The organism is Pseudomonas sp. S2_A10 (assembly GCF_054668465.1).
On the sequence record NZ_CP162773.1, the window covers coordinates 5701432 to 5759102 of the forward strand.

Below are 57671 nucleotides of genomic sequence, written 5' to 3' on the forward strand. Positions count from 1 at the left end.
CAGCCTTGGCAACCCGCCGCCGGAATACCCGTCGCTGGCGCTGCGCCGCAATTGGGAAGGCAGCGTGGTGCTGCGCATTCAGGTGCTGGCCAACGGCCGTGCCGGTGCGGTGACGGTGACCAAGTCCAGCGGCAAGGCGCAACTGGATGAGGCGGCCGTCGCGGCGGTGAAGAACTGGAAGTTCATTCCGGCCAAGCGCGGTGACACGCCGATCGACGGCTTCGCCACCCAGACCATCGATTTCAAATTGCCGCAATGACGGCGCAACCGACTCATTACTGATTAACGCAAGCGAGGTGTAGCCATGAACGATTCACTGTCTTCGATGATTGTCCCCGGTGTGCTCTGGGGTCTGGTGCTGTTTTCCGTGGTCAGTTGGGCGATCCTGCTGGTCAAGTCGGCCCAGTACCTGCGCCAGAAAGCGCAGAACAAACAGTTCGCCAAAGCCTTCTGGAGCGCGCCGGACCTGCTCACCGCCGCCGAACACGCCAGCCAGTATCCGGGCTCGCTGGCGCGCATCGCCAGCAGCGGTTTTGAAGCCCTGCTGGTGGAAGATTCGCCGCGTACCACGCAGCAACTGGCGCACACCATCAACCGTTCCGATCGCCTGGAACGCAACCTGCGCCAGCAGATCCAGAAGGAACGTCGCTCGCTGGAAAACGGCCAGGCGATCCTCGCCAGTATCGGCAGCACCGCGCCGTTCATTGGTTTGTTCGGCACCGTGTGGGGAATCATGGAAGCCCTGCAAAGCATCGGCGAAACCGGCTCGGCCAGCCTTGAGGCGGTCGCCGGGCCTATCGGCCACGCGCTGATCGCCACTGGCGTGGGCATCGCCGTCGCGGTGCCGGCGGTGCTGATCTACAACTTCTTCCTGCGTCGGCTGAAACTGGCCTCAGCGGACATGGACGACTTCGCCCACGACTTCGACGCCCTCGCCTCGCGCAGTGCCTTTTCCATCAGCCGCCAGGCCATTGCCAGCAAAAGCACCACCGCCGTGCGGGAGGCCAGCTGATGTCGTTTTCCACTCAAGACAGCGATGAAGTGCTCAGCGAAATGAACGTCACGCCGCTGGTCGACGTGATGCTCGTGCTGCTGGTGGTGTTCATTGTCACCGCGCCGCTGATGACCAACGCGATCAAGGTCAACCTGCCGAAAACCGACGCCGTCGCCCCTGCCGAAAAGAAAGACCCGGTGGTGGTCAGCGTCGATCAGGATGGCAAGTTCTATCTGGCCAAGACCGAACTGGCCCCGGAATCCCTTGAGGCCAGCCTCAGGGAGGTCAAGGCCAAAGACGCCGACGTGCGCGTGCAGTTGCAGGCCGACGCCGCCGTCAATTACGGCCAGGTGGCCAAGGCCATGGCATCGATCGAACGCTCCGGCATCAGCAAGATTTCGGTGATGACCACCCACTGAGTGCGGTGCCGGATGGGTGTTGAAAAACCCGCCCGGCGCCGCTGAAAAAAGAAATCCCGTCGCACCCGGCCGACCGAAAAAACGCCCCGCGTCTTCGGAGGGGATCGGCTTGCTTGAAGAAAGTGGTTTTCCGCGCGCGGTATCACCGGAAGCGGAGCAATGAGCGGCTCACAAGGCCAATTCGATAACGTCTGAAAATCGGAAACAACCATGCTGATGAACACTCCACGCTTCACGCTCAAACCTTTGGTGGCAACGATGTCTCGCCACCGTTTTGTTCCGCTGTATCTGGTGGCCATGGGGATGGGCGCCGGGACCGTGCAAGCGGCCGAGGACGACAACAGTGCCACGCCGGCAGCCGCTGTCGTGGCGGCGCCGACCACGCAACTGCAACGGGTCGAAGTGACCGGTTCGGCGATTCGCCGGGTCGATGCGGAAACGGCGGTGCCGATCACCATCCTCAAGGCTGACGAGCTGCGCAAACAGGGCGTGACCACCACCGCCGAACTGGTGCAGCGCATCACCGGCAGTCAGTCGATCAACAACAGCGCCGGCTCCGTCGGCGCGGCAACGGGCGGTGCGTCGTTTGCCGACATGCGCGGCATCGGCGCGAACAAAACGCTGGTGCTGCTCAACGGTCGACGCCTGGCCAATAACGCCCTGTCGGGGACCAACTCGGCCGGCGGCGCGGTGGATCTGAACATGATCCCGTTTGCCGCCATCGAACGCGTGGAAGTGCTGCGCGACGGCGCCTCGGCCCTGTACGGCACCGACGCCATCGGCGGTGTGATCAACTTCATCACCAAAAAATCTCTCACCGATGGCGCCCTGACCCTGGGCGGCGAAACGCCGACCCACAGCGGTGGCGGCGCGACCAAGGACATGAGCGCCAGTTGGGGCTACGGCGATCTCGAAGAAGACCGCTTCAACGTCCTCGGCGTGTTCAACTACAACAAGCAGCAGAACCTCGACGCCAACGACCGCTCCTTCGCCACCGACTATGCGCCCGGTCGCGGTCTCGATCAGACTTCCGGCACCGCGTTCCCCGGCAACTACAGCCAGAACGGCAACGCCACCAACCCGTTGGCCAACAGCAATTGCAACGGCCCCAACCTGATCGCCCGCGACGGCTTGTGCCGCTTCAGCACCCGTGAATACATCGATCTGGTGCCACAGACCGAGAAGACCTCGTTCTTCGGCAAGACCACTGCCAAGCTCGGTGATGATCACAACGCCAACCTTGAATATTTCTGGTCGCGCAACAACAACGCCGTCGCCGTCGGCCCGGCGCCACTGACTGGTCTGAGCCTGGATTCCTCGTCGCCGTACTACCCCGGCAACGGCATCACCCCGGCGCCGACCGATTTCGCCCTCGACCCGACGCAGCCGGTGGACGTCAACTGGCGCGAGACTGCCGCCGGCCCGCGTGAATCGAAAGACCAGAACACCAGCCAGCGCTTTCTGCTGAGCTTCGATGGTCTGGTTGGCGGCTGGGATTACAACGTCGGCGCCTCGTACAACCAGAACAAAATCGTCTCCAGCGTCACCAGTGGCTATGTCAGCGATCAGGCGATGATTGACGGCCTGGCCAGCGGTTTGCTCAACCCGTTCGGCCCGCAGACCGCTGCCGGCCAGCAGTACATCGATGCCGCCGCCTACCACGGCGCCTACTCCACAGCCGTGGGTCGCGTCGCCGGGTTCGATGGTCGCGTCAGCCGTGAAATCGGTGACTGGTTCGGCGCAGGTCCGTCCGGCCTGGCTCTGGGCGGCGAGTACCGCAAGGAGAAATTCCATCAGGATTTCGAGTCGTTCGCCGGCGACATCCAGAGCCTCGGCATCGACCCGGCCGGCAGCGTCGAGGGCGACCGCAGCGTCAAGGCCGCCTATGCCGAACTCAACGTGCCGGTGCTCGACAGCCTCGAACTGTCCGCCGCTGTGCGCCACGACAAATACAGCGACTTCGGCAGCACCACCAACCCGAAATATTCGTTCCGTTATCAGCCGATCAAAGAGCTGGTGGTGCGTGGTGCCTACAGCGAAGGTTTCCGCGCGCCATCGCTGTACGAGCTGTATTCGCCGCGCAGCATCACGTTCACTCAGGGTTACTACAACGATCCGGTGCTGTGTACCGGCGGCGTGGTGCAACCGGGCGGCAACGGCGGCCGCGATTGCGGTCAGCAGTTCCTCAACCAGATCGGTGGCAACGAAGATCTGGCCCCGGAGAAGGCGCGCAACGTGACGTTGGGCTTCGTCTACCAGCCGATCAGCAATCTGTCGGTGGGTCTGGATTTCTGGTGGATTCACATCTCCAACCAGATCCAGCCGTTCCCGGAATCCACCGTGTTCGATCAGGCTGGCTCCTACCCGGACCGCTTCGTGCGCAACGCCGACGGCACGCTCAACTACATCGTCACCGGCAACGCCAACCTCGGCATCGTCGAAACCAATGGTGTCGATGTGTCGCTCGACTATCGCTTCCCGAACACGCCGTACGGTCAGTTCGGCCTCGGCCTGCAAGGCACCTATGTCGACGAGTACGACTTCCAGAGCACCATCAAAGGCCCGTTCACCGACAAGGTCGGCGACTTTCAGGGTGACGGCGTGATCGCGCGCTGGAAGCACAACCTCACCGGCAGCTGGAGCCTCGGTGCGGCGCGGGCAGCGCTGACCAACCGCTTCACCACCGGTTACAACGATTACGACCGCGAGACGCACGCGCGGGTGGCGTCGTATTCGGTGTGGGATCTGTCGGCCGGTTACACCTTCAACAAAGTGCTCGACGTTGATGCCGGAATGAAGAACGTTTTCGACCGCAACCCGCCGTTCTCCAACCAGGCCTACAACTTCCAGAGCGGCTATGACCCGCGCTACACCGACCCGCTGGGCCGGACATTGTTTGCGCGCATGACTTACCACTTCTAACCGGAAACAGAACACATCTCCCCCTGTGGGAGCGAGCCTTTGTGATGAGGGGATTTATCCCCGATGGGGTGCGAAGCGCCCCCAAGACCTGCCGACGCGGAGCATCAGAAGTACCGCATGCATTGATCTTGCGACTGCTGCGCAGCCGATCGGGGATAAATCCCCTCGCCACAAGGGCTCGCTCCCACATTGGGTCCGTGGACTTTCAGGGATTTTCAGGAGTGACTTCATGAGTTTCTTGCGCAACATGGCTGGCCTGCTGCTCGGCAGTGCGCTGCTGTGCTTCGGCACTTCGGCGCTGGCCGGCGGCAGTTATGCGCTGACGGTGTACGGCGAAGCGCCGAAGTATCCGGCCGGCTTCAAGCATTTCGATTTTGTTAACCCTGACGCGCCCAAGGGCGGTTCGCTCAGCCGTGCGTCGATGGAGATCGGTCAGTACAACTACATCACGCCGTATGCCGATCAGGGCATTTCGGTGGTGCAGGTCAATGATTGGGTCTACGCGCCGCTGGCGTTCCGATCGCTGGACGAGCCCTACACGGTTTACGCCTTCGTCGCGCAGCAGATCGAGCGCGACCCCGAAGGTTTGTGGGTGCGCTTCACCCTCAACCCCAAGGCACGCTTTGCCGACGGCACGCCGATCACCGCCGAAGACGTGCGCTACACCTTCAACCTGCTGATGACCAAGGGCAGCCTGAGTTACCGCCAGCAATACGCCGACGTGCAGGACGTGCTGGTCGAAAGTTCACGGCAGGTCCGTTTCACCTTCAAGAACAACCTCAATCGCACCCTCGCGCTGGATCTGGCGACGCTGCGCGTGCTGCCCGAGCACTGGTGGAAAACCCGCGACTTCGCCAACGGCGGCGGCTTCGAGCCACCGCTGGGCAGCGGCCCGTACCGGGTGAGCAAGGTCGACGCCGGACGCAGCATCAGTTTCCAGCGTGACCCGGACTGGTGGGGCAAGGACCTGCCGGTCAGTCGCGGCATGTACAACTTCGACAGCCTGACGGTGAATTTCTACGGCGACACCGACGTCGCCCGCCAGCTGTTGCAGGCCGGCGCGTTCGACTACAACCGCGAGTTCTCCTCCTCTGGTTACGTGGTCGGTTATGACAGCCCGGCACTGCGTGACGGCCGCTTGCAGCAGTCGATCCTCGCCCCGGACAAACCCACCGCCGCTCAGGGCTTCGTGTTCAACCTGCAGAACTCGTTCTTCAAGGATCGCCGCGTGCGTCAGGCGATCAGCCTGCTCTGGGATTTCGAGTGGACCAACAAACAGATGATGCGCGGCTTCTACGTGCGTCAGAACAGCTTCTGGCCCAAGAGTGAAATGGCCGCCAGCGCCCTGCCCGATGCCGAGGAATTGAAGATCCTCGAACCGTTGCGCGGCAAGGTCCCTGACGAGGTGTTCACCACGGTCTATGAGGCGCCGAAAACCGATGGCAGCGGCTACATCCGCGACAAACAACTGCAAGCGCTGAAGCTGCTCGCCGAAGCCGGTTGGACGGCGAAAAACAATCGTCTGGTCAACGCCGCCGGCGAGCCGCTGGAATTCACCTTTCTCGATGGCCAGGGCGGCTTCGATCGCATGCTGCTGCCGTTCAAACGCACCCTCGCGCAGATCGGCATCACGCTCAATCTGCGCCGCATCGATTCAGCGCAATACATCAACCGCCTCAACGCCCGCGACTACGACATGATCGTCTGCGCTTTCCCGCGCAGTGGCGATCCGATCGTCTCCCCGGGCCGCGAGCTGTACAGCCTGTATGGCTCGCAAAGTGCCACGCAAGTCGGCAGCTCGAACGCGATGGTGCTGGCCGATCCGGCAATCGATCAACTGATTGACGGGCTGGTCCAGGCCAACAGCCGCGAAGCCATGGTGCATTACGCCCGCGCCCTCGACCGGGTGCTGCAATGGGGTTACTACATGATTCCCAACTACTACTCCAAAGGCACGCCGACGGTGTATCAGAACCGCTTCGGCATGCCCGCCGTGCAACCTTCGTATGACGAAGGTCTCAACACCTGGTGGGAAGTCTCGGCCAGGCCGCTGACGACTCAGCAGATGAGCGCTCAGCTTGCGGGAGGCCAGTGACATGCTGCGTTATCTGAGTCGCCGTTTGCTGCTGATCATCCCCACGCTGTTGTGCATTCTGGTGGTGAATTTTCTTATCGTGCAGGCCGCACCCGGTGGCCCGGTGGAACAAGCCATCGCCCGCCTGCAAGGCTTTGGCGGGCACAGCATGGGCGGCGGTGGCGAAGTCGCGGCGGTCGGCGGTGCCGGGCGCAGCAGCCGTGGGCTGGACCCGGCGCTGATCGAGGAAATCAAACACCATTACGGCTTCGACAAACCGCTGCACGAACGCCTGTGGCTGCTGCTGAAAAACTACGCACAACTGGATCTGGGCAACAGCTTCTTTCGCGGCGCCAAGGTCACCGACCTGATCGTGCAGAAGCTGCCGGTGTCGTTGTCGCTGGGCTTGTGGGCGACGCTGATCACCTACCTGATTTCGATTCCGCTGGGCATTCGCAAGGCGATCAGGAACGGCAGCGCCTTCGATGTCTGGAGCAGCACCGCGATCATCGTTGGCTATGCCATGCCAGCGTTTCTCTTCGCCATTCTGTTGATCGTGGTGTTCGCCGGGGGCAGCTACGTCAACTGGTTTCCGGTGCAGGGATTGGTGTCGGACAACTTCGACAGCCTCAGCACATTGGGCAAGGTCGGCGACTACCTCTGGCACCTCGTACTGCCGGTCACGGCGCTGGTGATCGGCGGCTTCGCCACGCTGACGATCCTGACCAAGAACAGCTTTCTCAACGAGATCAGCCGGCAGTACGTGATCACCGCACGAGCCAAGGGCCTGACCGAGCGGCGCGTGCTGTACGGCCACGTGTTTCGCAACGCCATGCTGCTGGTGGTGGCCGGCGTGCCGTCGGCACTGATCGAAGTGTTTTTCGCCGGTTCCCTGCTGATCGAAACCATCTTCAACCTCGACGGCCTCGGGCGCATGAGCTACGAAGCGGCGGTGTCGCGTGACTATCCGGTGGTGTTCGGCGCGCTGTTTCTGTTCACCCTGTTCGGCCTGCTGATCAAGCTGATCGGCGACCTCTGCTACACCCTGCTCGACCCGCGCATCGATTTTTCGGCGAGGACTGCCTGATGTTCACACTGTCGCCTCTGGGCCAGCGCCGCGTCGCGCAATTCAATGCCAACCGCCGTGGGCGCTGGTCACTGCGGCTGTTTATCGGCCTGTGCCTGATCTGCCTCGGTGGCGAGCTGATCGCCAATGACAAGCCGCTGGTGATCCGCTACCACGACGCCTTCTACTTTCCGATCCTCAGCGATTATCTGGAAACCGATTTCGGCGGCGAGTTGCCGTTCCAGCCGGATTACGCCAGCAACTACGTACACAAGCTGATCGAGGATCAGGGCGGCTGGATGCTGTTTCCGCCGATCCCGTTCAGTTACGACACGGTCAACTACGACCTCACCGAACCGGCGCCCAGCCCGCCGTCATCGAGCAATTGGCTGGGCACCGATGATCAGGCTCGCGATGTTCTGGCGCGGGTGATTTTCGGCACGCGGATCTCGATTCTGTTCGCGCTGATCCTCACCGCCATCAGCGCGTTGATCGGCATTCTCGCCGGGGCTTTACAGGGTTATTACGGCGGCTGGGTCGACTTGCTCGGGCAGCGCGTACTGGAAATCTGGTCGGGGTTGCCGGTGCTGTACCTGCTGATCATTCTGTCCGGCTTCGTCTCGCCGAGTTTCTGGTGGCTGCTGGGGATCATGGCGCTGTTTTCCTGGCTGGCGCTGGTCGACGTGGTGCGCGCCGAGTTCCTGCGGGGGCGCAATCTCGAATACGTGAAAGCCGCGCGCGCGCTGGGCCTGACCGACAGCGAACTGATGCGCCGGCACATTCTGCCCAACGCCATGACTTCCACCCTCACCTACCTGCCGTTCATTCTCACCGGCGCCATCGCCACCCTGACCGCGCTGGATTTCCTCGGCTTCGGCATGCCCGCCGGCACCGCATCGCTGGGTGAACTGATCGGCCAGGCCAAACGCAATCTGCAGGCACCGTGGCTGGGGCTGACGGCGTTTTTTGCCCTGGCGTTGATCTTGTCTTTGTTGGTTTTCATCGGTGAAGCGTGCCGAGATGCCTTTGATCCGAGGAGCTGACATGCAAGACAACCTGATTGAAATTCGCGACCTGCGGGTGGCCTTCGCCGGGCAAGAAGTGGTGCACGGTGTGAGCCTCGATATTCGCCGTGGCGAGTGTCTGGCGCTGGTCGGCGAGTCCGGCTCGGGCAAGTCGGTGACGGCGCATTCGATTCTGCGTTTGTTGCCGGGCAAGAACGTCAGCAGCAGCGGCGCGATTCGCTACAACGGCGTGGATTTGCTGCACGCCAGCGAACAGCAGATGCGTGGTTTGCGCGGCAATCGCATTGCGATGATTTTCCAGGAGCCGATGACCTCGCTGAACCCGTTGCACACGGTGGAAAAACAGATCAGCGAAGTGTTGGAAATCCACAAGGGCCTCAAAGGCCGCGCCGCCCGCGCGCGGACGCTGGAGCTGCTCGAGCTGGTGGGTATTCGCCAGCCGTTGCAGCGACTCAAAGCCTATCCGCATCAGCTTTCCGGTGGTCAGCGGCAACGGGTAATGATCGCCATGGCGCTGGCCAACGAGCCGGAACTGTTGATTGCCGATGAACCGACCACGGCGCTGGACGTGACCGTACAGAAGAAGATTCTTGAGCTGCTGATCGAGTTGCAGCAGCGCCTGGGCATGTCGCTGTTGCTGATCAGCCACGACCTCAATCTGGTACGCCGGATCGCTCAGCGCGTGTGCGTAATGCGTCAGGGCGAGATCGTTGAACAGGCCGATTGCGAGACGCTATTCCAAGCGCCGCAACACCCCTATAGCCGGTTGTTGATCGAAGCGGAACCGAGCGGCGCGCCAGTGCCAAGTAAGTACGAGCACAACCTGCTGGAAGTCGATGATTTGAAGGTGTGGTTTGCCCTGCCGAAAAAACTCTTCAGCCGCCAGCAGGATTACATCAAAGCGGTGGACGGCGTCAGTTTCACCCTGCAACGCGGCAAGACTCTGGGGATTGTCGGCGAGTCGGGGTCGGGCAAGTCGACGCTGGGCCAGGCGATCCTGCGACTGGTCGAATCAGAGGGCAATATCCGTTTCGGCAACAAGCAGTTGAGCCTGCTCAATCAGCGTCTGATGCGGCCGTTGCGCCGGCAGATTCAGGTGGTGTTTCAGGACCCGTTCGGCAGCCTCAGCCCGCGCATGTCGGTGCAGCAGATCATCGCCGAAGGCTTGCTGACCCATGGCATCGGCAGCGAGGCCGAGCGCGAGGCAGCGGTGATTCGCGTGCTCGAGGAAGTCGGCCTCGATCCGCAAAGCCGCCATCGTTACCCCCACGAGTTTTCCGGCGGCCAGCGCCAGCGCATCTCCATCGCCCGCGCACTGGTGCTGGAACCGGCGCTGATCCTGCTCGACGAACCGACGTCGGCGCTGGATCGCACGGTGCAGAAGCAAGTGGTGGAATTGTTGCGCCAGTTGCAGATCAGGCATGGGCTGACCTATCTGTTCATCAGCCATGATCTGGCGGTGGTACATGCGCTGGCGCATGACTTGATGGTGATCAAGGATGGCAAGGTGGTTGAACAAGGGTCGTCGCGGGAGATTTTCGCTGCGCCGCAACATCCGTATACCCAGGAACTCCTGAAAGCCTCCGGCCTGAAGCCTGATGAAGAACCTTGTGGGAGCGAGCCTGCTCGCGAATGCGGTGCATCAGTCACATAAGTGCTGGCTGGCCCGACGCTTTCGCGAGCAGGCTCGCTCCCACAGGTTTGATAGGTGGTGTTTGAAATTTATTTTTCCGGCACTGCATCCAATCGCCTCCGCCACGGGTAGTCCCTGTAACAGCCCACTCTGGTGCTGTCAGCGCCCTACCCTTTTCGGAGAATCATCGGATGAACATCACCCAGCTGATTGGCTTCACCGGTTTGCTCGCTTTCACCGCGACCACCTTCGCCCAGAGCAGTTATCCCGACGCGATCAAGGTGCCGGACGGGCACAAGATTGCCCTGGAAACCACCGGGGTTGGCGAGATCACCTACGAATGCCGCGACAAACCCAATATGGCCGGGCAGACCGAATGGACCTTTGTCGGCCCGAAAGCGGTGCTCAATGATCGCAGCGGCAAACAGGTCGGCACCTATTTCGGCCCGCCAGCGACCTGGCAAGCCAAGGACGGTTCGAAAGTCACCGGCACGCAATTGGCCGTGGCACCGTCGAGCCCGGGCAACCTGCCCTATCAACTGGTCAAGGCCAATCCGGCCGAGGGCAAAGGCGCGATGACCGGGGTCAGCTACATCCAGCGTGTCGCGCTCAAGGGCGGCGTCGCGCCGGGCAGTGAGTGCACCATGGCGAACAAGGGCAAGCAGGAAGTGGTGAAGTACCAAGCGGATTATATTTTCTGGGCGGCTAACTGATATCCGGAAGCAGTGCACAATCCTGTGGGAGCGAGCTTGCTCGCGAAGAAGGAGTGTCAGTCGCCTTATTACTTTCTGACCCACCGCATTCGCGAGCAAGCTCGCTCCCACAGGGAACCATGCCTCTGGATGTTTGGGAAATGTGAGCTAGATTGCACCCCATGCCTTTACCCGAATCCGTTTTCGATTACGAAGCCCGCCTCGCCGCCTGTGCCCGAGGCGAGCGCGCGGCTTTGCGCGATTTGTATGTGCAGGAAGGCCCGCGCCTGCTCGGTGTGGCCAAGCGGCTGGTGCGCGATACGGCGCTGGCGGAGGACATTGTGCATGAGGCATTCATCAAGATCTGGCACGGCGCGGCCGGGTTCGACCCGGCGCGCGGCTCGGCGCGGGGCTGGATGTTCAGCGTGACCCGGCACCTGGCCTTGAATCAGTTGCGCAAGCAAAGTCGGGAAACGCCGTTCAGCGAAGAACATGAGACAGCGGCGTCTGATGAGGCGGTCGATGTTCACTCGGCGCGCATTCATCGCTGCCTCGAACAACTGGAACCGCAGCGGCGCAGCTGCATCCTCCATGCCTACGTCGACGGTTATAGCCACGCGCAGATTTCCGCGCGCCTCGACACGCCGCTGGGCACGGTCAAAGCGTGGATCAAGCGCAGCCTCAATGCTTTGCGGGAGTGCATGGGATGACCGGCGAATCAGCGCAGGAACGGGATGAACTGGCCGGCGAATACGTGCTCGGCACCTTGTCGTTCGAACAGCGCATCGAGGTGCAACGGCGCCTGCCGAACGATCCTGAGTTGCGCGCGGCAGTCGACGCATGGGAGCGACGTCTGCTGGAGCTGACCGATCTGGCCGAACCTCAGCAACCCTCGGCGCAGTTATGGCCACGTATCGAGCGCAGTCTCGAGCGGCTGACGGTGAGAAAACCTCTCGCTTCCTGGTGGAACCTGCTGCCGCTGTGGCGCGGTTTGAGTGCGGCGGGCCTGGCTGCGACGCTGATTCTGGGCGCGATGCTACTGACCCAGACTGCGCCGAAACCGAGTTATCTGGTCGTGCTGGTGGCGCCGCAGGACAAGGCGCCGGGTTGGGTGATTCAGGCGAGCAATGCGCGGGAGATCCAGTTGATTCCGCTGGGGGTGGTCGAGGTGCCGGCGGACAAGGCGCTGGAGTTCTGGACCAAGGCTGACGGCTGGTCGGGACCGGTGTCATTGGGACTGGTCAAACCGGGACAAGCGTTGTCGGTGCCGCTGGACAAGTTGCCGCCGCTGCAACCCAACCAGCTGTTTGAGCTGACCCTGGAAGGCGCCAATGGCTCACCGATCGGCAAACCGACCGGGCCGATTCAGGCGATCGGGCGTGCGGTGAAGGTGCTCTGAGGCTCTGCTACGCGGTTGTCCGCAACCATCATCGACGTCGATGTTCACCATCACGGCAATGAAGTTCTCATAAAAAATTCCGGGCGTAACATCAGCTCCATACCAACCAACAACACCCCGGAGCACACCATCATGAAACGCCAGACTCTTCTCAGCATCGCTTTCTCGGTTTTCGCAGTTAACGCTTTCGCTGCCACCCCGGCGCACACCATGATCGCCGAAGGCGGCTCGGACAAACTGATCGAAAGCCGTCTGGCTGAAGGCGGTTCGGATCGTCTGATCGAACGCCGCGTTGCCGAAGGTGGTTCCGATCGTCTGATCGAACGCCGCGTTGCCGAAGGTGGCTCTGATCGTCTGATCGAGCGCCGCGTTGCCGAAGGTGGTTCGGATCGTCTGATCGAACGCCGCGTTGCCGAAGGTGGTTCGGATCGTCTGATCGAACGCCGCGTTGCCGAAGGTGGCTCTGATCGTCTGATCGAGCGCCGCGTTGCCGAAGGTGGTTCGGATCGTCTGATCGAACGCCGCGTTGCTGAAGGTGGCTCGGATCGTCTGATCGAACGCCGTGTTGCCTGATGCATCACTGCAAGCGCAACACCGCAGAGAAACCCGGCTCCCGCAGCCGGGTTTTTTATGTCTGCGTGTTTTATCCGGCCTTCGCCATGCAGCGCTTGTAACGCTCGTCCACGCGCTTGGCGAACCAGGCAGTGGTGAGTTTGCGGGTGATCTTCGGACTCTGCAGCACAATCCCCGGCAATACCGCGCGCGGTAACGCCTTGCCTTCGGCCCGCTCCGCCAGTTCGAACACGCGTTGATAGAGTCTGGTCTCTTCGAATTCCAGGGTTTTGCCCTTCTCCAGTTGATCGCGAATCGTCGGGTTGCGCATGCCCAGCGACTTGCCGAGGGTGCGCACCGCCAGTTCGGTACTGCCGGGCATGATCGAGTCGTAGCGAATCAGGTCGCCGTCCAGAGTCAGGGGGATGCCGGACGCGCGGCTGACCGCATTCTGAAACGCGGCATTGCGACTGGCGTACCAGCCGGCGTTGAAATCGGCGAAACGATACAACGGCTCGCGGTAATTCACCGGGTAACCGAGCAAATGGGCGATGCCGAAATACATGCCGCCGCGCCGGCTGAACACTTCACGACGGATCGTGCCGTCCACCGTGTACGGATAATCCTTGGCGTGCTCCTCGGCGAATTCGATGCTGACCTGCATCGGCCCGCCGGTGTGCACCGGGTTGAAGCCGCCGAACAGCGTGCGGCCCATCGGCACCATGCCGATGAAGTCGTCGAAAATCGCGCTCAGTTCCTTTTCACTGCGCGCCGCATTCAGACGCTCGCTGTAGGTCTTGCCGTTGGGCGAGCGCACTTGTAAAGCGCCGCTGACCAGCAGGCTGGGGATGTGCACCTTGGCGGCGCGGCGATCGATTTCGTCGCGGGCGATCTTGCCCAGCCCGGGCACCGTCGGGTCGGCCTGGAAAGTCGATTCCTGCTCGGCCACGGCCAGTACCGAACACAGATTCTGCGTGGTGGTGTTGATGCCTTGCGCGGCGAACGCGGCGTAGATGTCCGTGGCCCAACCCTGACGGTCGGCAGTTTTCGCCGGCAACAGCCGAACGATTTCAGCCTTCACTTCGGCCGGCGGACGCGGCGCCGGTTCGTTGCTGCGCTGGCTGGCGCAACCGGCGAGCAGTAGCACGGCGCCGAGAGTAATGAGTAATCGCATGTTGCTCCATCCAATCAAATTAGCCACAACACCATACACAACCCCCGTAGGAGCTGCCGCAGGCTGCGATCTTTTGATCTTGCTTTTTGCAGATCAGATCAAGATCAAAATAAAAAGATCGCAGCCTTCGGCAGCTCCTACACGCTGATGACAAACTGATTGCAAAACGTTACTGCGAAACCCTATCATTCGCGCCTGGAGTCGCATTAGCGCAAGGAGTTCCGCGCCGCCCTTATTTTTCTTTGGCCGCTCGCCTCCAGGATCCGACATGCCCGCTTCAGCTCGACTCGGCGCTCCATTTCGCCCGACTTTGCTTGCCCTGCTGTGCTCCCTGACCGTTACCGCCCACGCCGCTGAACAAAACAGCAAAGAGCTGGTGCTCGACGACGTCAACGTCAATGCCCAAGCCCCGACACCCAACGCCCTGCCCCCGGTCTACGCTGGCGGTCAGGTTGCGCGCGGCGGCCAGTTGGGCGTGCTCGGCAATCAGGACATGATGGACGTGCCGTTCAGCGCAGCGTCCTACACCGAGCAATTGATCCAGGATCAGCAGGCGGAAAACGTCGCCGACGTGCTGCTCAACGATTCTTCCGTGCGCCAGGCCTCGGGCTTCTCCAACCAGGCGCAGGTCTTCATGATTCGCGGGCTGCCGCTCAATGGCGACGACATTTCCTATAACGGCCTGTACGGCGTGTTGCCCCGGCAGATCATTTCCACCGATGCGCTGGAGCGCGTGGAAGTGTTCAAAGGCCCCAACGCTTTCATCAACGGCGTAACGCCGACCGGCTCCGGCATCGGCGGCGGCGTCAACCTGCAACCCAAGCGCGCCGGCGACGTGCCGCTGCGCCGTTACACCACCGACATCAACAGCGAAGGCCGCATCGGTCATCACTTCGACATCGGCCAGCGTTTCGGTGAAGACAACCGCTTCGGCGCGCGGGTCAACCTGTCGCAGCGCGAAGGCGACACCGGCATCGATCACGAGAACCAGCGCTCGAAACTGTTCGCCATCGGTCTGGATTATCGAGGCGATGCGCTGCGGGTTTCCGGTGACTTTGCCTATCAGAAGGAACGCGTTAACGGTGGCCGCAGCTCGGTCAACCTCGGCACCGCCACGCACATCCCGGACGCGCCATCGGCGGACACCAACTACGCGCCGAAATGGGGCTACACCGACATCGAAGACACCTTCGGCATGCTCCGCGCCGAGTACGACCTCAACGACAGCTGGACCGCCTACGCCGCCGGTGGCGCCAAGCACACCCGTGAAGTCGGGCGCTATAACTCGACCACGCTGGTCGGCAACAACGGCGCCTCGTTCACCACCGGCTCGTTCGTCCCGCATGACGAGGACAACACCAGCGTGATGGCCGGCCTCAACGGCAAATTCAACACCGGCCCGGTCAGCCACAAGCTGAATTTCGGCCTGACCGGGATCTGGGCCGAGCAGCGCAGTGCCTATGACTTCGACCTGACCCGCTACTCCAACAACATCTATCACCCGATCACTACCCCAGCGCCGGTAGGCAACTTCTCTGGCGGCGATCTCAACGATCCGGGCATCGTCGGCAAGACCTTCAACCGCAGCGTGGCGATTTCCGACACCCTCGGGTTCTTCGACGATCGCCTGCTGGTCACCGCCGGTCTGCGTCGTCAGCAACTGGTGGTGCAGGGTTACAGCTACGCCAGCTACGGCAGCGGCCCGCGTTCGTCGAGCTACGACGAATCGATCACCACTCCGGTGTACGGCATCGTGTTCAAGCCGTGGGAGCATGTGTCGTTCTACGCCAACCATATCGAAGGCCTGGCCCAAGGGCCGACTTCGCCGACCAGCTCCGGCGGTTTCCGTGTCACCAACGGCAACGAAGTCTACGCACCGAAACGCTCCAAGCAGACCGAACTGGGCGTGAAAGTCGACATGGGCACCTACGGTGCGAGCCTCGGTGTTTACCGCATCGAACAGCCAAGCGATGGCTACTGCGAAATCAACAGTCCGACCACTTGCACCTACGTCCGTGAAGGCGAACAGATCAACAAAGGCGTGGAGATGAACGTGTTCGGCGAGCCGATCGACGGCCTGCGCCTGATCAGCGGCCTGACCCTGATGGACACCGAACTGAAGAACACCCTCAACGGCGCCAACGACGGTAACCACGCCATCGGGGTGCCGACCTTCCAGTTCAACGCTGGCGTGGACTGGGACGTGCCGGGCCTGCAAGGCGTTGCGCTGAACGCGCGGATGCTGCGCACCGGTGGGCAATACGCCGACGCGGCGAACAACCTCAGCCTGCCGACGTGGAACCGCTTCGATGCCGGCGCGCGCTATGCGTTCAAGGTGTCGGAGAAGGACGTGACCGTACGGTTCGGCGTCGAGAACCTGGCGAACAAGAAGTACTGGGAATCGGCTCAGGGCGGCTACCTGACCCAAGGCGAACCACGGGTGGCGAAGTTGTCGGGGACGATCGACTTCTAAGCGTCATTGCGTCGCAGAAAAGGCCCCGCAGCTTCACGGTTGCGGGGCCTTTCTGGTTTTTGTGGTGCTTGACCGGACGCTTCGCGAGCAGGCTCGCTCCCACACTGGAATGCGTTCCCTGTGGGAGCGAGCCTGCTCGCGAAGAGGCCGGAACTGGCGACCTGATCCATACTTGCTGCACAGCCACAGGAGGACAGCCCCATGAACCGCAGCGACGTGCTGATCATCGGCGCCGGCCCGACCGGTCTGGTCCTGGCGCTGTGGCTGAGCAAACTCGGCGTGCGCGTGCGCATCATCGACAAGACCTCGGCGCCAGGCACCACTTCCCGCGCTCTGGCCGTGCAGGCACGCACCCTCGAGCTGTATCGCCAACTCGACCTCGCCGACACCATCGTGCGTCGCGGCCATCAGGTCGCTGCGGCGAATTTCTGGGTCAACGGCAAACCGGTCGCGCAGTTGCCCCTCAAGCGCATCGGCGAAGGCCTGACGCCCTACGCGTTTGTCGAGATTTTCCCGCAGGACGAGCACGAACGGCTGTTGCTTGAGCGCCTCGAAGATTACGGCGTCAGTGTGGAGCGCAATACCGCACTGGACAGCTTCGAGGAAACCGGCGACACCCTCACCGCCCACCTGCGCCTGCCCGATGGCCGGCAGGAAGTCTGTCAGGCCTGTTATCTGGCCGGTTGCGACGGCGCCCGTTCGGTGGTGCGCAAAGCCCTCGACACCGACTTCCCCGGCGGCACCTATCAGCAGATTTTCTACGTCGCCGATATCACGGCCAGCGGCCCGGCGCTCAATGGCGAGTTGCATCTGGACCTGGACCAAGCGGATTTTCTCGCGGTGTTTCCACTGGCCGGCGAAGGCCGCGCGCGACTGATCGGCACGGTGCGTGACGAACGCGCCGAGCGTGCCGAAACCCTGCAATTTGCCGACGTCAGCAGCCGCGCCATCGAACACCTGAAAGTGCATATCGAAGACGTGCACTGGTTCTCCACCTACCGCGTGCATCACCGCGTGGCCGAGCACTTTCGCAACGGCCGGGCGTTTCTGCTCGGCGATGCCGCCCATGTACACAGTCCGGCCGGTGGCCAGGGCATGAACACGGGCATTGGCGATGCAATCAATCTGGCCTGGAAGCTCGCCGCCGTGCTCAGCGGTGGTGCCGAACCGAAACTGCTCGACACCTACGAAACCGAGCGCATCGCCTTCGCTCGCCGACTGGTCTCCACCACCGACAAGGTCTTCAGTTTCGTCACCGCGCAGGGTCGCATGGCCGATCTGCTACGGATGCGTGTGGCGCCGTTTCTGCTGCCGAAAATGGCCGGGTTCGAAGCCAGCCGCGAATTCCTGTTTCGCACGGTCTCGCAAGTCACCCTCAACTATCGCGGCATGCCACTGAGCCAGGGTGAAGCCGGCCACGTGCACGGCGGCGACCGCTTGCCGTGGGCGCATGATGGCGAAGGAGATAATTTCGAGCCGCTACGGCAGCCGTGCTGGCAGGTGCATGTGTACGGCGACACCAGCGACGAGATGATCGCCTGGTGCGCCGAACACCACTTGCCGCTGCACGTCTTCGACTGGCGCCCGGCGTTCAAAACGGCGGGGTTGGGGCGCAACGGATTTTATCTGTTGCGGCCGGATACCTATGTGGCGATTGCCGATAGCAGCGCCGATCCGAAGGTGATCGAACGCTACTTCCTCGATCACGGCATCCGGCCTTTTCAGTGACCTTCACACTTTGTTGGCCAGCCATTCGTCGGAAAGACCTGAACACCTGTCAACTCTGACAGTGGACGCATTGCGCAGCGCCACCTCTAATCATTGCTCACCGTTTTCAAGGAGCAATCAAGATGGAACTGTCCACCGCAGACCAAGTGCAAGACATAGAGGTCACTGGAACATTAAACGCACTGTTCGAAGTCGCCGACCACCAACCTTTAAATGCTGCTTTGATCGAGTTGCGTTCAACCCAGCGGGTAAAATATGAGTTCCGAGGGAGAACGGAGGCCAACGACAGGTCTTTTATATTTCAAATTTTCAGCGATCTGGAAGATGGAACATATGAAATACCTTCGACCTACTACCAGTACGCCGCATTCTACTTTGCAAATCATGCAGGTTGGACGTACGCATCGCCCAATCAATCAATCTTGCATCTAACGATTTCTGAAAATAAAACTCGTTTCAGTGGAGTAATCAAAGCTGATTTCGATCCAGTCGAACACAAAACTGGTGCTTCAACGCTGTATGTCACTGCGTCGCTAGGTGTCAAACTCAGCAAAGCTCTTTTCTGATAAAAATCGGATCATGGAGACGATCGCAACCTGACGCCTCTGCCTACAAGGAGCAACCATTCCATATAGGCAATGCTGCAAGTTGCGATTCCTTTCTCAGATCCCCGCCAACGCCAGATCCATCGCAAAGTAAGTGAAGATCAGATCCGCCCCCGCACGCTTGATTGCGCCAAGGCTTTCGCGGACCACGCGATCCTCATCGATCGCCCCAGCCTGGGCGCCGAACTTGATCATCGCGTACTCGCCGCTGACCTGATACGCCGCCAGTGGCAGGTTCGAGGCCTGGCGGATGTCGCGGATGATGTCGAGGTAAGCACCGGCCGGTTTGACCATCAGCGCATCGGCACCTTCCTGCTCATCGAGCAGCGATTCGCGCAGGGCTTCGCGGCGGTTCATCGGGTTCATCTGATAGCTTTTGCGATCGCCCTTGAGCGCGCTGCCGCCGGCCTCGCGGAACGGGCCGTAGAGTGCCGAAGCGAATTTGGTCGAGTAGGCCATGATCGGAATCTGCGTGAAGCCGGCAGCGTCGAGCGCCTGGCGAATCGCGCGCACCTGGCCGTCCATCGCCGCCGACGGCGCAATCACGTCAGCACCGGCGCGGGCGGCCGCTACGGCTTGTTTGCCGAGGTTGATCAGGGTCTGGTCATTGTCGACTTCGTGGTTGTGCATCACGCCGCAATGGCCGTGATCGGTGTATTCGCAGAAGCAGGTGTCGGACATCACGATCATTTCCGGCACGGCGTCCTTGGCAATGCGCGACATGCGCGACACCAGACCGTCTTCGCGCCAGGTGTCGCTGCCGTTGGCATCGAGATGATGGGACACGCCAAAGGTCATCACAGACTTGATCCCGGCACGGGCATAGCGCTCGATTTCACTGGCCAGTTTACGCTCGGGGATGCGCTGCACGCCGGGCATGCTGGTGATCGGCACGAAGTCGTCGATGTCTTCCTCGACGAAGATTGGCAGGACCAGATCGTTCAGGCTGAACTCGGTTTCCTGGAACAGACTGCGCAGGCTCGCATTGCGGCGCAGACGGCGGGGACGTGCTTCGGGGAACTGACTGGACATGGGGCCTTTCCTGAAAACAGCGGATGAGACGAAAGTCGTAGGGGGCGAAGCTTATGCCTTGCGGCGGGTGCGGGACAAACCTGGATCGATCAAGAGAGCGTTACCGGGCTTGTAATAATCCTGCATGTACATTTCAAATTCCTGTGGGAGCTGGCTTGCCAGCGATGGCGGCAGGTCAGTCACCAATGAGGTTGACTGTGCTGGCTTCATCGCTGGCAAGCCAGCTCCCACAGGGGGCATGTGTACAACTGAAAGTCAGGATGGGATGGTCAGGCCGCGGATGACGGCCGGGCGAGCTAGAAACCGCTCCAGCAATCGGGTGACATTGGGGAAATTCTGAATGCCGACCAGATCCCCGGCCTCATAAAACCCGAGAAGATTGCGCACCCACGGGAACGTGGCGATGTCGGCGATGGTGTAGCGCTCGCCCATGATCCAGTCGCGGCCTTCGAGGCGAGTGTTGAGCACATTCAGCAGGCGTTTGCTCTCCTCGACATACCGATCGCGGGGACGCTTGTCCTCGTAATCCTTGCCGGCGAATTTGTTGAAGAAACCGAGCTGGCCGAACATCGGGCCGATGCCGCCCATCTGCCACATCAGCCATTGGATGGTCTCGTAGCGCAGCGCGCCTTCCTGAGCGAGCAGCTGGCCGCTCTTGTCGGCCAGATAAATCAGGATCGCGCCGGATTCGAACAGCGGCAGCGGTTTATCTTCAGGGCCATGTGGGTCAAGGATCGCCGGGATCTTGTTGTTCGGGTTCAGCGAGAGAAATTCCGCCGAGGTCTGGTCGTTGGTGTCGAAACCGACGCGGTGCGGCTCATACGGCAGGCCAATCTCTTCGAGCATGATCGACACTTTGACGCCGTTGGGGGTCGGCAGGGAGTAGAGCTGAATCCAGTCCGGGTACTGCGCCGGCCATTTCTGAGTAATCGGGAATGCAGACAGATCGGTCATTGGAAGCATCCAGTCACAAATTGAAAACCGATCATAAAGTAGGCCTGCCGCTGCGCCTACACGAACCGTAACATCCTGTCGCTAACCTGCCTGCATGCCCGCAAAGGTTGCCGTTAGAGTGCTGCGCACTGGCCCGGATCGAACCAAACGGGCATTACAGGACTCTGAGTTATGCCTTTCTCGCAGAGGAAGCTGTTTATGACAGGGAAACACCCGGTGCTGGGAGCCCGCGGTGCCAAGGTTTGTCAGCCTTAACCGCTTTTGCTGAAGAACCCTCGAATTGATGACGAATCTGATGAGTTTCGCCAAACGTTTCAAACATCGCGCGTACGTGGCCCTGCCCTCCCTGCTGGCAGTCAGCGCGCTGTTTCTGTCTCTCGAATCCAGCGAAAGCCGCGCCCAACCGGCGGACGGCACACAGACGCTGGTGTTCCTGCGCCACGCGGAAAAGCCCGAAGGCGGCCTCGGCCAGCTCAACTGCCAGGGCCTGAACCGCGCTATCGACCTGTCGACGCTGCTGCCGGAAAAATTCGGCAAGGCCGATTACGTATTCGCCGCCAACCCGACGCGCAACGTCGAGGAAGGCGAGCTGGATAATTCCTACAGCTACATTCGTCCGCTGATGACCATCAGCCCGGCCGCGATCAAGCTCGGCCTGCCGGTGAACATCGAATTCTCTGCCAACGACACCAGCGATCTGGCCCGCGAGCTGCTGGACGAGAAGTATCACAACTCGACGATCTACACCGCCTGGTCCCACGGTTATCTGCCGGATCTGATCAACAAGGTCGCCGGCAACGCAGTGGGCGAGCGACAGAACATCACCGATGACTGGGCCGGCGATGACTTCGATTCGCTGTATGTGCTGACCCTGAAGTGGCACAACGGCAAGGCCAGTTTGCAGAGCCACATCTACAAACAGGGACTGGATAACGGCAAGGACACTTGCCCGACCTGAGTTTGTATCGCCTGACCTTGCGTCTTCGCGAGCAGGCTCGCCCCCACAGGGAAACGCATTTCAACTGTGGGAGCGAGCCTGCTCGCGAAGAGGCCAGTTGCTTGCACCTCAAGCCTTCTGACTCACCCTCGCACGCAAATACTCGATCACCGCCTGACGCTCCCCGGCAAACTCGATCCGCCCGCCCTTCTTCTCGCGCTGGAATACATACATCGGGTCGTAATACTCACGCAGCAAACCCTCGATCCAGCCGCGATGCAGGTCCACCGCGCCGCTGCGGCCCTGCTCGGCCAGCGCCTGCTCCATCAACACCAGCATCCGCGAATGGCGCTCACCGCCGAGGCGTTTCTGTACGTTGTTGAGGCTTTCCAGCAGACGTTCGGAAAACAAGGCAAAACCGTTTTCGCCGTGCAGCGAAGCAAACTCCGCCGACAGATCGATGACGTAATCACGCAGGATCCGCTCGACACGGTGCTCGAAACGATCCTCCAGCCAGACCATCGGGTACTGCTGCATGCCCTGATACAGCGGCAGCGGCAAGGCGCAACTGCCGACCACACGGCTCTCGTCTTCGAGCACAAACTGCTCGATCCCGGCATCGCGTTTCTTCAGGAAGTCGATCGCCAGGCGATTCTCGAAATCGATGTTCGACGGCTGCCCGGTAGCGCGTTTGCCGAAACTGGAGCCGCGATGGTTGGCGTGGCCTTCCAGATCGACACCGTTGCGCAACTGCACCAGCACTTCGGTCTTGCCGGTGCCGGTCATGCCGCCGAGCAAAACAAAATCACACTGCGCGATGGCCTGCTCAAGGGTGTCGATCAAAAAACTGCGCATCGCCTTGTAGCCGCCGCCGACGCGCGGATAGTCGATGCCGGCCTCGTCGCGCAACCATTGCTGGGTGATCTGCGAGCGCAGACCGCCGCGAAAACAATACAGATAACCATCGGGATGAGCCCGGGCGAACTCGGCCCAGGCCTGGATGCGCTCGGCCTTGACTGCGCCGGACACCAGTTGGTGGCCCAGCTCGATTGCCGCCTGCTGGCCATGCTGCTTGTAGCAAGTGCCGATCTTCTGCCGCTCCAGATCATTCATCAGCGGCAGATTGACCACGCCGGGGAACGCGCCTTTGTGAAACTCGACCGGCGCGCGGACATCCATCATTGGCCGGTCGTCGAGGAAAATGTCGCGGTAGTCGGTGCAGTCGCGGAGCATCAAATCACCTCGACCGCGTTCGTCTGTCGCTCAACCAGTTCGCCGATCGGCGCAAGGCTCAGGCCCAGTTCGGCGGCGACGCCGAGGAACTCGGCATTACCTTCAGGCGTGACCGCAATCAGCAGACCGCCGCTGGTCTGCGGATCGCAAAGCACGCGTTTGTGCAACTCCTGCACGCGGCCAACCTTGCTCGAATAGCTGTCGAAGTTGCGCAGCGTACCGCCCGGCACGCAGCCCTGATCGAGGTAGTACTCGACGCTGTCCAGACGCGGCACGCGGTCATAGGCGATGCGCGCGGTCAACTGGCTGCCGTCGGCCATTTCCACCAAGTGCCCGAGCAGGCCGAAACCGGTGACGTCGGTCATCGCCGTAACGCCGGCGAGTTTGCCGAAGCGGCTGCCAGGCTTGTTCAGGGTGCACATCCAGTCGCGGGCGACACCGACGTCGGCGGCGCGCAACTTGCCCTTCTTTTCCGCGGTAGTGAGGATGCCGATGCCCAACGGTTTGGTCAGGTACAACAGGCAACCGGCGGTAGCGGTGTCGTTGCGTTTCATGTGGCGCTTTTCCACGAGGCCGGTGACGGCGAGGCCGAAGATCGGCTCCGGCGCATCGATCGAATGCCCCCCCGCCAACGGAATGCCCGCCGCGTCGCACACCGAGCGACCGCCACGAATCACTTCCCGCGCCACCTCCGGCGCCAGCACATTCACCGGCCAGCCGAGGATCGCGATCGCCATCAACGGATCGCCGCCCATCGCGTAGATGTCGCTGATCGCGTTGGTCGCGGCGATGCGGCCGAAGTCGAACGGGTCATCGACAATCGGCATGAAAAAATCGGTGGTCGACACCACACCACGCTCGGCATCGATCTCATACACCGCCGCGTCATCACGCGAGGCGTTGCCGACCCAGAGTTTCGGATCGAGGTTCTGTGCGCCGCTGCCGGCGAGGATCACTTCCAGCACCTGTGGGGAAATCTTGCAGCCACAACCGGCGCCATGGCTGTATTGGGTCAGACGAATCGGCTCGCTCATGGGAGAGTCTCTGGCAATGAATGGGGCGGATTCTATCAGAGCGCGAGAGCGCAGATTTTTGTCCTGACCGAGCGGCCCCTTCGCGAGCAGGCTCGCTCCCACATTTGTACGGTGGTCTCCTGTGGGAGCTAGCCCGCTCGCGAAAGCAATCGAACCTGCCTGCACCGTCCAGTCAGCCCCGCCTGCAAACCTCAGCGAAAATCTGCGTAATCGGCCGATGCGGCTGGCGCTTGTGCATCCGCCGCACTTGTTCGCTCAGCCGCAACAACTCTTCACTGGGCTTGGCCCATTGCTCTTTCGGCAGCGGCTCGGACCATGCGCGCATGACTTCCGGCAACGCCTGTTTGCCGATTCTTTCCAGACGGCGCACTTCCCATTCGACCAAACGGTTGGGAATCGTCCATAAAGTCATGACGTGATACAGGTACCAGAAGAACCCCGAAAGCCGCGAGCGGCGGCCTTCACGGATCTGCTGATGCATCCGCGCGCGGGCGTTACGAAAAGTGTGCAGGCCTTCGTGGGGTGGGTCGTCCGGGCCTTGAAGGTCTTGCAGGTCCTGAATCGATTTGAGGTCGTTGACCTCGTACTCCATGTAACCGCGAATCGCCTCCCAATGGCTGATCGCGAGCTCCAGGCCGGCGCATTGGAATTCCTGGCTTATGAGGGTTTCACCTTGGTAGAAACCGATGCCCATACCGTATTGGCGATGGATGCCGAACTGGGTGGCGCCCTTGGCTTCGATGATCCAGGCGGACAGCGATTCCCATGGGACGAAGACAGGTTCGGTGGCGCCTTCGGGCATGAAGCAGACTTCGCGGCGTTGACGGTTGAAGCGGGTTGGGATGAGGGAGAGGCGTTTTTTGTGAGCGTGGTGCCAGACGCCGAGGCCAATAAGAAGGATCAAGGGGCCGCAAATTGATTGGTTCTCGTAACCCGCTTCGAACACACCAACCATTGATTCCCAAATGGCCCCGTTTCCATAGCCAAAAATAACGCCTAGTAACCCTGTAACTAAAGGAAATAAAACGATAATCATAAAGGCGCCTGCGGTTGGCCCACCGAAAATTAGCTGCCACGTAAATACCTCTGGCAATCCAAGCCCAAAGTCCATGTATCCGTCATTGAACGCTCCGATGTGAGGTCCGTAAGGCGGCATCGCTGTAGGTAAGGGCAATGGTGCGAGATAGGTAATTTTTCCACTCGGAAACGGCTCTACATCGCCCGCTTTTCTGACCACCTCACATTGCGCATCAACAATAGGCTCATTGTGATTATTCAGCATGGTCAGCCCATTCCAGGTATTGAGTTTCTACCAGCAGAACCATCGGGTTTTCCTTGACCGACCCGGTAGCAACAACTGAGAAATGGCCGCCACCCCGAGGGTCTCCCACCTCGGCCAAGATCAACCGAAACATCCGCATCCAGCGCGGTCCCCTGTGGGAGCGAGCCTGCTCGCGAAGGCGCTCAAACAGGCAAAAAACCTCCCCTCCTCTGGTCACAAAACTGCTCTGCATCAGTCCACAGCCCGCCTGCAAATCTCAGCGAAAATCTGCGTAATCGGCCGATGCGGCTGGCGCTTGTGCATCCGCCGCACTTGTTCACTCAGTCGCAACAACTCTTCACTGGGCTTGGCCCATTGCTCTTCGGGCAGCGGCTCGGACCAGGCGCGCATGACTTCCGGCAACGCCTGTTTGCCGATTCTTTCCAGACGGCGCACTTCCCATTCGACCAGACGATTGGGAATCGTCCATAAAGTCATGACGTGATACAGGTACCAAAAAAATCCCGACAACCGCGAGCGGCGGCCTTCACGGATCTGCTGATGCATCCGCGCGCGGGCGTTACGAAAAGTGTGCAGGCCTTCGTGGGGTGGGTCGTCCGGGCCTTGCAGATCCTGCAAATCCTGAATTGACTTGAGGTCGTTGACTTCGTACTCCATGTAACCGCGAATTGCTTCCCAATGGCTGATCGCGAGCTCCAGGCCGGCGCATTGGAATTCCTGGCTTATGAGGGTTTCACCTTGGTAGAAACCGATGCCCATGCCGTATTGGCGATGGATGCCGAACTGGGTGGCACCCTTGGCTTCGATGATCCAGGCGCTGAGCGACTCCCACGGGACAAAGACCGGCTCGGTGGCGCCTTCGGGCATGAAGCAGACTTCGCGGCGTTGGCGGTTGAAGCGGGTTGGAATTAGGGAGAGGCGTTTTTTGTGGTGGTGGTGCCAGACGCCAATACCGATGAGCAAGATCAAGGGACCGCAAATTAATTCATTTTCCAACGCCACTTCGAATACACCAACCATTGATTCCCAAATCGCCTCGTTTCCATAGCCAAAAAGAATCCCTAGCAAGCCCGTAAATAAAGGAATTAAAACGAGAACCATAAAAGTTCCTGCGGTCGTCGCGCCGAGAATTAGCTGCCATGGGAATACCTCCAGTGAGCCGAGACCAAAGTCCATGTATCCGTCATTGAACGCTCCAATATGAGGTCCGTAAGGCGGCATTGATGTAGGTAATGGCAACGGTGCGAGATAGGTAATCTTCCCGCTTGGGAACGGCTCAATATCGCCCGCTTTTTTAACCCCCTCATATTCCGAACTGGAAGGAGGATTACTGCGATTATTCAGCATGGTCAGCCCATTCGAGGTATTGGGTTTCAACCAGCATAACCATCGGGTTTTCCTTGACCGACCCGGTAGCAACAACTGAGAAATGGCCGCCACCCCGAGGGTCTCCTACCTCGGCCAAGATCAACCGAAACATCCGCATCCAGCGCGGTCCCCTGTGGGAGCGAGCCTGCTCGCGAAGGCGCTCAAACAGGCAAAAAACCTCCCTCCCTCTGGTCACAAAACTGCTCTGCATCAGTCCACAGCCCGCCTGCAAACCTCAGCGAAAATCTGCGTAATCGGCCGATGCGGCTGGCGCTTGTGCATCCGCCGCACTTGTTCGCTCAGCCGCAGCAACTCTTCACTGGGCTTGGCCCATTGCTCTTTCGGCAGCGGCTCGGACCAGGCACGCATGACTTCCGGCAACGCCTGCTTGCCGATTCTTTCCAGACGGCGCACTTCCCATTCGACCAAACGGTTGGGAACCGTCCATAAAGTCATGACGTGATACAGGTACCAAAAAAATCCCGACAACCGCGAGCGGCGGCCTTCACGGATCTGCTGGTGCATCCGCGCGCGGGCATTGTGGAATGTATGCAGGCCTTCGTGGGGCGGGTCGCCCGGGCCTTGCAGGTCTTGCAGGTCCTGAATCGATTTGAGGTCGTTGACTTCGTACTCCATGTAACCGCGAATCGCCTCCCAATGGCTGATCGCGAGCTGCAGGCCGGCGCATTGGAATTCGAGGCTGGTGAGGGTTTCGCCGTGATGAAAACCGATGCCCATGCCGTATTGGCGATGGACGCCGAACTGGGTGACGCCCTTGGCTTCGATGATCCACGCGCTGAGCGATTCCCATGGAACGAAGACTGGTTCGGACGCCCCTTCGGGCATGAAGCAGACTTCGCGGCGTTGGCGGTTGAAGCGGGTTGGGATGAGGTAGAGGCGTTTTTTGTGGTGGTGGTGCCAGACGCCTAGACTGATTGTTAGAGTGAGAAATAAAACCTCTAAGCCAAGTATTTTGGACTCTCGAAAAATCTCTTGTACGTAGGTCCAACTTTCCCACCCGTCTCCGGATGCCAGCCCAAGAATGCCTCCTGCCACAGGTGTCAGACAGACGAACCAGAAAGCAAGACTGAAAGGACCGCCCAAGGTCATCTGCCAAGAAAATATCTGTGGAGAGCCTGTGCCAAGATCCATGTAGACCTGACTGAGTTCGCCTATATGAGGCCCATAGGGGGGGATGGAAGTTGGTAATGGAAGTGGTGCGAGATAAGTGATTTTTCCACTCGAAAATGGTTCGATGCTTCCAGCTTTTCTGGCTTGCTCACAGATCGTCGTGTTAATCGGCTTGTGGGGTTTAATCTGCATGGTCAACCCGCTCAAGAAACTGGACTTCGACCAGCAGTATTGGTGGTTTCGTTTTTATTTGCTTGGCTCCTACCACCGGAAAGTGGCCCTTTCCCCGTGGATCAAGGTGAATGACACGAGTTCGCGATATCCCCTCACCTTTTTCATTCGTTGACTCAATGCAAACTGCCAACTCAAGGGTTTCTTTCGCGGGCGTGTATTCAGAATCGAGATTGACTGGATACTTAAGACACAGCACTAATCCATCGGGATCAGACTTAGCGATACTTAGACTGGCTAAAATCTCGTCGCTGATAACTTCTCGCTCTTCCCGTGGCACTCCTCGGCTATGCAGCGGAACGGAAATACGATGCGCTCCTATACCTAAACGATGCTTGGATTTCCCGCCAAAGGGTGGCAGCAATTCACTTAGTGTCAGGCTGGGTATGACTAGATGGATATCGCCGGGTTTGGGTGTGAGCAACAGTTTTCTCAACCATGACACGTCCTGATTCGAACCGATCTGAACATAGGGAGCGTTGATCAGAAAGGCTAAATAACTTTGATAGTCGTGAAGTGTATGATCGCCACGCATCTCGGCATCTCTACCCCATGGTGTGATCCGTAACCATTTGTCATGAGCACTGATGTTGTAGCGGTTGAACAGCCAGGCCCCGCTCAACTCAAGCAAGGTGAACAACGCGCCGGCAAGATTAAACCGGAAAAAGACTGTAGAGAGACGGGTTCCGGCGGCGGCCCATGCAGCTGTTCTCGCAGCGTTGTTTGATGCAGTGAGTACCTTGTAGCTTGCAGACAAAGTTTGTCCCAGACCATAGGCATTAGCCGACGTCATTCCATTTGCGCCTAAAACTGCGAGCGCGGCGGCCCTCTGTGCCGACGGATTACCACTGCGAATTGACTGTTGCCAATTTTCGAGTTGTTTTGCGAGATTGACTGCTGAGGTTACCAACCCCAGACCGTAGGTAAGAAAGCCCAGTCCGATGTGCAACTTGCCCATTTGTATGTGTACGCTTTGCAATGCCTCGTGCTGAACCCTGGCAATCAGCGCGTCGCTGCGAGCCTGCAACGCAGTATTGGCGAGGCTTTGCCCTGCAGTGAATCCAGCAGCCCCCGTAGCAGCGAGCGCATTGGCGAAAGGCCCCCACACCCTTTTATTCGCTGTTTGCCTACGCAACTCATGGAAAACTGCTGCCAAATTCACCACCTGCACTAACACCACCACCAACCCCATCCCCTCCGTCCGCACCAGACTCGCCTTCGAAACCCCCGCCACCCCCGCGCGAATATTCTCCAGCAACCCTCGCAATTCCCCGTGCTGCGCCGGCGGAAACACCACCGTCACGCCCGCTTTCGCCGGGGTGGCGCCATACAGCCGTGCCGAGCGATCCGGCAGTTCGTCAATCGGGCTTAGCGCTGCCGCAAGGCGGCCTTCGAACAAGGCCAGTTGCGTGCGCACGCGAACGATTTCCCCCTGCAATTCCACCGCCCGGGCAGTTTTGTGGCCCTGGCGGTTTTTGTTGTGGGTGAGCTGGTTGCGTTCGCGGTTGAGGGTTTTCAGGTAGTCGCGTTCGCGCAGCACTTCCTTGATCGTGGCTTGCAGCGCCGCTTGCTCCGCCGGGGTGGACACGGTGAAGGTCACGCCGCTGGTTCGCGCGGCGTCGAACACGCGCAGGCGCAGGGCTTTGGGCAGGCGCTGGAACAGTTCGTCGAGGTCGGGAATTTTCTCGCCGGCGAGATCAAAGCCTTCCAGCGCCCGGCTCAGGCCGAGGTTCAGCGCCGGGCTGTAGGTGTCCTGCACGGCATCGGCGAGGACGCGGCTGTGTGCCGGCAGATCATCCAGCGCGGGCAGCTGCGGCTGCTCGATGCTCTGCAATTTGGCCAGCCAGTCCGGCAGGTTGTTGAACATCGCCATGCCGGCGTTGAACAGCGTTGAATATTGCCCGGCCTGTTCGGTCTGCAAACGCAGCGACAAGGTGTAGAACAACGGGCGGGTCAGTTGCGGGTGTTGTTCGAGGTAATCGAGCATTTGTTCGTTGGCCGCGTCGCTGCGGCCGATGTCCTTGAGGCAGGCGTATTCGCTGGCGAGCGCCTGATCGATCTGCACTTGACCGTCGAAATACCACGCCGAGCGATGGAAACGCCCGGCGCACAGCAGTTGCGCGCGATCGGCGGTGATGCGTTCGAGCAGGCGATTCCAGCGTCCGAGGTTGTCGCGATGACTGTTCAGAACCTCGTCCATCGCCGGGCGGTCGATCAGGTCGTTGATGCCGCGTTTGCCGCTGAGCAACGGGCCGTCGAGCACGTCTCTCATGCGTCGGTTCTGATCCTTGCCGAGGTCGACCAGTGTGTTCAGATGGCGCTCGACGAAGTCGGCAGAGGCGACTTCAGAAAAATATTCGCGGGTGTAAAAGCGTCGGTCCGCCTCGGCGGTGACGCGAGCGTGCGCGGTGAAATCAGGGGCGACGCCATCAAAGCGGTTCAGCGCCAATGACTCGTCCAAAGCCTTTTCGCGCTGTTGTTGCAGTTCAGGTCGAGCCTGAGTATCGGTCGGGACAACCTCACCCCCCTTGTTCAAATACTCAAGCAGCGCCTGCCGGGTATTTTCCCGATCCGGCTCGGGCAATTGCTCCAGTTCAGCAAACAATGCCTGGGCGCGCGGATCGTCGCTGGCCTTGGCCAGGGTGTCGAAATCCTGAGCGCCGAGCTGGCTCAGCGACTCGATGTAACTGGCCAGCAGATAGTCGCGCTCGTTGTTGTCGGTGTTGCTCCACTGCTCGATCCAGCCGACCACCAGGTCCTGATAATCGGCCAGATCGCGCATCACTCCGAGGTCGTCGTTGACCAGCAGAAACAGCGTGTCGTCCTGATAAGGTCCGCGCACCCGACCAAGAAATTCGCCGATATGCGCCTCGCGAAAACGTCGCGGGTTTTCCCACAAATAAGGTTCGCGTTCGTGCTCGGGCGCATCGCTGACCTGCACCGCCGGCATCCGCGTGGCGTCTGCCTCGGCCAGCGGTTTCGCTGTGCAGGCCACTTCCGCCAGCCACTGTTTCGCCTGGGCCACGGTAAGCAGATGCTCGCCGCCGATCAGACAATGCACCGGGCCGAGATCGACCGCCTGCATGAAGTGCTCGCGTTCCTCCGCGCTGTCCAGCACCTGTCGGCATTTCGCCGCGCTCAACTGCACATCGGCGAAGGTCACGTAGAGGATGCTTTTGCGCGAAAAGATCAACGCCGGACGTTCTTCGATGGCGCTGCGCTGATCCTCGCTGACGCTTTTGCCGCGATGCAGCAATGCGCTGATCACGCCGTCGAGCACGCGATATTCGTACAGCTCACCGCTGAGACTGTCGACGATGTACAGCCAGCCATCGCGCAGGCGGCGGATGCCCATGGGGCGCGTGGTCAGGGTGTACGGCAGCGTGATTTCGGTGCTGGGGTCGAAGGGTTTTTCCACCAGGCCGTACGCGAGGGGCAGCAGTTGCACGTGGGTGTTGCGGAAGGGGCAGGCGGCGGGGCCGATGATCGGGGCTTTGGACGCTGCGGCTGCCGCAAGGTCGGCGGGATGGTTCATGGTCGGACTCTTTCAGACGCCCATTGGCGGGCCATTGAAACGGCCAGCGTCAAGCGCTCACCGATCGGTTGCAGGGAGGGCTCGTGTAGCAAGTGCTGGATCTGCGGATGCTGATCCGGATCAGCACCATTGAGAGACGCGACAAGGTTGGCGAAGTAAAGCCATTCCGATTGGCTGCTCAGGCCGAGCGCGCTGGCTTTTGCCTCGATTTGTTCCAGAAGCATCCAACGTTCAGCGATGGTTTCCCCGGTATGAAACCGGGGAAAATATTCAAGCAAATACGCATCGACTTGTAGCAACACCCGCCGCCGATCCACCCGATCCAGCGCGGCATCCTGCTCCGCACTCAACCGATACGGCGCCACCAGCGCCCCACCCTGCCCGTGCCGAGGTCGCTGACAGTGCCAGACTCCCCGCGCGCCATCCGCCGTGACCACGCACCCCAGCGGCCCGAACAGACTCGCATCGCCGCTGGCAAACAGCGCCTGCGCCACGGCGGCATCCGCCAGCCGCAACAACACCGGCGAGCCGACCGGCAACTCGACGATCAGCAACTGACGCAAGTGCGCGACGATTTCATGCGCCGGCGCGGCGCTGAACAACAGCACGCCCCATTCCTGTTGGGCGTGCTGGCGATAAAACCGCGCTACCGGATCGTCAGCGTCAGCGAGCGCCACCAGCAGCGGCGAGACGTCACGCAGGGCCGAAAACGGTGGCTGGTCGTACAGCGAAAAAGCGTTGGCGGCGGGATCGAGCCTTCGCAGTTGCGCCGGTAAATCGGTGATCGTCGCACCATCGAGCAGCACAAACGCCTGCTGCTCAGCCCACGGCAAACCTTCAGGCCAATCCGTCAAAAGGCTCATGCCTGGGCTGCCTCGCAGATCAGGCAACGCGAGGTCCGCGTGGTCAGCAACGCATGCCGTTGCTGCACGGCATCGAACGTCGCCTTGAGCAACGGCGCGGCCCCCGGCAGCAAGGGTTCCGCTGGCAGACACACCGTCGGCGCCCCGCCCTGCACCACCGGCACACTGCTGAAAATGCCGGCGGCGCCGACCGTCAGCCAATGCCCGCCAGCAGCCAGAGTGATCTGCAGGCCGCTGTTGAAAACCACCTGCTCGCCCGCGCCGAAATGCAGCTGCTGCGCGGCACTGACGCGCTGGCTGGCGACCCGCACATGCTGCTCGCCCTGCACCCACAGATGATCGTCCTGCTTGAGTTCAGTCAGGCGATTGCCGTGGGTCAGGTGATGTTCCTCGTCGCGCAACTCAAGGCTGGAGACGCCGCCAATCACTTGGCTGTGCAGGTTGTCGATCTGCACACGCAAGTCGTTGAGCACGTGCTGCACCAGGTCGCGCTGCGCCCTGATGGAGATTTCTTCCGCGCCTTGCCGGTCCTCGATGCGCAGTTCGTTGTAACCACCGCCACCGGGACTGCTCTGGCTGCGCCAGATGCTACGCGTCTGTTGCGCCGGCAGGTCCAGTGGCACCGGGGTTTCGGCGTTGGGCAGGCAGGCGAGCACATGCGGTTTGTCCGGATCGCCATCGGTGAACCCCACCAGCACTTCCATACCGACGCGAGGAATCTGCACGCTGCCGTAGCGGTCATGCGCCCAGGCAGTGGCCACGCGCAGCCAGCAACTTGACTGTTCATCACGCTGGCCGTCGCGATCCCAGAGCATTTGCACTTTCACGCGGCCGTAGGCATCGCTGTAGATTTCTTCGCCGGGCGGGCCGGTCACCACTGCCAACTGACTGCCGCTGACGCGCGGTTTGACATGCCTGAGCTTCGGGCGAAACACCACGTCCCACGGCGTCGCGACGAAATGGTTGCGATAGCCCTGACTGAAACCATCTGCGTCAGCCTGCTCGGTGAACGCTTCCTCGAGCACTTGCGGCTGTTTGCCGATGTGCTCGACCTCGGTCAGCAACCATAAATCGTTGCAGTCGGCGCGCGAGTAATCCGCCATGGTCATGAAACTGCCACCGCGCATCAGCGCCTGATTGCTACGTCCGTTAGCCAGACGATAGTCGGCACCATGGCGCTCCAGCGCACGCTGGCTGAGGTGCTTGCCGCGCTCGCGATGGGTGAACTGCCCGGGAAACTCATAATCTTCCAGCAGCGGAACCCGCGCTGCACTGACCTTGGCGTCCAACTGCACTGCGGGCTTTTCGAAGTGATAATCGCGGCGCTCGACGATGTTGGAGCGTGGCTCCAGGCGCACAGTGAACTGGTCGATAACCGGCGCATCGGCAACCAGGTCGTTGCCCTGCACATAGCGCGTCGTCACGTCGTGTTTGAGGAACGCCGTTTGATCGTCGCCGAACACCAACAGGTGCGCCTCACGGCGGTGGCGGAAGTGAAAGTGCAAGCCCTCCTCTTCGCACAGCCTCTGGATGAAGTGCAGATCGGATTCCTGATATTGCACGCAATACACTCGCGCCGGGTACTCGGCGCTGAGCTGAAAATGCCAGGCATCGGCCTGCATGCCGTGATCGCTCAACACATTGGCGATGATCTGCGGCACGCTCAGGTTCTGGAAAATCCGCTGATTGCGCCGATGCGCGAGGTAGGCAAGGTGTGGCGCCAGGGTGATCTGGTAACGGCTCAGCCGAACACCGCAATCACCCTGACCGACCCGATAGACCAGCCCGTGCATGCCGCTACCGTCGGCACCGAAACAGAGAAAGGCCGGCCGATGCAGCAAGCCTTCCAGATCCACATCGGACCGCTCGCTGACCAGCTCGAGATCCAGTTCATAGGTCTGGTTGAGCACTTCCCGGGTGCGAAAACCGAACACTTGAAGATCGTGGGCAACGCCTTCTATCTCGAGAGTGAAAACAACGGGCCTGCCAGCGATGCGCATCCACCTGTCCCTGTGTCTGATTGAAAGACGGGACTGTGCAACGGTGCACTGCAATGGGTGAAGTCAGAGGTTTCCCTGTTTTGCCGGTCTGCGAGCGAAAAGGACGTGGCCCACAGAGAAACGCCCTGGATCCTACGGAAATGATCCCGAATCCTATGTATTTCCCCTGTGGGAGCGAGCCTGCTCGCGAAAGCGGTGTGTCAGTCGCCGACCGTTTAACTGATCTACCGTCATCGCGAGCAGGCTCGCTCCCACAGGGATTTGCGTGAATCAGGGCAGCAAAATGATCTTGTCGCCACCGCCCTGATTGACCTCTTCATAGCGCGCCGGCCCTTCAGCCAGCGGCACTTGCATCAGGCCCTGCGGCAGCGGCAAGCGATCCTCATCGAAGAAGCGCCCGAACTGCTCGAGCATCGCCGCGCACGCCTCGACGCCGTACAACAACGAGTTGATCCCGACCACCGAGCCGCCCTTGCGATACAGCGCCAGCGCCGGCAATTGCACATGGCCGTCGACCGGTGCGGCGATGATGGCGATGCGGCCGAAGGTCGCCAGTGCCGCCACCGAGGCGGGCAGCCAGAAACCGGTGGTGTCGAAGATCACATCGGCGCCGCCGCGATACACCGCGTTGACCTGGGAACCGAGGTCTTCTGGCTTATCCAGTTGAATCGTCTGATAGCCCTGCTGCTGCAGATCGGCTACCTGCTCGGGCCGGCGCGCCGCCGCCAGCAATTGCGCGCCGCGCACTTTTGCCAGGGCCAAAGCCGCGGTTGCCACTGCCCCGCCGCCGATCACCAGCAAGCGCGTGTCGGCGCTGACCAGGCTGCGTTCCAGCGCATCCCACGCCGTGGTGTACGGCACGCCAAGGCTAGCCGCCTGAGCAAAACTCAAATGCGCCGGTTTGTGCGCCACGCCACTGGCCGGCAGTTTGACGAATTGCGCATGGGCGCCGTCGGCGAAGAAGCCCAGCTCGCGCCCGGTACCCCAGACTTCCTGACCGATCAGTGCTTGCGGCCCCTCGACCACCACCCCGGCAAAATCCCGCCCCGGAACCCGTGGCAGTGTGGTGTAAGGAAAACGCCCAAGGACGTTTTTCACATCGCTGGGGTTGAGGCCGGCAGCCTTGATCTGCACCAGCACTTCATCGGCGCCGGGCACCGGGGTGGGAACGTCGACGAAACGCAGGGAAGACAGGTCGCCGGTCTGATCGAATTGCAACGCTTTCATGGGCACATCCACCGAAAAGAAAAAGGGAAATTCAGGACAACCAGCCAGCGACCAGTTGCCGGCCCAGCGGCCACAACTGCTCACCGGCCAACATGCCAAGCAGACCGACCAGCGCGATGGCCGGTGGGGCGGGAGAACGGAAATCGAGCGCGCCGTAGAGCAGGCCGACGCCCAGGCCGATGGCCAGAGAAATGAGGTAGTTCATGAAAGGAACTCCGCCGCGATAAGTGATGGGCAGAGTCTAGGGAATGAGCCGGAGCGGTATCGGCCAAGGACTTCTGAATTTCGGACAAACCTTCTGCAGCCGCCATAGAACCGTGTGGGAGCGAGCCTGCTCGCGAATGCGGTCTTCCAGTCAGCACTTCATTGCCTGGTGCAAAGCTTTCGCGAGCAGGCTCGCTCCCACATGGATCTGTTCAAGTTGCCGAGAATTGCGAAGGCGCTACGCCAAGCTCCCGGCGAAACATGTCGCTGAAGCTGCTCGGTGAATAACCCAGTTCGCGAGCAATGACGCTCACCGCCACGCCTTGAATCAACGCCGCCACCGCCGTCGCCAACTGCACCTGGCGCCGCCATTCGGCGAAGCCCATGCCGAGGCTGTCCTTGAACAACCGCGCCAGCGTGCGCACGCTGGCCCCGGCGTTTTCTGCATGCTGCTCGAACGGGATCTCCAGCGACGGCGCGGCCATCACCGCCTGACACAGATTCATCAAACGCCGGTCGGACTCATCTGGCAGGGGAATCTTCAGTTGCGAACGCCTTGCCCGGCGCAATTCCAGCAACGCCAGCCCGACCAGCGCATCGTAATACTCAGCCTCGCCGTCATCGTCCTGCGCCACCAGTCCGACGATCAACTCGCGCAGCAAACCACCGACTTCGATCACCTGCACCGTCGCATCCAGCGTCGCCGCCAGCGCCGGGCGCAGGTAGATATTGCGCATCTGCAAATCCGACACCACCCGAATCCCGTGCGGCACCCCCGGCGGCAACCACACCGCCCGCTGCGGCGGCACCACCAGCGCTTCGTGCGGGGTTTCGACCCACATCACCCCGCTCATCGCATACAGCAACTGCCCCCAGACATGCTCGTGCGGCTCGATGAACAAACCACGCGGATAGGTCCGCGCCAGCGGTTGCACGGGCACATCGGTGTCGGTCAGATCAGGGGGCGCGGCGAGGGCCATGGCGAGCGTTCACAGGGGGTTGGCGAAGCCGCCATGGTAACCAGCACGCCGCGCACTCGCCAACGATAGATACCGTCGGACAATCCGAATGAATTTTCCCGGCACAGCGCGATCCGTTTAATACCACAGGGAGGAATTCGGGCTTTATGAACAACGCAAAACTTTACGTCATCGACTACACACTGCATGGCACCCCCAAGTCGTTCATTATCCGCTCGGACAAAATGGACAACGCCGAAGCCTGGCATTGGGCAAGCTGCGACGCGGGCGTGGGTCGCATCCCGCGCTTCGGCCGCGAGAAAGTGCAAAAAACCAGCAAACCGATGGCAGAAAAATTCGGTCTGGAAAACGTCACCTGGCGCCAGACCAACTGACCCCACCGCCTCCACCGCAGGCTTGGCAATCGACAGGGGGAATCGACCGATGACCGACACTTATCACACGGCCCGACTGGACTACGGCCTGACCACCTTCTTCGGCCAGATCACCAAAACGGTGAATTGCCAAGTCGCACTGGAAACGGTCGCGGATGACCCTTACCGCTTCACCTTGTGCGTCCAGGCACCGGTACCGGAAGACCTCCACCAAGCCAAGGTTGTGGTGGTCAAGGTCGAAGGGCGAACACTGCAAGGCACGGTGAGGCACTTTGAACGACAGGAAGACGACAGTCTGAAAATGGAAGTGGAGCCTGATTAGGCTCCACTTTTTTTTGCCCCGCTTATTTCGGATGAGCGCAACCGCAGCCCTTCATCGCACATTCTTCACCGTGTTTGTGGTGATGAGCGCAAGCCTCGCAGCAATAGTGTTTACCGTGTACAGCGTAGGAATGTTCGCCTTCTTTGATCGTGCAGTTGCAGCCCGGGCAGTCGCATTTTTTATCGGACATGGGACAGACTCCTTGCGTAGTGGTTGTCTGAGGCTTGAGTGGTAAGCCGTAAGGGACAGTGTAGAAGGTGGTGTTGCAGGCTGACCAACTGTTGAGAGATTGGGCGACGCAGAGATGGCTTTCGCGAGCAGGCTCGCTCCCACCAGAACGACATCGCGCTGCACAGACCTGCACATGACATCAAAAGCCCCTCACCCTAGCCCTCTCCCAAAGGGAGAGGGGACTGATTGGGGAGTGCTTCAAAAGTACACCGACCTGATCGTGCGTCACCGAATCCATAATCGATAAGGTCTTTCAGTTCGCTGTATAACGCGAAACAACTCGGTCGGCTCCCTCTCCCTCGGGAGAGGGCTGGGGTGAGGGGCGAATCCCGGCACAAAACCAAAGCCAGACACCACCCGCTCCTAACCACTCAACACAATGAGCGCAAGCTCGAGTACCGCCCTTGATCTTGCCGTGCCGGCCCCATCGGCAGGCTGAGTGGAGGGATCGATCCCGGAGCGAAGGAACCCCGAGCCCCAGCGAGCGGGCCGAACGCCGGGGCCAAGCCTTTTGGTTACTTTTTGGCGTCTGAAAAAGTGACCCGCTGTAAGAGCGGAACCGCCAGAAGCAACACCCGCAGCAACGGATATGTACACAGTCAAAAAAATAAAATCACTGCGCCTGCCGCGAACTCCGATACATAAACACCAAAGCCACCGCCAGACACACCATCGCCAACATCCGACTCGGAGACAAGCCGATCGCCGGATTCCCCAACCAGCCGAAATTGTCGATCAACATCCCCATCCCCAACTGCCCGACAATCACCGCCACCGTCGCCACAGCCGTCCCGACCACCGGCACCGCGCCAACCATCACCATCATGTACACCACACCAAACAGCGCCCCGGTCAACTGCCACTTCGGCACCTCAAGCAGACTCACCGCCTGCGCCGGCTCGAAAAACAGAATCAACAACCCGGTCACCACCGCGCCCACCGCAAAGGTCAGCAGACTGCTACGCAGCACCCCCACCGTTTCACCCAAACGCCCATTGATCGCGGCCTGCACACTCAACACCGCACCGGCCAATACCACCACCACCAACAAAATCACCAGACCCATCACTCACCCCCGCGCAATCAGAACCAAAGCCACCACAATCAAGCCCAACGCCAGCCAGCGCTCGCCGTTGACCTTCTTGCGCGTCGCGCCGAACCAGCCGAAATGGTCGATCAGCACACTCTTGCCGACCTGACCGGACAAAATCGCAATCATCGTCATGGCAATGCCGATATGCGGCGTCGCCAGCGTCAGCACCACCACGTAGATCGGCCCGAGAAAACCACCGATCAACTGCCAGCGCGGCAGTTCGGTCAGCGCCGGCCCTTTTTGCGGACCGGCAAACAGCAAGAGCAAAAACAGAATCGCCGAACCCACGCCGAAGATGCTCAACGTCGCCCACAAATGCCCGACCTGCTCACCCAGCGGCCCGAGCAATCCGGCTTCTACCGACAAGCCCATGCCAGCGAGAATCACCAGCGGCAGCAACAGCAGACGCAGCACCGAGCTTTTCACCGGTGCCGCAACTACCCCTTCATCCAACGTCTGCATACACAATTTTCCAGGCTCATAAACAATGGCGCGGATTATCGGCTGGCGCAGCTGTGCGATAAATGGGAGCATCCGGACAACACTTTTGCGCAACACGCACAGCGAGACACGGCATGCACGGGCTCAACGAACTCGGATTCAAAGCGTTAAGGCTGTTTGTGGCGGTCCTCGACCACGGCAGTTTTTCCGAAGTCGCCCGCCGCGAAGGGGTCGCGCCCTCCTCGATTTCGCGGCAGATCCAGTTGATGGAACAGGCGCTGAACCAGCAATTGCTCTACCGCCACACCCGCGCCGTCACGCCGACTGAAGCCGGGCGCACGCTCGGCCACCATGCGCGGTTACTGCTGGTGCAATTGGAAGAAGCCGAGCAGGCGTTGCAGGAACAGCAAAGCGAACCCACCGGACTGGTACGCATCAACGCCCCGGTGGTGTTCGGCCAGCGCCATCTGACGCCTTGGCTCGGCCAGCTCTGCGCGCGCTATCCGAAGCTGCAACTGGATATCCAGCAAACCGACCATTACATCGACCCGCTACAGGAAGGCGCCGACCTGCTGTTTCGCATCGGCGCGCTGCACGATTCGAGCATGCAGGCACGCATTGTGGCGCCGCACCGTTTTCAGGTCGCCGCCAGCCCGGCCTACCTCAAACGCCACGGCACGCCGCAGCACCCGGACGAACTCGCGCAGCATCAGTGCCTGGCCTACAAAGGCGCGGCCGGTCAGCAGCGCTGGTTTTTCCGCCGTGATGGCGAGGACTGGACGCCGTACACCGTCAAAGGCCCGATCACCGGCAACCACGCCGACACCCTGACCCAGGCCGCCCAGCAAGGCTTAGGGCTGGTGATGTTTCCGTCGTGGCTGATTGGCGAAGCGGTGCGCGAGGGCACACTGGTGCCGGTGCTGGGGGAATATCAGGTGTCGAACAGTCTGGAACCGCAGCAGATCGCCGTGCTGTGGCCGGGGAGCCGACGGCTGTCGGTGAAGGTGAGGACGGTGATTGATTTTTTTGTCGAGTGCTTTGGCGAGATTCCTTATTGGGACAGAGCCTGAAGATCAAGAGCCCCCTCACCCTAGCCCTCTCCCTGAGGGAGAGGGAACCGACCGAGGTGTCCCACCTACTGCATCGACCTGAAAAACCGCGTCGATTATGGGTTCAAAGCAGGACTTTCAGGTCGGCGTAATCCCGCAATATTCCCCAATCGGTTCCCTCTCCCTCTGGGAGAGGGCTAGGGTGAGGGGCTTTTCAGGCCATCAGATACGGAACTGCCCGACCAGCTTGCCCAACCGCTGCCCGAGCTCCGCCAGACTGCGCGACGTTTGCGCGCCCAGTTGCGTTTCATCGGCGACGCTGTCCACCGCCACCGCAATCTGATGCACGCTGCGGTTGATCTCTTCGGCCACCGCCGTCTGCTCTTCCGCTGCGCTGGCGATCTGCGCGTTCATCGAGTTGATCGTCGCGATCAACTGCGCCATCGCGTCCAGCGATGCACCGGCCTGATTGGCTTGCTGCGAAGTGCCGTCGCCGGCCTCGCTGGAACGGCGCATCGCTTCGACCGCCTGCTGCGTGCCGGCCTGCAAGCGGTCGATCATGCCCTGGATTTCCTGAGTGCTGATCTGCGTGCGGCTGGCCAGTGCGCGTACTTCGTCCGCAACCACCGCAAACCCGCGCCCGGCCTCACCGGCGCGCGCCGCTTCGATCGCGGCGTTGAGCGCCAGCAAGTTGGTCTGCTCGGCAATCGAACGAATCACCCCAAGCACGCCGACAATCGAACTGACGTCCTGCTGCAGGCTGTCCAGCGACACGCCGCTGTTGCGGATGTCGTCGACCAATGCATGAATCTGCTTGATGCTGCCTGCGACCACGCGCTTGGCGCTCTGGCCTTCTTCGTCGGTCTGCTGAGCGGCGACGGCGGCGTTCTGTGCGCTCTTGGCGACTTCCTGGGCGGCGGCGGACATTTCGTTGATCGCCGTGGCGACCTGATCGGTTTCGTGGCGCTGACGCTCCATGGCCTGATCGGAACGCTGCGCCTGTTCCGAGACCTGGGTGACCAGACCGGTCAGTTGCGTGGTCATCTCGGTGATCTGCCGCACCAGGCCGTGGATCTTGTCGACGAAACGATTGAACGAGCCGGCCAGTTCGCCGAGTTCGTCCTGGCTGGTGATGTTCAGGCGTCGGGTCAGGTCGCCCTCGCCCGCCGCGATATCATCGAGGTTGGCTTTCATCAGGGTCAGCGGGCGCAGAATGGTGTTGGCCAGCAGCATGCCCGCCGCCGCGATCACCAACAGCACCAGCACCGCAACGCCGACAATGCTCAGCACCACGCCTTGCACGCGCTCCTGCACTTGCGCCTCGACCTGCGCCACTTGCGCTTCGATGCCGTCGAGGTTGACCGAGGTACCGACCGCCATGTCCCACTTCGGCAGGTATTCGGTGTAGCCGAGTTTCGGCACCAGCACCTTGGCGTTACCCGGCAGCGGCGAGCTGTATTGCAGATAGTGGGTGCCGTCCTTGGCCACTTTGACCAGGCCGAGGTTGACGTAGACGCCGTTCGGATCGCGGTTGTCCTTGAAGCTTTTGCCCACGCCGTCGGGGTCGTTGGCCTTGAACAGGCGCACGGTTTCGGAGTCGTAGCCGAAGAAATAGCCGTCCTTGCCGTAGCGGATGCCCGAGAGCAACTTGATCGCCTGCGCCCGCGCCGCGTCGTCGCCCGGTGCGGCGGCGTCGTACAGCGGTTTGATCGTGGTCATGGCCACGGCGACGTAACTTTGCAGGGTGGCTTTGGCGTCGCTGAGCAGCCGCTCGCGGGTCTGTTCGACCTCCTTGCGCGCCTGTTCCTGGAGGATGAACAGCGTGGTCACGCTGATGACCAGCGCAAAGAGCAGCACCGGCAGAACGGCAAGGGACAGGACTTTAGCCTTGAGACTCAGGCGCATCGGGGGACTCACTCTTTTGATTTTGTTGGCGTGGTTAAAGGCTTTAACGGCACGCCGGGGCAAAAGTTGAGTCTTGAAACATCGCCGCCCCCCCCTGTGGGAGCGAGCCTGCTCGCGAAAGCGTTGGCTCAGCAACCTGTGTGTCGACTGACACGACGCCTTCGCGAGCAGGCTCGCTCCCACATGGGGCAATTGTGGATTTTTTAGAGAACCATCGCCGCAACCCAGCCAAACACCAGCAGCGGCAGGTTGTAGTGCAGGAAGGTCGGTACGACGGTGTCCCAGATGTGGTGATGCTGGCCGTCGATGTTCAGGCCCGAGGTCGGGCCGAGGGTCGAGTCCGAGGCCGGCGAACCGGCATCGCCCAGCGCACCGGCAGTGCCAACGATGCAGACGATGGCGATCGGGCTGAAGCCCAGTTGCACGCACAACGGCACGAAAATCGCTGCGAGAATCGGCACGGTGGAAAACGACGAGCCGATGCCCATGGTTACCAGCAAGCCCACCAGCAGCATCAACAAAGCCCCGACGCCTTTGCTGTGATTGATCCAGGCCGCCGACGATTCGACCAGCGTCTGCACCTGCCCGGTGGCCTTCATCACTTCGGCAAAGCCTGAGGCGGCGATCATGATGAAGCCGATCATCGCCATCATCTTCATGCCTTCGGTGAACAGGTCATCGGTCTCGCGCCATTTGACGATGCCCGACACCGAGAAAATCAGGAACCCGACCAGAGCGCCGATAATCATCGAGTCCAACAGCAACTGCACGACAAACGCCGAAGCGATGGCCACACCGGCAATCATCAGGCTCAGCGGGTTGTAGTGCACCGCCGTCTGCTCGACCTGTTCGATCTTCGCCAGGTCATAAACGCGCTTCTTGCGATAGCTGATAAACGCCATCGCCAGGCCGAAAACCATGCCCAGCGCCGGAATGCCCATGGCGTGGGTGACATTGATGCCGCTGATGTCGACGCCGCTGCGGGCGACGTTGGCCAGCAGGATTTCGTTGAGGAAGATGTTGCCGAAACCCACCGGCAGAAACATGTACGGGGTGATCAGGCCAAAGGTCATGACGCAGGCGATCAGACGGCGATCGAGTTGCAGCTTGGTCAGTACATATAGAAGTGGCGGCACCAGCAGCGGAATGAACGCGATATGGATCGGCAGGATGTTCTGCGAGGCAATCGCCACCACCCACAGCAGGCCGATCAGCAGCCATTTGACGTTACCGCCGCCGGTTGCGTGCTGCCGATCCACCATCGCCAAAGCCTTGTCGGCCAGCGCATGGGCCAGGCCGGACTTGGCGATTGCCACGGCGAACGCGCCGAGCAAGGCGTAGGACAACGCCACCGTCGCGCCGCCGCCCAGACCGCTGTTGAACGCCTTGAGTGTTGCGTCGATGCCCAGACCGCCGGTCAGGCCACCGACCAGCGCCCCGACGATCAGCGCGATCACCACATGCACGCGCGACAGGCTGAGGATCAGCATGACGCCGACGGCTGCTATGACTGCATTCATTTCACTACCTCAAAAAACACTGCGGGTGAAAACACACCGCCAGACAGGATGAGTCCGCCCGGCGCTGGCCGGCGGATTTGTATGAAGGGTCTTATTAGAGGGCGCGCACTGTGCCGCAGAGTGGCGGCGGTGTCAAAGCCCTGTGGCGAGGGGATTTATCCCCGTTGGGTGGCGAAGCCGCCCCCGGCAAACTTTAAATCAACCCTGTACGCAGGTGTCACGACTGCTTCGCAGCCGAACGGGGATAAATCCCCTCGCCACAGGACTACAGGACCACAGGACCACAGGACCACAGGACCACAGGACCACAGGACCACAGGATCACAGGACCACAGGCCCCGCATGCGGCAATCGGTCATATTGCGCTCACGGCATAAAGAAAGCCGAAACGCGGCCGCTACAGTGCAAAGTCTCAGATATTTATCGGATAAGGATGTTTTCCATGTCGCTCAGACAACTTTCCATCCAGTGGAAAATCACCCTGCTCGCCGGCCTCTGCCTGGCCGGTATCGTGACCCTGTTGGTCGGTCTTTCGCTGTATCGCATGGAACACAGCTCGGCGCTGGTCAAGGCCTCGAGCATGGAGATGCTCACCGAGTCGGCGCAGGCGCGGATCGAATCGCAAGGTGAAGTGCAGGCTGCCGGCATTCGTCAGCAATTCATGGACGCCTATCAGTACGGCCACGGTTTCTCGCGGCAGGTACTGTTTTTGCGTGAGCAGGCCGAGAAGCGCTTTCTCGATGCCTTCGATCTGCGCGAGGACATGACCCGTCAGGTCAAATCCGCGCTGCAAGCCAACCCGGACCTGCTCGGCCTGTCGCTGGTGTTCGAAGCCAATGCGCTGGACGGCAAGGACGAACTGTTCGCCGATCAGGCTGAACTGGGCAGCAACGACAAGGGCCGTTTTGCCCTGTACTGGTCGCAGCCGACCCCGGGCAAAGTCACTTCGATGGCGCTGCCGGAAAGCGACATGAGCGACACCAGCACCGGCCCCAGCGGTCAGGCTGCGAATGCCTGGTTCACCTGCCCGCGCACCACGCTCAAACCCTGCGTGATCGAGCCGTACTTCTATGTCATCGATGGCCAGAAAGTGCTGATGACCAGCATCGTCTTCCCGCTGCAGGTCAATGGCAAAGTCATCGCCTCGCTGTCAGTCGACATCAACCTCAATAGCCTGCAAGCGATCAGCCAGAACGCCAGCCGCAAGCTTTACGACGGTCAGACCGCCGTCAGTATTGTCAGCCCCGCCGGCCTGCTCGCCGGTTACAGCCCGGATGCCGGCAAACTCAGCCAGCGCCTGGATGCGGTAGATCAGGCCAGCGGCAGCGAGTTGCTGCGCCTGCTCGCCTCGAGCACTGGCGTGAGCAGCCTGCACAGCAATGGCCAGTTGAAAGTGCTGTCGCCGTTCCAGCCGATTCCCGATGGACCGGCGTGGGGTGTGTTGCTCGATGTGCCGGAGAAAGTCCTGGTCAGCCGCGCCGAAGCGCTCAAGCAGCAACTGGATGCGAGCAATACCTCAGGCACGCTGATCGAACTGAGCCTGGGCCTGTTCGCCGCGCTGATCGGTCTGTTGCTGGTGTGGCTGATGGCGCGCAGCGTGACCAAGCCGATCCTCGGTGTGGCGCACATGCTTGAAGACATCGCCAGCGGCGAAGGCGACCTGACCCGGCGTCTGGCCTACGACAAGCAGGACGAGCTCGGCCAGTTGGCCGGTTGGTTCAACAAGTTCCTCGACAAGTTGCAGCCGATCATCGCCGAGGTGAAGCGCTCGGTGCAGGACGCGCGCAACACTGCCGACCAGTCCTCAGCCATCGCCACCCAGACCAGCGCCGGCATGGAGCAGCAATACCGTCAGGTCGATCAGGTCGCCACCGCTTCCCACGAAATGAGCGCCACCGCCCAGGACGTCGCGCGCAGTGCCGCCCAGGCCGCCGAAGCCGCCAAGGACGCCGACCGCGCCACCCGCCAGGGTCTGACCGTGATCGACCACACCACCGCGAGCATCGACACCCTCGCCGCCGACATGAGCGCAGCGATGGTTCAGGTCGAAGGCCTGGCCGCCAACAGCGAGAAAATCGGCACGGTGCTGGAAACCATCCGCGCCATCGCCGAGCAGACCAACCTGCTCGCACTCAACGCCGCCATCGAAGCCGCCCGCGCCGGTGAAGCCGGACGCGGTTTTGCTGTGGTCGCCGATGAAGTGCGCAACCTCGCGCGCCGCACTCAGGAGTCGGTGGAGGAAACCCGCCAGGTCATCGAGCAATTGCAGAACGGCACGCAGGAAGTGGTCGGTGCGATGGGCAACAGCCATCGTCAGGCCCAGGGCAGCGTTGAGCAGGTGGGCCAGGCTGTCACGGCGTTGCGGCAGATCGGCGATGCGGTGACGGTGATCAGCGACATGAACCTGCAAATCGCCAGTGCTGCCGAAGAGCAGAGCGCAGTGGCTGAAGAGATCAATAACAACGTGGCAACGATTCGCGATGTGACCGAGTCGCTGTCCGGGCAGGCCAATGAATCGGCGCGCGTGAGCCAGTCGCTCAACAGCCTGGCGAATCAGCAGCAGCGGTTGATGGATCAGTTTCGCGTTTGATGCACAAGTGCGGGGTGTCAGTTCCAATCCCCCCTCACCCCAGCCCTCTCCCCCCAAGGGGGCGAGGGGGAAAGGGAGCCGATCTTCATGCCATTCAAGTCCTGAGTTCGACTCGGATTTCAAGTGGGTGCATCTCTCAAGAACAACACAATCAGTCCCCTCTCCCTCTGGGAGAGGGTTAGGGTGAGGGGCTTTTCAAGGGCTCACCGCCGAGGCAGTTCAATCACCACTTTCAACCCGCCCCACTCGCTTTCGCCCAACACCAGCAAGCCACCCCACGTTTCGACAATATCCCGCACGATCCCAAGGCCGAGCCCATGCCCGTGGGTCTGCTCATCCAGCCGCGTGCCACGGCTGAACACCTGAGTGCGCTGCTCTTCGGGAATCCCCGGGCCGTCATCTTCCACGCTCAGGGCAAAGCCGTCAGACCGTTCGATTACACTCAAGCGCACCTCGGCATCGGCCCATTTGCAGGCGTTGTCGAGCAGGTTACCGAGCAGTTCGAGCAAATCCTCGCGGTCCCACGGCAGCTGCAAACCCGGCGGTGCGACGTAGCTCAGGGCCAGATGCTCGCCGTGAATCATGTTCAGCGTCGCCAGCAACCCCGGCAACTCGGCATCGCAATCAAACAACGCGCCGGGCAGCGCATCCCCCGCCAACCGCGCGCGATTGAGTTCGCGATTGAGGCGCTGCTGCACCTGCTCCAGTTGTTCCTTGAGGATCCTGCGCAGCTCGGGATGGTCATCGAGCTTGTCGCTGGAGGCCAGGCTGAGCAGCACCGCCAACGGGGTTTTCAGCGCGTGGCCAAGGTTGCCCAAGGCATTGCGCGAGCGCTTGAGGCTGTCTTCGGTGTGGGCGAGCAAATGGTTGATCTGCGCCACCAGCGGTTCCAGCTCCACCGGCACCTGATCGTCGAGTTGCGAGCGCTGGCCCTGCTGCAACTGAGCGATCTGCTCGCGCGCGCGTTCCAGCGGTTTCAGCGCGCGGCGCACGGTCAGGCGTTGCAGGAACAGGATCAACAGCAACGCCGCCAGCCCCAGACCGAGGCCGATCTGGCGCATGCGCTGGAAGCTGTCGCTGACCGGCGTGTAATCCTGGGCGACGCTGATCGAGATCGACTGACCCAGGCGTCGATAGTCCGAGCGCAGTATCAACAAGCGTTGCCCGTCCGGGCCAAGTTGCAGATTGCTGTGCAGCCCCGGGTGTTGCAGCAGCGGCAGTTCCTGATCCCACAGCGAGCGCGAACGCCAGTGGCTGTCGGAGAAATCGATGCGAAAGTAGTGCCCGGAAAACGGCCGCTGATAGGCCGGCGACAGATGCCGCTCATCCAGCTGCAAACCTTGCGGGCCGCGCACCAGCGCTACCAGCAGGCTTTCGCTGTCGTTGCGCAGGCCGGCTTCGAGGTAGCGCTGCAAACCGACTTCGAACAACCACAGGCTGGTTTGCGCCAGCACCAGACCGACCACCACCATCACGCTGATCAGACCCAGGCTCAAACGGCGCTGGATTGATCTCATGAAGCTTGCCCGCCGAACAGGTATCCCTGACCGCGACGGGTTTCGATCACGCTTTTGCCGAGCTTGCGCCGCAGGTGATTGACGTGGACTTCGAGGACGTTGGAGTCACGCTCGGTCTCACCGTCGTAGAGGTGTTCGGCGAGGTGGCTTTTCGAGAGGATCTGCTCGGGGTGCAGCATGAAATAGCGCAGCAGACGGAATTCAGCGGCGGTCAGCTGGATGTCGGCGCCGTCGCGAACCACGCACTGGCGGCCTTCGTCCAGATGCAGGCCGGCGGCTTGCAGGGTCGGCTGGTTGGCCTGGCCCTTGGAGCGGCGCAACAGTGATTGAATGCGCAGGTACAGTTCTTCCGGGTGGAACGGTTTGGTCAGGTAATCGTCAGCGCCGGCCTTCAGCCCTTCGATGCGCTCGGCCCAGGAGTCGCGCGCGGTAAGGATCAGCACCGGAATCGCCAGACCGGCCGCGCGCCACTGCGCCAACACGTCCAGCCCCGGCACGCCGGGCAGGCCGAGATCGAGGATGATCAGGTCATAGGGCTCGCTGCTGCCCTGATACACCGCGTCACGACCATCGGCCAGCCAATCCACCGCGTAGCCTTGGCGTTGCAGGCCGGCGAGCAATTCGTCGGCCAGCGGTACGTGGTCTTCCACCAGAAGCAAACGCATCGATCAATCTTCCTTGTCTTTGACTAACTCGCCGGTATCGGCCTTCAGGTGCAGCTCGCGCGCCACGCCTTCGACCGTCAGCAATTCGACTTCGTAAATGTACACGTCGTGTTTTTCTTCCAGCTCGACTTCCAGCAGTTTGGCGCCGGGGTAGCGATCCATGGCCTGCTGCAGCACTTGCTCCAGCGGCAGGATCACACCATCGCGACGCAGGGCCAGCGCCTCGTCCTGATCGAGGTCGCGAGCCATGGCCGTACTGCACAACAACACCAGCGCCAGCGCCGTCAGGCGGGTGGCGCGACTATTCAGCTTCATTACGTATCCTGATGATCCCTGAGCACTTCACCATCGACCGCGTTCAACTCCAGATCCCACTTCAGCCCTTTCGGGTCGCGCAGTTCGATCTGGTAAATGAACTTGCCGTACTCTTCCTCCAGCTCGGTTTCGGTGATTTCCGAACCGGGGTGTTTTTCCAGGGCGATGGCGTTGAGCTTCTCGAAGGAGACGATAGTACCAGCGTCGCGCAAACGAAGCGCTTCGTCAGGTCCGAGATCGCGCGCCAGCGCAGTGTTGGCGCCAAGGCCGAGGATCGAGGCAGTGGTCAGGGCAGTCAGGGTTTTCATGGTGTCTCCGAATTCTTATATGTTGCTTACGGTGGGCACCATAGCGAGGTCAACTTAACTGAAACTGAATGGCCATCATTGTGCCCCACTGTTGGCAAGATTCCCTGTGGGAGCGAGCCTGCTCGCGAAGACGGAGTGTCAGCTGCAGCGATGTTTCTGACCCGCCGCTTTCGCGAGCAGGCTCGCTCCCACACTGGTTTTGCGTCTGCCCCGTTTGTGGGACAGGCTCACTCCTACATGGGCCTGCAACATGTGCTTATAATCGCCAGCTTGCTAACGATCGAGACCGGTATGACCGCCATCCACATCAAGTTTCCCGCCCTCACCCTCAAGGCCGGCCCACGGGCCATGGCGCGGATTCGTACGCAGGGTTTGCACGCCGCGGACGTCGGCACCCTGCCCGGTGCGGCCGGTGGGCCGAAGGCGCTGGGGATTCAGGGGCTGGATCTGGCGTTGTTCGGCGAGTGGCTGCCGGGTGCGCCGCGTGAGCGTTCGCTGATCGGCGCCTCGGTGGGTTCCTGGCGCTTCGCCAGCGCCTGCCTGCCGGACGCCGCCGAAGGCATTCGCCGCCTCGGTGAGCTGTACGCCGAGCAGCATTTCAACAAAGGCGTGACCATGGCCGAGATCAGCCAGAGCTCGCAGCGCATGCTCAATGACCTGCTCGACGGCCGCGATGCGAGCATCCTCGAGAACGCCGATTACCGCTTGAACATCATGGTGGTGAAAAGCCAGGGCCGCCTCGCCGAAGACCATCGCGGACGCCTCGGTCTGGCGCTGGGTTCGGTGATCGCCGACAACCTGCGCGGCCGTGCACGGCTGTCGCGACACTTTGAGCGGCTGATCATCCACGATCCACGCCTGGCGCCGCCGCTTGATGCCTTGACCGATTTCCCCTCGCGTTTCGTTGCCCTCAATACCGGCAACCTGCGCCAGGCCCTGCTCGCTTCCGGGTCGATTCCGATGGTGATGGAAGGCGTGCGCGACCTGCCCGGCGCCGGCGCGGGTACGTTCCGTGACGGCGGTTTGCTCGACTACCACCTCGACCTGCCCTACAGCGGCGACGGCATCGTGCTCTATCCGCACTTCACCGATCGGGTGATTCCCGGCTGGTTCGACAAGACGCTGCCATGGCGCCGCGCTTCGGTGCAGCGTCTGCAGGATGTGCTGCTGGTCGCGCCATCGAAGGAATATCTGGCGCGCCTGCCCTACGGCAAACTGCCCGATCGCAACGACTTCAAACGCTTCATGGGCGATGCGCCGGGCCGGCAGAAATACTGGCACGCGGCGATGGACGAGAGCCGGAGACTGGGTGACGAATTCCTCGAGCTGACGGCCAACGGTCGCCTCGCCGACCGCTTGCTGACCCTTTAGTCAGCACGGCCAAAGACAAGCTGATAAACTCGCCGCCTGCCCGAATCGCTGCGGCGAACGCCATCTGAACAGAGCCGAAAATACCGTGGAAATCTTCAAAGATTCCACGGTAGCCTCCCGCCTAAAACCCCTCCGTTTCACAACCCCCCACGTAACCGCTGATACATAAGCCGATCAAGTACCAAGCTGTACCGTGCGATACCTTCCCAGTGGCAAAGACTTAGTACATCATCCAGTACATTGAGATCAGAAAGCAGAGGATGTACTAGTGGCAATCTCGGACACTGCGGCCAGGCAGGCCAAGCCGAAGGGCAAGGCATACACAATCGCCGACTCCTTGGGACTCTCCCTCTATATAGCCACAAGCGGCATAAAAAGCTGGCACTTTCGATTCACTTGGCTTGGTAAACAGGCGCGGATTTCATTCGGTACTTACCCGGATACAGGCCTAAAGGAAGCGCGCGCGCGTCGAGACGCCGCACGGGAAGACATTGCCAGCGGGATTGACCCGCGCAATTCGAGAAGGGAGAAAAAGGCCGAGATGATCGAGGCCGGGGGCCGGACCTTTCGTCGTGTTTACGACGAGTGGCTGGCATTCAGGAAGGGGAGCATTTCGCCTGGGACATACCGAATCATCAGCAACTTGATGGAACTGGATGTACTACCGGTGTTCGGCACACGGCAGATCGACTCCATCAAGCGCGCTGACGTCATCAGCTTGATACGCAAGATTGAGAAGCGCGGCTCGGTGGCCACCGCCGTCAAGGTGCGTCAGCGAACAGGACAGGTTTTCAGCTATGCCATTGCAATTGGCTTGATCGACGTCAACCCTACCGCAGAGATGCACGCAGTCACTGAGCGCATGGGCCAGCACAAGCCTCACCCCTTCCTGCCTTTCAGCGAAATGCCGAAAACGATAGCGGCTGTTCAAGAATCATCATCAGGTCAGCAGCTTCGAGCGGCATTCATGTTGATGATCTACACCGCGTCTCGCCCGGGAGAGGTACGTCGCGCCGAATGGTCGGAGATCGATCTCGATGCCGCCGTATGGACGACCCCCGCCGCCAAAATGAAGATGCGCAGAGACCACTCGGTGCCTCTGCCTACTCAGGCGGTCGACCTTTTAAAAGCAATGCTGCCGATCACGGGACATCTTCGTTACGTTTTCGTCAATCGAAGTGACTCGACGATGCCGATCGGCACCAACTATGCCAACAACGTTCTGGACGCCTGCGGCCTGACCGGAAAGCAGTCTCCACACGGTTTCCGCCATCTCTTTTCAACCGAGATGAACGGGAGGGGCTATAACCGAGACTGGATCGAGCGTCAGCTTGCGCACGCAGACAGCAGCTTCATCCGCGACGTTTACAACCACGCTTCCTATCTCGAGCAGCGACGGGCAATGATGCAGGAGTGGGCTGATCTGGTGACGCCCGAGCGAGCTTAAGCGGATTGCCCGTGATCACGAATACTGTGAGTGACCACGCCCCACACTTCAAACGTGTCGCCTTCGAGGATGTGCCGATCCGGGTAGCCACGGTTGGCCGACCTCAGGACAGGCCGGCCGTGCACGTAGCTGAGAAACTTCACTGCTGGCTCTTGGTTGATTACGCCGATGACAATGTTGCCAGCAACCGCCTCTCGCCCCCTGTCCACCACCAGCAAATCGCCGCTGAAAACGCCGGCGCCTTTCATGCTGTCGCCCTCGCACATCACCAGGTAAGTACCGGGATCTCGAATGTTCAGTAATTGATCGAGGGATATTTCGAGATGGTCAGGGGCGTTCATGGTCGGCTCGGGGCTGTATGGGCAAACAGTATTCTATGCTGATACGCCTTTTGTGTAAGAGCTGTTCGTCCGCAACTGATCAAGGTACATCCTTGAAGAAGATGTGGTGGCCAAGCCTGAGTGTCTGCTTGGCCTTCGCCGCCCATGCCGGCGCCTTGATGCTGGTGGCGTAATAGTGCGTGGCGCCGCCGGTTGGGTCCGGCACCTTGCCGTCGATCACTTGGTCAGCAGCAATCCGACACTGCGCCAGCTCGCGGAACGGGATTTCCTTCACGCCGATCAGGAACTGATAGTTCGGGTCAGTCTTGTTCCAGCAGCTGAACTGCCACGGCTTTTGGCAGACGCCGGCATAGCCTTCGCCCCACCATGACTTCTCCTTTCCGTCGAACACGCGGTTGCGGATCGTCCATGCTACGGCAATCTGGCCGGCAGTCCCTTCGCCGCGAGCTTCGCCCCACAGCGTGCGCGCGAGGATGTCGCGATCTCGTTCGTTTACAGGCATGTGCTTTTCTCCAGGCAAAAAAATACCCGCTCAATGGCAGGTTGCGGTTGGCTTATGCGGCTGGGCGCCACGGCCTGTTGGCTGGTTCGGGGAATCCCTCTGCCCCTTCCTTCCAGTTCCTGACTCGGGTTCGATAGCCTAGCCACTGTTCACGCGTTCCCGGGAGCGCATCGGCCCCCTCCTCCAGCGCCATCAACTGGTCGTTGATCTCCAAAATCTCGGTAGCTCGCCATTCCTCCTCAATGCGCGATGCCTCGCGCAGCGCATCCGCAGCGGCACTCGCATTTATGAGCCACTGCGGAATCTCCTCAGCGAAAGTTTCCCCGTCCTGCAGCTCCATGTCGGGGTTAATCGCTCTCCAGCCGGTAGCTGTAATTGCATAAGGCATATTCGTCACCTGTCGAAGTAGTAGCCGAGCGTGTAGATGTAGGCGAGGTTCGAAGAAGACGTCCAATAGGTGATGGTCCTATCGTCAGCGATACGGCAGGTTCCGTTCTGCACCGTCCCCGCTGAAACGAACACCTGCCACCCTACCGACGCCGCCGTGCCAGCGTCGGATGGCGTGAACTGCGCGATACCGCCCGAGCTTGTCTGGAAAGAACCTGCCAACGTGTGCGCTGTCGTCGGGCAGCTTGCCGCTGTGCTGACGCTGCCGATCCCTGTTACCCCATTGAGAATTCGGAACGGCGCTATGGATGGGTTGCCGAACGTGTAACTCATCGACGAATCGAGCGGATGGTGATGAAACTTGTAGATGTTGTTCGCCGCTCCTACCAGCAGCGAGCCGATGTAACGGCGTGAGTTGTCCCCTGTTTTCTGGTGTGCCTGGTTGTAATAACGTAAAGGCACCGTGGCGGCCTGCTCGATATCGCCGGCAGCGGTCAGGTAAACATGGATAAAGCTGTTGGCCGCCCCCGATGGCGTGAAAGTGCCGCCTGCGTAACTAACAACCTTGTTGACCGACGGGATGTACGCACTGCCCGCTCCAACGCTGATCGACGTAGCTGACACCCAGCCGAGCGTTAGTCCGTCGATGTAGCCCCGGCCAACGCCGAGCGCTGCAGCTGCTCCGGCCGAAGCAGCGGCGCTGAGTGCTGAGTTTGCCGCAGCGTCCTTGTAACCAAGGGCAGCCTGTTCCGATTGTCCGGCGTTGGTTGCGGACGTACCGGCAGCATTCTTATAGTTAAGCGATGCCGCTTCGGACTGCGCCGCCGCGTTTGCCGAAAGACCCGCCGCATTTTTATAATCCAACGATGCAGTTTCGGATTGACCAGCAGCGGCTGCCGACTGAGCTGCCGTGTTTTTGGAAGAAAGCGCGGCCGCAGCCGACTCAGCCGCCGACTGCACGCTCTCCTCCAATCCATCGAGCGCATCGCCCACCTCAAGCGATGCCTGGCGGAGCGCGTCGGCGGTGGCTTTCAAATAGCCCTGCATCGGTGCGAGGGCGTAGGTTCCGCCCGCGACCGTAGATCCTTTGTACGGCGGCGAGATCGATAGAGCGGTATCGCTCGCGATGTTGGTGACCTCGTACAGCCCACTATCTGGGCCGATCCAAGCATCACCAACACGTGAGTTCGCGATGAAAGCCGTGCTGACACCCATCACCGCATTGGAATTTTGGGCAACAGAGACCGTTCCTGATTTGTACCAGGTCATGGATATTTTCCTTTGAGGGCTTAAGCAGCGATTTTTGCGAAGACGGCGGGCAGGAAGAACGCAGACGGGTTCGAAGCCGCAATGGTGATTGCGTAGAGCGTGCTATTGGTAAAGTCCCACCAGCAATAGAGTTCTCGGGGAATACCGCTGCCGGAAGTCATCGGCATGCCGAAGTTGTTCAGCAGCATGTATTCGTTTTGCGGAAAGTTGAACGGTACCGAGTAGTAGATTCGTGTCAGCCCTTGCGGGGTGGTGTCATATTTGACGTAGTTCCAGTTCTGGAAAGCCCGGCTGAATGTCGCGTTGGGTGTGCCCGAATCAAAAAGCAACTTCCCCGCACCATCCCAGAGACGCATGCCGTATTGCGCCACCGGCTGCGCAGCGAAAGCTGCTACGAAGTAGCGCCCGTTCGGTTGAGCGGTATTTGCGTCATACGCCCGAACATAAAAGCCGACCCAGTTCCCCGCCGACCCGATCAACCGCATCCGGCACAGGCCAGCAACACCGCCAACAGTGTCAGGCCGCACGAACACCAAGGGTGGCTCCTGCGAAGTCACGGGGCGAACGAAATAAGTCGTCGACCCAAGACCTCCCTCTTCCGTGGGAGCAAACCTGCCGGTGGAGATCACCATTAGCCTGGCGAACTCAGAATCGATGACCACTGTGTTGGTGTTGTTGGTGTATTGCAGTCCAAAAGCCATCAACCCCACCTCATTACGATCAACCGCATAGTGCCAGACGACGTGAAGCTGGCGGCATAGGTGCGCGTGTGGTTGTAAACCCGCACCAAGCCGTCGAGGACTTCAGTTTCAAATTGCATTTGCGAATCTGGGTATGCGCCGATGGGAACCACGATTGCCGTCCCGTTGCCCGGCGATATGCCAGGAACCGAGAAATCTTGATTCCCTTTGCTGGCCCCAAGAGCGAACGTGACCAGCGTGGAGAACAGCACCCGAATGGTGAATGAATTCTCATCGACCTGAAGTACGCCATCAGCGCCCCAGATCCTCATTCCATAAGCCATAGTTCACCCCAGATAGCCAAGACGGACACGCAGTACATTGTTTGCGTCGTAGACCGAGACGTTCAGCGAGTTGATCACCAGCCGCCCCTGACCGGGCACGATGCCGTTGATTTCAAGCGTTCCGTCTTTGTTGAGGATCCAGCCTTGTACGCCGGCAATGTAGTTGGTCGAGCTGATGTAACTGCCGATCTTGGCGTTGGTGATCGTACCGTCGGCGATGAACGCCGAATTCATGAACACCTGGCCACCCTGCACCGCAAACGGTACAGAGATCGCTCCGCCCGCAATCGTGTTGACGATCGCGAACCGATCAGCAGCAACCAGGAACTGGCTTTGGAAAACACCATTCACGTTCTCGATGCCAAGGCCGATGCCCGCAGCCACGTACTGACCATTCGCAGTAACCGACATCTTTACCGACCACATAGTTTTCAGGTTGCCGTCGAGATCTGCAAAAGCTTCGGAGGTTTCCTGAATGGCGGATGTGTTGTCTCCGACCGTGGCGGTCAGTTGCGTGATTTTGGTAGCAGTGGCTTCTTCGTTTGTGGCGACCGTCTGTTCCAGCTCAGTCAGATTGGCCGAGTTCTCGCCCACTTCCGCATCAAGCGTTGTGACCCGCTGCGTCAGTGCGCTGTTCTGCGTTGCCCGAACCTTGACCTCTTCGGCAAAGCTGGTCGTGGCATTCCAGCCGCGCAGAGCATCCTGCGCTTCACCCTCGCCATCTTCGTCGCGATAGGAAGCTCGGAGCGCCTGAAACGCTGTTGCCTGGGCAGCGACCACTCCGTCGAGTTCGGTGATATCCGACGAGTTCGTTGCGACCTGCTGAGCCAGGCCATTTGCGGTTTGCACGGTTTGCCCGACGTCAAGCCAGTAAGCAGGGTTCGGCGGCGGCGTATCCTTCGGCACCGGGCCGGTCGCCTGATAGATACGCTTGCCCTGCACCACCAGTTCGTACTCCTCGTAGGTGGCTTCAGCATCGTAGCCTTTCAGCCCGTCGAGCGCATCGATCTGCTCTTGAAGCCCCGGGATCTTGTCGATCTCGTCGAGGATGTCTTGCCCCAGCTCGGTTCGGCCGATCTCGCCCGCGATCATCTCGAGAATGGCTGCTGCGTCCGAACTGGATTGCCCCTGCACGCCAAGCCCAATCGGATACCACGGGCCGATGTTGCCGATCTTGTCGACGATGCGCCCCCAGAAATAGAAGGTCACACCGGCGCGCAGGCCGAGCATGGAGAAATCACTCTGCGGATAGGCCAGGTCTGTCAGCTTGGTCGCAGCTTCCAGATCAGTCGTAGGCCCGTACCAGATTTCCGTGCGCTGGCTGTCCTCGGCACCAGCAGGGAAACCCCACTTGAGATAGATGCCAAACAGCAGCGGCGTGGCAGTCAGGAACGCCAGCGCCGGCGGCAGCCCCTGCTTACCACTGAGATTGGTCAGGATCGAATTACGCCAAATCGACGAGATATCGAACGCGCTGACCGCGCGGACGCGGGCCACGTAGGCACCAGCGTAGATACCGACCACGTCCACGCTGGTCATCCCGGTGCGCTGCAGCTTGATCCAGTTGCCGCTGTCCTTGCGCCACTCAACGTCATAGCCGACCGCGCCATCCACGGCAGGCCAACTGATGGTCATGGTGGCCACGGCCAAACCCTGCACAACCGACGAAGTCGACGACAGCGAAACGCTCGCCGGCGCCGGAACGACGGTGATCGGGATCACGCTGATCGGGCGTTCTTCCAGGCGTGCGCCGGTGTCGATGAAAGCGAACTTGCTCGGCTCAAACTGGAGCGCGCTGATTTCATAGTCGCCCTCGGTGGTGCGCTTGGTGCGCAGCACGCGATACAGCGGGATTGCCAAATCATCGGCGTCGAGCGCCCACTGCAACTGCGCCACCGGCGGTTCGCTGTAGGCGACTGTGACGGTCACGGCGCGGCCGTTGACGCTTTGCACGGTGCGGCCCTCGGCACGTCCGCCCGGCAGGTTGATGATCAGTCGATCGCCGGCCTTGGCCTGGGTATCTCGATCGAGCGTGATAACCCGACCCGCCACCGCCGAGATTCGGCCGCCCACTTCCCGCCCAGCCAGCAGCGAATCCGCCACCGGGATGATATGGCCCGGCAGTGGGATCACGCCTTCCATACCGGTCTTGAAAGAAACGGTGCGGTCTTGGTTGTTGCTGAGGATCGCCCACTTGCCACGGCGCTGGGCCTCAGACGCGCGGGTGCAGCCA

The 57671-nt window shown here is 60.8% G+C and carries 52 protein-coding genes and 2 pseudogenes (2 of these 54 only partly in view); 23 read left to right on the forward strand and 31 right to left on the reverse strand.

The features are described from left to right. The 12 genes from AB4N41_RS25550 to AB4N41_RS25605 all read left to right on the forward strand — a co-directional run. Positions 1–259: the 3' end of an energy transducer TonB gene (locus AB4N41_RS25550; RefSeq protein WP_150634889.1), read on the forward strand. The gene continues 566 nt to the left of window position 1, outside the view; only the last 259 of its 825 coding nucleotides appear in the window; the start codon falls outside the window, past its left edge; it ends in the stop codon at positions 257–259. 45 nt (positions 260–304) lie between these two features. Continuing rightward, a complete protein-coding gene (locus AB4N41_RS25555; protein ID WP_041477200.1) occupies positions 305–1012 on the forward strand; it encodes a MotA/TolQ/ExbB proton channel family protein in 708 nt (235 codons plus the stop codon). Beyond that, positions 1012–1413 carry an ExbD/TolR family protein gene (locus AB4N41_RS25560; protein ID WP_073471362.1) on the forward strand — a complete coding sequence of 134 codons (402 nt, stop codon included), beginning with the start codon at positions 1012–1014 and terminating at the stop codon, positions 1411–1413. The genes AB4N41_RS25555 and AB4N41_RS25560 overlap by 1 nt, the downstream gene beginning before the upstream one ends. Before the next feature lie 210 nt (positions 1414–1623). Then, a complete protein-coding gene (locus tag AB4N41_RS25565) occupies positions 1624–4335 on the forward strand; it encodes a TonB-dependent receptor (RefSeq protein ID WP_252876606.1) in 2712 nt (903 codons plus the stop codon). Positions 4336–4564: 229 nt separating this feature from the next. Continuing rightward, positions 4565–6430, forward strand: a complete 1866-nt coding sequence (locus tag AB4N41_RS25570) for an extracellular solute-binding protein (RefSeq protein WP_252876607.1) — start codon at positions 4565–4567, stop codon at positions 6428–6430. Between the two features lies 1 nt (position 6431). Further along, on the forward strand, positions 6432–7496 hold the full coding sequence (locus tag AB4N41_RS25575; protein WP_056788670.1) for a microcin C ABC transporter permease YejB: 1065 nt from the start codon (positions 6432–6434) through the stop codon (positions 7494–7496). Next, positions 7496–8518 carry an ABC transporter permease gene (locus tag AB4N41_RS25580; protein WP_252867910.1) on the forward strand — a complete coding sequence of 341 codons (1023 nt, stop codon included), beginning with the start codon at positions 7496–7498 and terminating at the stop codon, positions 8516–8518. The genes AB4N41_RS25575 and AB4N41_RS25580 overlap by 1 nt, the downstream gene beginning before the upstream one ends. A 1-nt stretch (position 8519) precedes the next feature. Beyond that, positions 8520–10154, forward strand: a complete 1635-nt coding sequence (locus tag AB4N41_RS25585) for an ABC transporter ATP-binding protein (RefSeq protein ID WP_252876608.1) — start codon at positions 8520–8522, stop codon at positions 10152–10154. Positions 10155–10324: 170 nt separating this feature from the next. Beyond that, entirely contained in the window at positions 10325–10846 is a 522-nt protein-coding gene (locus tag AB4N41_RS25590; protein ID WP_016775383.1) for a DUF3455 domain-containing protein, read from the forward strand. A 161-nt stretch (positions 10847–11007) separates the two neighbouring features. Further along, positions 11008–11535, forward strand: a complete 528-nt coding sequence (locus AB4N41_RS25595) for a sigma-70 family RNA polymerase sigma factor (protein ID WP_095182134.1) — start codon at positions 11008–11010, stop codon at positions 11533–11535. Beyond that, positions 11532–12224 carry an anti-sigma factor gene (locus tag AB4N41_RS25600; protein ID WP_095182135.1) on the forward strand — a complete coding sequence of 231 codons (693 nt, stop codon included), beginning with the start codon at positions 11532–11534 and terminating at the stop codon, positions 12222–12224. The genes AB4N41_RS25595 and AB4N41_RS25600 overlap by 4 nt, the downstream gene beginning before the upstream one ends. Before the next feature lie 132 nt (positions 12225–12356). Next, positions 12357–12797 (forward strand): phage infection protein, encoded by a 441-nt coding sequence (locus tag AB4N41_RS25605; protein WP_071172976.1) that lies wholly within the window; start codon positions 12357–12359, stop codon positions 12795–12797. Between the two features lie 70 nt (positions 12798–12867). Here the strand turns inward: AB4N41_RS25605 and AB4N41_RS25610 are convergent, their stop codons facing one another. Then, positions 12868–13950 carry a DUF1615 domain-containing protein gene (locus AB4N41_RS25610; protein ID WP_056788655.1) on the reverse strand — a complete coding sequence of 361 codons (1083 nt, stop codon included), beginning with the start codon at positions 13948–13950 and terminating at the stop codon, positions 12868–12870. 268 nt (positions 13951–14218) lie between these two features. On the opposite strand from AB4N41_RS25610, the gene AB4N41_RS25615 reads away from it, so the two are divergent. The 3 genes from AB4N41_RS25615 (at position 14219) to AB4N41_RS25625 (ending at position 18717) form a co-directional block, all read left to right on the forward strand. Further along, positions 14219–16423 (forward strand): TonB-dependent receptor, encoded by a 2205-nt coding sequence (locus AB4N41_RS25615; protein ID WP_252876609.1) that lies wholly within the window; start codon positions 14219–14221, stop codon positions 16421–16423. 201 nt (positions 16424–16624) lie between these two features. Then, positions 16625–18151, forward strand: a complete 1527-nt coding sequence (locus AB4N41_RS25620; RefSeq protein ID WP_252876610.1) for an FAD-dependent oxidoreductase — start codon at positions 16625–16627, stop codon at positions 18149–18151. A gap of 122 nt (positions 18152–18273) precedes the next feature. Then, the gene (locus tag AB4N41_RS25625; protein WP_150634883.1) at positions 18274–18717 is read left to right on the forward strand and encodes a hypothetical protein; all 444 of its coding nucleotides are present in this window, start codon (positions 18274–18276) and stop codon (positions 18715–18717) included. Positions 18718–18813: 96 nt separating this feature from the next. Here AB4N41_RS25625 and hemB read toward each other — a convergent pair whose 3' ends face one another. Together hemB and AB4N41_RS25635 are read right to left on the reverse strand one after the other, a co-directional pair. Then, positions 18814–19788: a porphobilinogen synthase gene (hemB, locus tag AB4N41_RS25630; protein ID WP_016775388.1), complete on the reverse strand. Its 975-nt coding sequence runs from the start codon at positions 19786–19788 to the stop codon at positions 18814–18816. Between the two features lie 255 nt (positions 19789–20043). Beyond that, entirely contained in the window at positions 20044–20742 is a 699-nt protein-coding gene (locus AB4N41_RS25635; protein WP_252876611.1) for a glutathione binding-like protein, read from the reverse strand. Positions 20743–21025: 283 nt separating this feature from the next. On the opposite strand from AB4N41_RS25635, the gene AB4N41_RS25640 reads away from it, so the two are divergent. Beyond that, on the forward strand, positions 21026–21700 hold the full coding sequence (locus AB4N41_RS25640; RefSeq protein WP_252876612.1) for a histidine phosphatase family protein: 675 nt from the start codon (positions 21026–21028) through the stop codon (positions 21698–21700). 108 nt (positions 21701–21808) lie between these two features. On the opposite strand, the gene mnmH is transcribed toward AB4N41_RS25640, so the two are convergent. The 11 genes from mnmH to AB4N41_RS25695 all read right to left on the reverse strand — a co-directional run bounded on the left by mnmH (position 21809) and on the right by AB4N41_RS25695 (position 36767). Further along, on the reverse strand, positions 21809–22912 hold the full coding sequence (mnmH, locus tag AB4N41_RS25645; protein WP_252876613.1) for a tRNA 2-selenouridine(34) synthase MnmH: 1104 nt from the start codon (positions 22910–22912) through the stop codon (positions 21809–21811). After that, positions 22912–23946 carry a selenide, water dikinase SelD gene (gene selD, locus AB4N41_RS25650; RefSeq protein ID WP_076563594.1) on the reverse strand — a complete coding sequence of 345 codons (1035 nt, stop codon included), beginning with the start codon at positions 23944–23946 and terminating at the stop codon, positions 22912–22914. The genes mnmH and selD overlap by 1 nt, the downstream gene beginning before the upstream one ends. Before the next feature lie 172 nt (positions 23947–24118). Beyond that, complete coding sequence (locus AB4N41_RS25655; protein WP_252876614.1) at positions 24119–25228, reverse strand: hypothetical protein; 1110 nt, start codon at positions 25226–25228, stop codon at positions 24119–24121. 231 nt (positions 25229–25459) lie between these two features. After that, on the reverse strand, positions 25460–26575 hold the full coding sequence (locus tag AB4N41_RS25660) for a hypothetical protein (protein WP_252876615.1): 1116 nt from the start codon (positions 26573–26575) through the stop codon (positions 25460–25462). A 231-nt stretch (positions 26576–26806) separates the two neighbouring features. Then, complete coding sequence (locus AB4N41_RS25665; RefSeq protein WP_252876616.1) at positions 26807–27919, reverse strand: hypothetical protein; 1113 nt, start codon at positions 27917–27919, stop codon at positions 26807–26809. Next, positions 27909–31493, reverse strand: a complete 3585-nt coding sequence (locus AB4N41_RS25670; protein WP_460138194.1) for a toxin VasX — start codon at positions 31491–31493, stop codon at positions 27909–27911. The genes AB4N41_RS25665 and AB4N41_RS25670 overlap by 11 nt, the downstream gene beginning before the upstream one ends. After that, positions 31490–32356, reverse strand: coding sequence for a DUF4123 domain-containing protein (locus AB4N41_RS25675; RefSeq protein ID WP_252876618.1), 867 nt, complete (start codon positions 32354–32356; stop codon positions 31490–31492). The genes AB4N41_RS25670 and AB4N41_RS25675 overlap by 4 nt, the downstream gene beginning before the upstream one ends. Next, a complete protein-coding gene (gene tssI, locus AB4N41_RS25680; RefSeq protein WP_460138195.1) occupies positions 32353–34356 on the reverse strand; it encodes a type VI secretion system tip protein TssI/VgrG in 2004 nt (667 codons plus the stop codon). The genes AB4N41_RS25675 and tssI overlap by 4 nt, the downstream gene beginning before the upstream one ends. Before the next feature lie 270 nt (positions 34357–34626). Beyond that, entirely contained in the window at positions 34627–35583 is a 957-nt protein-coding gene (locus AB4N41_RS25685) for a quinone oxidoreductase family protein (protein WP_252876620.1), read from the reverse strand. Between the two features lie 31 nt (positions 35584–35614). Continuing rightward, positions 35615–35788, reverse strand: a complete 174-nt coding sequence (locus tag AB4N41_RS25690; RefSeq protein ID WP_073471384.1) for a DUF1427 family protein — start codon at positions 35786–35788, stop codon at positions 35615–35617. 211 nt (positions 35789–35999) lie between these two features. Next, complete coding sequence (locus AB4N41_RS25695) at positions 36000–36767, reverse strand: AraC family transcriptional regulator (protein WP_252876621.1); 768 nt, start codon at positions 36765–36767, stop codon at positions 36000–36002. 146 nt (positions 36768–36913) lie between these two features. Here AB4N41_RS25695 and AB4N41_RS25700 point away from each other — a divergent pair, with 146 nt between their 5' ends. Continuing rightward, entirely contained in the window at positions 36914–37141 is a 228-nt protein-coding gene (locus AB4N41_RS25700; protein WP_016775403.1) for a DUF6555 family protein, read from the forward strand. A 49-nt stretch (positions 37142–37190) separates the two neighbouring features. After that, complete coding sequence (locus AB4N41_RS25705) at positions 37191–37463, forward strand: hypothetical protein (protein ID WP_252876622.1); 273 nt, start codon at positions 37191–37193, stop codon at positions 37461–37463. 22 nt (positions 37464–37485) lie between these two features. Here the strand turns inward: AB4N41_RS25705 and AB4N41_RS25710 are convergent, their stop codons facing one another. The 3 genes from AB4N41_RS25710 to AB4N41_RS25720 form a co-directional block, all read right to left on the reverse strand. Next, on the reverse strand, positions 37486–37653 hold the full coding sequence (locus tag AB4N41_RS25710; protein ID WP_016775405.1) for a metallothionein: 168 nt from the start codon (positions 37651–37653) through the stop codon (positions 37486–37488). A 654-nt stretch (positions 37654–38307) separates the two neighbouring features. Further along, complete coding sequence (locus AB4N41_RS25715) at positions 38308–38760, reverse strand: DMT family transporter (protein ID WP_041477232.1); 453 nt, start codon at positions 38758–38760, stop codon at positions 38308–38310. Between the two features lie 3 nt (positions 38761–38763). Continuing rightward, entirely contained in the window at positions 38764–39249 is a 486-nt protein-coding gene (locus AB4N41_RS25720) for a DMT family transporter (RefSeq protein ID WP_110603826.1), read from the reverse strand. 113 nt (positions 39250–39362) lie between these two features. On the opposite strand from AB4N41_RS25720, the gene AB4N41_RS25725 reads away from it, so the two are divergent. Further along, positions 39363–40298, forward strand: coding sequence for a LysR family transcriptional regulator (locus AB4N41_RS25725; RefSeq protein ID WP_252876623.1), 936 nt, complete (start codon positions 39363–39365; stop codon positions 40296–40298). 201 nt (positions 40299–40499) lie between these two features. Here AB4N41_RS25725 and AB4N41_RS25730 read toward each other — a convergent pair whose 3' ends face one another. The 3 genes and pseudogenes from AB4N41_RS25730 to AB4N41_RS25740 form a co-directional block, all read right to left on the reverse strand. Continuing rightward, positions 40500–41321: a methyl-accepting chemotaxis protein gene (locus tag AB4N41_RS25730; protein ID WP_370695145.1), complete on the reverse strand. Its 822-nt coding sequence runs from the start codon at positions 41319–41321 to the stop codon at positions 40500–40502. An 84-nt stretch (positions 41322–41405) separates the two neighbouring features. Continuing rightward, positions 41406–42182: pseudogene (locus tag AB4N41_RS25735) on the reverse strand (cache domain-containing protein); the annotation flags it as partial. Between the two features lie 203 nt (positions 42183–42385). Then, positions 42386–43702 carry a Na+/H+ antiporter family protein gene (locus AB4N41_RS25740; protein WP_024013513.1) on the reverse strand — a complete coding sequence of 439 codons (1317 nt, stop codon included), beginning with the start codon at positions 43700–43702 and terminating at the stop codon, positions 42386–42388. Between the two features lie 1627 nt (positions 43703–45329). On the opposite strand from AB4N41_RS25740, the pseudogene AB4N41_RS25745 reads away from it, so the two are divergent. Beyond that, positions 45330–45386: pseudogene (locus AB4N41_RS25745) on the forward strand (hypothetical protein); the annotation flags it as partial. A 201-nt stretch (positions 45387–45587) separates the two neighbouring features. Continuing rightward, complete coding sequence (locus tag AB4N41_RS25750) at positions 45588–46292, forward strand: methyl-accepting chemotaxis protein (protein WP_370695146.1); 705 nt, start codon at positions 45588–45590, stop codon at positions 46290–46292. Positions 46293–46495: 203 nt separating this feature from the next. Here AB4N41_RS25750 and AB4N41_RS25755 read toward each other — a convergent pair whose 3' ends face one another. The 4 genes from AB4N41_RS25755 to AB4N41_RS25770 are packed head-to-tail and all read right to left on the reverse strand — an operon-like array spanning position 46496 to position 49097. Next, entirely contained in the window at positions 46496–47809 is a 1314-nt protein-coding gene (locus AB4N41_RS25755; RefSeq protein ID WP_150634871.1) for a sensor histidine kinase, read from the reverse strand. Beyond that, positions 47806–48474, reverse strand: coding sequence for a response regulator transcription factor (locus tag AB4N41_RS25760; RefSeq protein WP_016775412.1), 669 nt, complete (start codon positions 48472–48474; stop codon positions 47806–47808). Before AB4N41_RS25760 ends, AB4N41_RS25755 begins: the two co-directional genes overlap by 4 nt. 3 nt (positions 48475–48477) lie before the next feature. Beyond that, complete coding sequence (locus AB4N41_RS25765) at positions 48478–48789, reverse strand: PepSY domain-containing protein (RefSeq protein WP_016775413.1); 312 nt, start codon at positions 48787–48789, stop codon at positions 48478–48480. Further along, positions 48789–49097, reverse strand: coding sequence for a PepSY domain-containing protein (locus AB4N41_RS25770; RefSeq protein WP_016775414.1), 309 nt, complete (start codon positions 49095–49097; stop codon positions 48789–48791). The genes AB4N41_RS25765 and AB4N41_RS25770 overlap by 1 nt, the downstream gene beginning before the upstream one ends. Positions 49098–49388: 291 nt before the next feature. On the opposite strand from AB4N41_RS25770, the gene AB4N41_RS25775 reads away from it, so the two are divergent. After that, entirely contained in the window at positions 49389–50468 is a 1080-nt protein-coding gene (locus AB4N41_RS25775; protein WP_150634870.1) for a patatin-like phospholipase family protein, read from the forward strand. Between the two features lie 268 nt (positions 50469–50736). Further along, a complete protein-coding gene (locus tag AB4N41_RS25780) occupies positions 50737–51915 on the forward strand; it encodes a tyrosine-type recombinase/integrase (protein ID WP_460138196.1) in 1179 nt (392 codons plus the stop codon). On the opposite strand, the gene AB4N41_RS25785 is transcribed toward AB4N41_RS25780, so the two are convergent. From AB4N41_RS25785 to AB4N41_RS25815, 7 genes are all read right to left on the reverse strand, one after another. Continuing rightward, complete coding sequence (locus tag AB4N41_RS25785; protein ID WP_460138197.1) at positions 51912–52256, reverse strand: LexA family protein; 345 nt, start codon at positions 52254–52256, stop codon at positions 51912–51914. The two genes, AB4N41_RS25780 and AB4N41_RS25785, sit on opposite strands and share 4 nt — an antisense overlap. Positions 52257–52335: 79 nt before the next feature. Next, positions 52336–52758: a cell wall hydrolase gene (locus AB4N41_RS25790; protein ID WP_460138198.1), complete on the reverse strand. Its 423-nt coding sequence runs from the start codon at positions 52756–52758 to the stop codon at positions 52336–52338. 52 nt (positions 52759–52810) lie between these two features. Beyond that, positions 52811–53146 carry a hypothetical protein gene (locus tag AB4N41_RS25795; RefSeq protein WP_460138199.1) on the reverse strand — a complete coding sequence of 112 codons (336 nt, stop codon included), beginning with the start codon at positions 53144–53146 and terminating at the stop codon, positions 52811–52813. A 5-nt stretch (positions 53147–53151) separates the two neighbouring features. Next, on the reverse strand, positions 53152–54414 hold the full coding sequence (locus AB4N41_RS25800) for a hypothetical protein (protein WP_460138200.1): 1263 nt from the start codon (positions 54412–54414) through the stop codon (positions 53152–53154). 20 nt (positions 54415–54434) lie between these two features. Then, positions 54435–55115, reverse strand: a complete 681-nt coding sequence (locus AB4N41_RS25805; protein WP_460138201.1) for a hypothetical protein — start codon at positions 55113–55115, stop codon at positions 54435–54437. Further along, positions 55115–55426 carry a hypothetical protein gene (locus AB4N41_RS25810; RefSeq protein WP_217850482.1) on the reverse strand — a complete coding sequence of 104 codons (312 nt, stop codon included), beginning with the start codon at positions 55424–55426 and terminating at the stop codon, positions 55115–55117. Before AB4N41_RS25810 ends, AB4N41_RS25805 begins: the two co-directional genes overlap by 1 nt. A gap of 15 nt (positions 55427–55441) precedes the next feature. Next, on the reverse strand, positions 55442–57671 hold the 3' portion of the coding sequence (locus AB4N41_RS25815; RefSeq protein WP_460138202.1) for a TipJ family phage tail tip protein. Its footprint extends 1334 nt past the window's final position; only the last 2230 of its 3564 coding nucleotides appear in the window; its start codon lies beyond the right edge, outside the window; its stop codon occupies positions 55442–55444.

Coding starts and splice junctions, on each gene's coding strand:
- AB4N41_RS25635 (WP_252876611.1), bottom strand. CDS start 20,742: ATGACCGATCTGTCTGCATTCCCGATTACTCAGAAATGGCCGGCGCAG.
- AB4N41_RS25655 (WP_252876614.1), bottom strand. CDS start 25,228: ATGCTGAATAATCACAATGAGCCTATTGTTGATGCGCAATGTGAGGTG.
- AB4N41_RS25670 (WP_460138194.1), bottom strand. CDS start 31,493: ATGAACCATCCCGCCGACCTTGCGGCAGCCGCAGCGTCCAAAGCCCCG.
- AB4N41_RS25695 (WP_252876621.1), bottom strand. CDS start 36,767: ATGGCCCTCGCCGCGCCCCCTGATCTGACCGACACCGATGTGCCCGTG.
- AB4N41_RS25760 (WP_016775412.1), bottom strand. CDS start 48,474: ATGCGTTTGCTTCTGGTGGAAGACCACGTACCGCTGGCCGACGAATTG.
- AB4N41_RS25570 (WP_252876607.1), top strand. CDS start 4,565: ATGAGTTTCTTGCGCAACATGGCTGGCCTGCTGCTCGGCAGTGCGCTG.
- AB4N41_RS25715 (WP_041477232.1), bottom strand. CDS start 38,760: ATGGGTCTGGTGATTTTGTTGGTGGTGGTGGTATTGGCCGGTGCGGTG.
- selD (WP_076563594.1), bottom strand. CDS start 23,946: ATGAGCGAGCCGATTCGTCTGACCCAATACAGCCATGGCGCCGGTTGT.
- AB4N41_RS25725 (WP_252876623.1), top strand. CDS start 39,363: ATGCACGGGCTCAACGAACTCGGATTCAAAGCGTTAAGGCTGTTTGTG.
- AB4N41_RS25640 (WP_252876612.1), top strand. CDS start 21,026: ATGACGAATCTGATGAGTTTCGCCAAACGTTTCAAACATCGCGCGTAC.
- AB4N41_RS25565 (WP_252876606.1), top strand. CDS start 1,624: ATGCTGATGAACACTCCACGCTTCACGCTCAAACCTTTGGTGGCAACG.
- AB4N41_RS25790 (WP_460138198.1), bottom strand. CDS start 52,758: ATGCCTGTAAACGAACGAGATCGCGACATCCTCGCGCGCACGCTGTGG.
- AB4N41_RS25710 (WP_016775405.1), bottom strand. CDS start 37,653: ATGTCCGATAAAAAATGCGACTGCCCGGGCTGCAACTGCACGATCAAA.
- AB4N41_RS25690 (WP_073471384.1), bottom strand. CDS start 35,788: ATGAACTACCTCATTTCTCTGGCCATCGGCCTGGGCGTCGGCCTGCTC.
- AB4N41_RS25755 (WP_150634871.1), bottom strand. CDS start 47,809: ATGAGATCAATCCAGCGCCGTTTGAGCCTGGGTCTGATCAGCGTGATG.
- AB4N41_RS25610 (WP_056788655.1), bottom strand. CDS start 13,950: ATGCGATTACTCATTACTCTCGGCGCCGTGCTACTGCTCGCCGGTTGC.
- AB4N41_RS25805 (WP_460138201.1), bottom strand. CDS start 55,115: ATGGCTTTTGGACTGCAATACACCAACAACACCAACACAGTGGTCATC.
- AB4N41_RS25595 (WP_095182134.1), top strand. CDS start 11,008: ATGCCTTTACCCGAATCCGTTTTCGATTACGAAGCCCGCCTCGCCGCC.
- AB4N41_RS25700 (WP_016775403.1), top strand. CDS start 36,914: ATGAACAACGCAAAACTTTACGTCATCGACTACACACTGCATGGCACC.
- AB4N41_RS25575 (WP_056788670.1), top strand. CDS start 6,432: ATGCTGCGTTATCTGAGTCGCCGTTTGCTGCTGATCATCCCCACGCTG.
- AB4N41_RS25600 (WP_095182135.1), top strand. CDS start 11,532: ATGACCGGCGAATCAGCGCAGGAACGGGATGAACTGGCCGGCGAATAC.
- AB4N41_RS25720 (WP_110603826.1), bottom strand. CDS start 39,249: ATGCAGACGTTGGATGAAGGGGTAGTTGCGGCACCGGTGAAAAGCTCG.
- AB4N41_RS25555 (WP_041477200.1), top strand. CDS start 305: ATGAACGATTCACTGTCTTCGATGATTGTCCCCGGTGTGCTCTGGGGT.
- mnmH (WP_252876613.1), bottom strand. CDS start 22,912: ATGCTCCGCGACTGCACCGACTACCGCGACATTTTCCTCGACGACCGG.
- AB4N41_RS25775 (WP_150634870.1), top strand. CDS start 49,389: ATGACCGCCATCCACATCAAGTTTCCCGCCCTCACCCTCAAGGCCGGC.
- AB4N41_RS25785 (WP_460138197.1), bottom strand. CDS start 52,256: ATGAACGCCCCTGACCATCTCGAAATATCCCTCGATCAATTACTGAAC.
- AB4N41_RS25770 (WP_016775414.1), bottom strand. CDS start 49,097: ATGAAAACCCTGACTGCCCTGACCACTGCCTCGATCCTCGGCCTTGGC.
- AB4N41_RS25810 (WP_217850482.1), bottom strand. CDS start 55,426: ATGAGGATCTGGGGCGCTGATGGCGTACTTCAGGTCGATGAGAATTCA.
- AB4N41_RS25750 (WP_370695146.1), top strand. CDS start 45,588: ATGAGCGCCACCGCCCAGGACGTCGCGCGCAGTGCCGCCCAGGCCGCC.
- AB4N41_RS25590 (WP_016775383.1), top strand. CDS start 10,325: ATGAACATCACCCAGCTGATTGGCTTCACCGGTTTGCTCGCTTTCACC.
- AB4N41_RS25795 (WP_460138199.1), bottom strand. CDS start 53,146: ATGCCTTATGCAATTACAGCTACCGGCTGGAGAGCGATTAACCCCGAC.
- AB4N41_RS25685 (WP_252876620.1), bottom strand. CDS start 35,583: ATGAAAGCGTTGCAATTCGATCAGACCGGCGACCTGTCTTCCCTGCGT.
- AB4N41_RS25705 (WP_252876622.1), top strand. CDS start 37,191: ATGACCGACACTTATCACACGGCCCGACTGGACTACGGCCTGACCACC.
- AB4N41_RS25620 (WP_252876610.1), top strand. CDS start 16,625: ATGAACCGCAGCGACGTGCTGATCATCGGCGCCGGCCCGACCGGTCTG.
- AB4N41_RS25665 (WP_252876616.1), bottom strand. CDS start 27,919: ATGCAGATTAAACCCCACAAGCCGATTAACACGACGATCTGTGAGCAA.
- AB4N41_RS25625 (WP_150634883.1), top strand. CDS start 18,274: ATGGAACTGTCCACCGCAGACCAAGTGCAAGACATAGAGGTCACTGGA.
- AB4N41_RS25615 (WP_252876609.1), top strand. CDS start 14,219: ATGCCCGCTTCAGCTCGACTCGGCGCTCCATTTCGCCCGACTTTGCTT.
- AB4N41_RS25800 (WP_460138200.1), bottom strand. CDS start 54,414: ATGACCTGGTACAAATCAGGAACGGTCTCTGTTGCCCAAAATTCCAAT.
- AB4N41_RS25560 (WP_073471362.1), top strand. CDS start 1,012: ATGTCGTTTTCCACTCAAGACAGCGATGAAGTGCTCAGCGAAATGAAC.
- AB4N41_RS25730 (WP_370695145.1), bottom strand. CDS start 41,321: ATGACCACGCAACTGACCGGTCTGGTCACCCAGGTCTCGGAACAGGCG.
- AB4N41_RS25580 (WP_252867910.1), top strand. CDS start 7,496: ATGTTCACACTGTCGCCTCTGGGCCAGCGCCGCGTCGCGCAATTCAAT.
- tssI (WP_460138195.1), bottom strand. CDS start 34,356: ATGCGCATCGCTGGCAGGCCCGTTGTTTTCACTCTCGAGATAGAAGGC.
- AB4N41_RS25660 (WP_252876615.1), bottom strand. CDS start 26,575: ATGCTGAATAATCGCAGTAATCCTCCTTCCAGTTCGGAATATGAGGGG.
- AB4N41_RS25675 (WP_252876618.1), bottom strand. CDS start 32,356: ATGAGCCTTTTGACGGATTGGCCTGAAGGTTTGCCGTGGGCTGAGCAG.
- AB4N41_RS25740 (WP_024013513.1), bottom strand. CDS start 43,702: ATGAATGCAGTCATAGCAGCCGTCGGCGTCATGCTGATCCTCAGCCTG.
- hemB (WP_016775388.1), bottom strand. CDS start 19,788: ATGTCCAGTCAGTTCCCCGAAGCACGTCCCCGCCGTCTGCGCCGCAAT.
- AB4N41_RS25765 (WP_016775413.1), bottom strand. CDS start 48,789: ATGAAGCTGAATAGTCGCGCCACCCGCCTGACGGCGCTGGCGCTGGTG.
- AB4N41_RS25585 (WP_252876608.1), top strand. CDS start 8,520: ATGCAAGACAACCTGATTGAAATTCGCGACCTGCGGGTGGCCTTCGCC.
- AB4N41_RS25605 (WP_071172976.1), top strand. CDS start 12,357: ATGAAACGCCAGACTCTTCTCAGCATCGCTTTCTCGGTTTTCGCAGTT.